Origin of the sequence: Acinetobacter sp. BEC1-S18-ESBL-01, assembly GCF_014169935.1 — a bacterium.
Classification (GTDB): domain Bacteria; phylum Pseudomonadota; class Gammaproteobacteria; order Pseudomonadales; family Moraxellaceae; genus Acinetobacter; species Acinetobacter pittii.
Genome location: NZ_AP022302.1, coordinates 3,514,083 through 3,571,753 on the forward strand (window position 1 = coordinate 3,514,083; position 57,671 = coordinate 3,571,753).

Annotated in this window: 47 protein-coding genes and 3 tRNA genes (2 of these 50 cut by a window edge); 28 read left to right on the forward strand and 22 right to left on the reverse strand. The window is 40.6% G+C overall.

Annotation, left to right across the window (positions count from 1 at the left end; all coding sequences use genetic code 11):
• Window positions 1-510, forward strand: the 3' portion of a protein-coding gene (locus H7R46_RS16710) for an electron transfer flavoprotein-ubiquinone oxidoreductase (RefSeq protein WP_005065953.1). 1,203 nt of this gene lie to the left of the window's left edge; only the last 510 of its 1,713 coding nucleotides appear in the window; the start codon falls outside the window, past its left edge; the stop codon is at window positions 508-510.
• 43 nt (window positions 511-553) lie between these two features.
• Here H7R46_RS16710 and H7R46_RS16715 read toward each other — a convergent pair whose 3' ends face one another.
• Both H7R46_RS16715 and tusA read right to left on the reverse strand, forming a co-directional pair.
• Window positions 554-934, reverse strand: a complete 381-nt coding sequence (locus tag H7R46_RS16715) for a hypothetical protein (RefSeq protein WP_005065951.1) — start codon at window positions 932-934, stop codon at window positions 554-556.
• A gap of 132 nt (window positions 935-1,066) precedes the next feature.
• Window positions 1,067-1,324, reverse strand: coding sequence for a sulfurtransferase TusA (gene tusA, locus H7R46_RS16720; RefSeq protein WP_002053527.1), 258 nt, complete (start codon window positions 1,322-1,324; stop codon window positions 1,067-1,069).
• A gap of 184 nt (window positions 1,325-1,508) precedes the next feature.
• On the opposite strand from tusA, the gene H7R46_RS16725 reads away from it, so the two are divergent.
• On the forward strand, window positions 1,509-2,348 hold the full coding sequence (locus H7R46_RS16725; RefSeq protein WP_002114976.1) for an HlyC/CorC family transporter: 840 nt from the start codon (window positions 1,509-1,511) through the stop codon (window positions 2,346-2,348).
• A complete protein-coding gene (gene lnt, locus H7R46_RS16730; protein WP_005065947.1) occupies window positions 2,345-3,904 on the forward strand; it encodes an apolipoprotein N-acyltransferase in 1,560 nt (519 codons plus the stop codon). The genes H7R46_RS16725 and lnt overlap by 4 nt, the downstream gene beginning before the upstream one ends.
• Before the next feature lies 1 nt (window position 3,905).
• On the opposite strand, the gene H7R46_RS16735 is transcribed toward lnt, so the two are convergent.
• From H7R46_RS16735 to gspF, 4 genes are all read right to left on the reverse strand, one after another.
• A complete protein-coding gene (locus H7R46_RS16735; protein ID WP_005065945.1) occupies window positions 3,906-4,244 on the reverse strand; it encodes a tRNA-binding protein in 339 nt (112 codons plus the stop codon).
• A 145-nt stretch (window positions 4,245-4,389) separates the two neighbouring features.
• Entirely contained in the window at window positions 4,390-4,734 is a 345-nt protein-coding gene (locus H7R46_RS16740; RefSeq protein WP_002114661.1) for a hypothetical protein, read from the reverse strand.
• 266 nt (window positions 4,735-5,000) lie between these two features.
• On the reverse strand, window positions 5,001-5,585 hold the full coding sequence (gene gspG / locus H7R46_RS16745) for a type II secretion system major pseudopilin GspG (RefSeq protein ID WP_005065943.1): 585 nt from the start codon (window positions 5,583-5,585) through the stop codon (window positions 5,001-5,003).
• A 23-nt stretch (window positions 5,586-5,608) separates the two neighbouring features.
• A complete protein-coding gene (gene gspF, locus H7R46_RS16750; RefSeq protein ID WP_005065941.1) occupies window positions 5,609-6,814 on the reverse strand; it encodes a type II secretion system inner membrane protein GspF in 1,206 nt (401 codons plus the stop codon).
• 148 nt (window positions 6,815-6,962) lie between these two features.
• Between gspF and H7R46_RS16755 the strand changes: the two genes are divergently transcribed.
• The 6 genes from H7R46_RS16755 (at window position 6,963) to H7R46_RS16780 (ending at window position 14,344) form a co-directional block, all read left to right on the forward strand.
• Window positions 6,963-9,191, forward strand: a complete 2,229-nt coding sequence (locus H7R46_RS16755; protein ID WP_005065939.1) for a primosomal protein N' — start codon at window positions 6,963-6,965, stop codon at window positions 9,189-9,191.
• 76 nt (window positions 9,192-9,267) lie between these two features.
• The gene (locus tag H7R46_RS16760; protein ID WP_005065938.1) at window positions 9,268-11,112 is read left to right on the forward strand and encodes a monovalent cation:proton antiporter-2 (CPA2) family protein; all 1,845 of its coding nucleotides are present in this window, start codon (window positions 9,268-9,270) and stop codon (window positions 11,110-11,112) included.
• A gap of 163 nt (window positions 11,113-11,275) precedes the next feature.
• Complete coding sequence (locus H7R46_RS16765; RefSeq protein WP_017481969.1) at window positions 11,276-12,151, forward strand: Hsp33 family molecular chaperone HslO; 876 nt, start codon at window positions 11,276-11,278, stop codon at window positions 12,149-12,151.
• Window positions 12,152-12,288: 137 nt separating this feature from the next.
• Window positions 12,289-12,900, forward strand: coding sequence for a LysE family translocator (locus H7R46_RS16770; RefSeq protein WP_005065933.1), 612 nt, complete (start codon window positions 12,289-12,291; stop codon window positions 12,898-12,900).
• 146 nt (window positions 12,901-13,046) lie between these two features.
• Window positions 13,047-14,003: a DnaJ C-terminal domain-containing protein gene (locus H7R46_RS16775; RefSeq protein ID WP_005065930.1), complete on the forward strand. Its 957-nt coding sequence runs from the start codon at window positions 13,047-13,049 to the stop codon at window positions 14,001-14,003.
• An 11-nt stretch (window positions 14,004-14,014) separates the two neighbouring features.
• Window positions 14,015-14,344: a chaperone modulator CbpM gene (locus H7R46_RS16780; protein WP_002114963.1), complete on the forward strand. Its 330-nt coding sequence runs from the start codon at window positions 14,015-14,017 to the stop codon at window positions 14,342-14,344.
• A 230-nt stretch (window positions 14,345-14,574) separates the two neighbouring features.
• Here H7R46_RS16780 and H7R46_RS16785 read toward each other — a convergent pair whose 3' ends face one another.
• The 3 genes from H7R46_RS16785 to rpsO form a co-directional block, all read right to left on the reverse strand.
• Window positions 14,575-15,786 carry a magnesium transporter CorA family protein gene (locus tag H7R46_RS16785; RefSeq protein ID WP_005065927.1) on the reverse strand — a complete coding sequence of 404 codons (1,212 nt, stop codon included), beginning with the start codon at window positions 15,784-15,786 and terminating at the stop codon, window positions 14,575-14,577.
• Between the two features lie 85 nt (window positions 15,787-15,871).
• On the reverse strand, window positions 15,872-17,959 hold the full coding sequence (gene pnp / locus H7R46_RS16790; protein WP_170814194.1) for a polyribonucleotide nucleotidyltransferase: 2,088 nt from the start codon (window positions 17,957-17,959) through the stop codon (window positions 15,872-15,874).
• Between the two features lie 257 nt (window positions 17,960-18,216).
• A complete protein-coding gene (gene rpsO, locus H7R46_RS16795) occupies window positions 18,217-18,486 on the reverse strand; it encodes a 30S ribosomal protein S15 (RefSeq protein ID WP_002114951.1) in 270 nt (89 codons plus the stop codon).
• Window positions 18,487-18,696: 210 nt separating this feature from the next.
• Between rpsO and H7R46_RS16800 the strand changes: the two genes are divergently transcribed.
• Window positions 18,697-19,995, forward strand: coding sequence for a serine hydrolase domain-containing protein (locus tag H7R46_RS16800; RefSeq protein WP_005065923.1), 1,299 nt, complete (start codon window positions 18,697-18,699; stop codon window positions 19,993-19,995).
• 700 nt (window positions 19,996-20,695) lie between these two features.
• On the opposite strand, the gene recD is transcribed toward H7R46_RS16800, so the two are convergent.
• The 3 genes from recD to H7R46_RS16815 all read right to left on the reverse strand — a co-directional run bounded on the left by recD (window position 20,696) and on the right by H7R46_RS16815 (window position 29,893).
• Window positions 20,696-22,447: an exodeoxyribonuclease V subunit alpha gene (gene recD, locus H7R46_RS16805; RefSeq protein ID WP_005065919.1), complete on the reverse strand. Its 1,752-nt coding sequence runs from the start codon at window positions 22,445-22,447 to the stop codon at window positions 20,696-20,698.
• A gap of 108 nt (window positions 22,448-22,555) precedes the next feature.
• A complete protein-coding gene (locus tag H7R46_RS16810; protein WP_005065916.1) occupies window positions 22,556-26,254 on the reverse strand; it encodes a UvrD-helicase domain-containing protein in 3,699 nt (1,232 codons plus the stop codon).
• Between the two features lie 3 nt (window positions 26,255-26,257).
• Window positions 26,258-29,893, reverse strand: a complete 3,636-nt coding sequence (locus H7R46_RS16815; RefSeq protein WP_005065914.1) for an exodeoxyribonuclease V subunit gamma — start codon at window positions 29,891-29,893, stop codon at window positions 26,258-26,260.
• A 168-nt stretch (window positions 29,894-30,061) separates the two neighbouring features.
• Between H7R46_RS16815 and H7R46_RS16820 the strand changes: the two genes are divergently transcribed.
• Entirely contained in the window at window positions 30,062-30,568 is a 507-nt protein-coding gene (locus tag H7R46_RS16820; RefSeq protein WP_005065913.1) for a hypothetical protein, read from the forward strand.
• 22 nt (window positions 30,569-30,590) lie between these two features.
• On the opposite strand, the gene H7R46_RS16825 is transcribed toward H7R46_RS16820, so the two are convergent.
• The gene (locus tag H7R46_RS16825; RefSeq protein ID WP_005065911.1) at window positions 30,591-32,009 is read right to left on the reverse strand and encodes a polyphosphate--AMP phosphotransferase; all 1,419 of its coding nucleotides are present in this window, start codon (window positions 32,007-32,009) and stop codon (window positions 30,591-30,593) included.
• 209 nt (window positions 32,010-32,218) lie between these two features.
• Between H7R46_RS16825 and H7R46_RS16830 the strand changes: the two genes are divergently transcribed.
• The 15 genes from H7R46_RS16830 to H7R46_RS16900 all read left to right on the forward strand — a co-directional run bounded on the left by H7R46_RS16830 (window position 32,219) and on the right by H7R46_RS16900 (window position 48,589).
• Window positions 32,219-32,926: an FFLEELY motif protein gene (locus H7R46_RS16830; RefSeq protein WP_005065909.1), complete on the forward strand. Its 708-nt coding sequence runs from the start codon at window positions 32,219-32,221 to the stop codon at window positions 32,924-32,926.
• A 147-nt stretch (window positions 32,927-33,073) separates the two neighbouring features.
• Window positions 33,074-34,021 carry a bifunctional demethylmenaquinone methyltransferase/2-methoxy-6-polyprenyl-1,4-benzoquinol methylase UbiE gene (gene ubiE, locus H7R46_RS16835; protein ID WP_002114829.1) on the forward strand — a complete coding sequence of 316 codons (948 nt, stop codon included), beginning with the start codon at window positions 33,074-33,076 and terminating at the stop codon, window positions 34,019-34,021.
• 11 nt (window positions 34,022-34,032) lie between these two features.
• Window positions 34,033-34,701: an SCP2 domain-containing protein gene (locus tag H7R46_RS16840; protein ID WP_005065906.1), complete on the forward strand. Its 669-nt coding sequence runs from the start codon at window positions 34,033-34,035 to the stop codon at window positions 34,699-34,701.
• Between the two features lie 12 nt (window positions 34,702-34,713).
• Window positions 34,714-36,333, forward strand: coding sequence for an ABC1 kinase family protein (locus H7R46_RS16845; RefSeq protein WP_002114801.1), 1,620 nt, complete (start codon window positions 34,714-34,716; stop codon window positions 36,331-36,333).
• Between the two features lie 124 nt (window positions 36,334-36,457).
• Window positions 36,458-37,771, forward strand: a complete 1,314-nt coding sequence (locus H7R46_RS16850; protein WP_032012464.1) for an FAD-dependent oxidoreductase — start codon at window positions 36,458-36,460, stop codon at window positions 37,769-37,771.
• Window positions 37,772-37,796: 25 nt separating this feature from the next.
• A complete protein-coding gene (locus H7R46_RS16855; RefSeq protein ID WP_005065900.1) occupies window positions 37,797-38,195 on the forward strand; it encodes a VOC family protein in 399 nt (132 codons plus the stop codon).
• A 161-nt stretch (window positions 38,196-38,356) separates the two neighbouring features.
• On the forward strand, window positions 38,357-39,130 hold the full coding sequence (gene hisIE, locus H7R46_RS16860; RefSeq protein WP_005065898.1) for a bifunctional phosphoribosyl-AMP cyclohydrolase/phosphoribosyl-ATP diphosphatase HisIE: 774 nt from the start codon (window positions 38,357-38,359) through the stop codon (window positions 39,128-39,130).
• Window positions 39,131-39,139: 9 nt separating this feature from the next.
• On the forward strand, window positions 39,140-40,642 hold the full coding sequence (locus H7R46_RS16865) for a UvrD-helicase domain-containing protein (protein ID WP_005065896.1): 1,503 nt from the start codon (window positions 39,140-39,142) through the stop codon (window positions 40,640-40,642).
• A 23-nt stretch (window positions 40,643-40,665) separates the two neighbouring features.
• The gene (locus H7R46_RS16870) at window positions 40,666-42,051 is read left to right on the forward strand and encodes an AAA family ATPase (RefSeq protein WP_032012466.1); all 1,386 of its coding nucleotides are present in this window, start codon (window positions 40,666-40,668) and stop codon (window positions 42,049-42,051) included.
• Window positions 42,052-42,345: 294 nt separating this feature from the next.
• Window positions 42,346-45,195, forward strand: a complete 2,850-nt coding sequence (locus tag H7R46_RS16875; RefSeq protein ID WP_031945261.1) for a monovalent cation/H+ antiporter subunit A — start codon at window positions 42,346-42,348, stop codon at window positions 45,193-45,195.
• Window positions 45,192-45,560, forward strand: coding sequence for a Na+/H+ antiporter subunit C (locus H7R46_RS16880; RefSeq protein WP_002115033.1), 369 nt, complete (start codon window positions 45,192-45,194; stop codon window positions 45,558-45,560). The genes H7R46_RS16875 and H7R46_RS16880 overlap by 4 nt, the downstream gene beginning before the upstream one ends.
• Window positions 45,560-47,371 carry a monovalent cation/H+ antiporter subunit D gene (locus tag H7R46_RS16885; RefSeq protein WP_005065888.1) on the forward strand — a complete coding sequence of 604 codons (1,812 nt, stop codon included), beginning with the start codon at window positions 45,560-45,562 and terminating at the stop codon, window positions 47,369-47,371. The genes H7R46_RS16880 and H7R46_RS16885 overlap by 1 nt, the downstream gene beginning before the upstream one ends.
• Before the next feature lie 2 nt (window positions 47,372-47,373).
• Window positions 47,374-47,901: a Na+/H+ antiporter subunit E gene (locus H7R46_RS16890; RefSeq protein ID WP_005079335.1), complete on the forward strand. Its 528-nt coding sequence runs from the start codon at window positions 47,374-47,376 to the stop codon at window positions 47,899-47,901.
• Window positions 47,898-48,173 carry a monovalent cation/H+ antiporter subunit F gene (locus tag H7R46_RS16895; protein ID WP_005065886.1) on the forward strand — a complete coding sequence of 92 codons (276 nt, stop codon included), beginning with the start codon at window positions 47,898-47,900 and terminating at the stop codon, window positions 48,171-48,173. Before H7R46_RS16890 ends, H7R46_RS16895 begins: the two co-directional genes overlap by 4 nt.
• An 11-nt stretch (window positions 48,174-48,184) precedes the next feature.
• Complete coding sequence (locus H7R46_RS16900) at window positions 48,185-48,589, forward strand: Na+/H+ antiporter subunit G (protein ID WP_005065884.1); 405 nt, start codon at window positions 48,185-48,187, stop codon at window positions 48,587-48,589.
• Between the two features lie 57 nt (window positions 48,590-48,646).
• Here H7R46_RS16900 and H7R46_RS16905 read toward each other — a convergent pair whose 3' ends face one another.
• The 9 genes from H7R46_RS16905 to tpiA all read right to left on the reverse strand — a co-directional run bounded on the left by H7R46_RS16905 (window position 48,647) and on the right by tpiA (window position 55,578).
• Window positions 48,647-49,048, reverse strand: a complete 402-nt coding sequence (locus H7R46_RS16905) for a ribosome-binding factor A (protein WP_002114836.1) — start codon at window positions 49,046-49,048, stop codon at window positions 48,647-48,649.
• Entirely contained in the window at window positions 49,048-51,747 is a 2,700-nt protein-coding gene (infB, locus tag H7R46_RS16910; protein ID WP_002114697.1) for a translation initiation factor IF-2, read from the reverse strand. Before infB ends, H7R46_RS16905 begins: the two co-directional genes overlap by 1 nt.
• Before the next feature lie 10 nt (window positions 51,748-51,757).
• Complete coding sequence (nusA, locus tag H7R46_RS16915; RefSeq protein WP_002115134.1) at window positions 51,758-53,242, reverse strand: transcription termination factor NusA; 1,485 nt, start codon at window positions 53,240-53,242, stop codon at window positions 51,758-51,760.
• 37 nt (window positions 53,243-53,279) lie between these two features.
• Window positions 53,280-53,804: a ribosome maturation factor RimP gene (gene rimP, locus H7R46_RS16920; protein WP_002114922.1), complete on the reverse strand. Its 525-nt coding sequence runs from the start codon at window positions 53,802-53,804 to the stop codon at window positions 53,280-53,282.
• A 215-nt stretch (window positions 53,805-54,019) separates the two neighbouring features.
• Window positions 54,020-54,096, reverse strand: a tRNA-Met gene (locus H7R46_RS16925).
• An 89-nt stretch (window positions 54,097-54,185) separates the two neighbouring features.
• Window positions 54,186-54,262: transfer RNA gene (locus tag H7R46_RS16930), tRNA-Met, on the reverse strand.
• A 38-nt stretch (window positions 54,263-54,300) separates the two neighbouring features.
• Window positions 54,301-54,385: transfer RNA gene (locus H7R46_RS16935), tRNA-Leu, on the reverse strand.
• Window positions 54,386-54,441: 56 nt separating this feature from the next.
• Window positions 54,442-54,771 (reverse strand): preprotein translocase subunit SecG, encoded by a 330-nt coding sequence (gene secG / locus H7R46_RS16940; protein WP_002115012.1) that lies wholly within the window; start codon window positions 54,769-54,771, stop codon window positions 54,442-54,444.
• 12 nt (window positions 54,772-54,783) lie between these two features.
• Entirely contained in the window at window positions 54,784-55,578 is a 795-nt protein-coding gene (gene tpiA, locus H7R46_RS16945; RefSeq protein WP_032012469.1) for a triose-phosphate isomerase, read from the reverse strand.
• 291 nt (window positions 55,579-55,869) lie between these two features.
• Between tpiA and pilB the strand changes: the two genes are divergently transcribed.
• Entirely contained in the window at window positions 55,870-57,582 is a 1,713-nt protein-coding gene (pilB, locus tag H7R46_RS16950; protein ID WP_032012470.1) for a type IV-A pilus assembly ATPase PilB, read from the forward strand.
• Window positions 57,583-57,608: 26 nt separating this feature from the next.
• Window positions 57,609-57,671 carry the 5' end (the start) of a type II secretion system F family protein gene (locus H7R46_RS16955; RefSeq protein ID WP_042783374.1) on the forward strand. Its footprint extends 1,164 nt past the window's final position, so only the first 63 of its 1,227 coding nucleotides appear in the window; its start codon is at window positions 57,609-57,611; the stop codon falls past the right edge of the window.

The following is a 57,671-nucleotide window of genomic DNA, read 5'->3' on the forward strand; positions in this document are numbered from 1 at the left end:
GAAGAGCTTTATAACTCTCGTAACTTTGGCCCAGCGATGCATAAATTTGGTCAATGGATGGGTGGTGCATTTAACTTTATCGACCAGAATGTCTTTAAAGTGCCATTCACTTTACATGACTTGAAGCAAGACTTTGCTGCATTGAAAACTGTTGATGCAACAAGCTTTAAGCCAAACTATCCAAAACCGGATGGCAAACTTACATTTGACCGTTTATCTTCAGTATTTATCTCAAACACTGTACATGAAGAAAATCAGCCAGCTCACTTGAAGCTTACTGATCCTTCAATTCCAGTGAATGTGAACTTACCAAAATGGGATGAGCCTGCACAGCGCTACTGCCCAGCTGGTGTTTACGAAATCATGGAAAATGATGATGGTTCTAAACGCTTCCAGATTAACGCAGCGAACTGTGTTCACTGTAAGACTTGTGATATTAAAGACCCATCTCAAAACATCACATGGGTAACGCCTGAAGGCGGCGGTGGTCCAAACTACCCTAATATGTAATAAAAAAGCCCCGATTATTCGGGGCTTTTTTATTAGTATCCACTTATTGAAAAGGCGGTATTTTTGCTACGTTTAAATTAAAATTCTTTTTATAGAAAATAAATGTGCCCAATAAAAATAAGCCAAGAAAACCAAAGTTTCGCGCTAAATCGTAGTACCAAACCGATTTACCAAATAATAAATCAAGAATTAACATCAGCCCGAGAAACCTTGTATGCAAGATCAAACTCATCTTTATCTTTGGTTCAGGAGCAAAATATGTATTTCTATAACCGAGTAGAATTGAACCTAAAATAATAAGAATAGATATAATAATGATAGCAACAGTTTCAGATAGCCAAGTGATCTCTAAATGTAATAAACCAGCAATAGTGAAAAACCAAAGACAGATTAATAAGCTTCGTTTCACAAAATAATCATTCATTTTTATACGTCATTTATATGCTTAATTTTATAAATTATATAACGATTCTTATTTGTAAAAAATTATCATTTCAAATTAAAGTTGAATTATTCATGGCTTCTAATCTTCTTTATTAGAAGCCTTATTATTCTATTAACCTTTCTTCACTAAATAATGAAATTCTTTATGACCATTTTCATCTAAGCGTTCTTCTTGCAACAACAACTCATGGCCTAAATGCATACAAAACTTAGGGATATCCCACGAGGTCGAATTATCTGTTGCGAAGACTTCAACCACATCCCCAGACTTAGATTTGCGGATGGCTTGATGCAACATCATGACAGGTTCCGGACAACGTAAACCACGCGTATTGAGTTGTACAGTAGGTGAAATGGGTTGCTCTGACATAACAAACTCGAACAAATAGAATTTTCACATTTTAGCATAAACAAATTACTGAGCTGTTAACTGTAACTGGCTTTTACATAACAATATACGTTTTGTCTTTTAGCTTGTTTTATAGATGCATAAGCATCTTTTCTTCGGTATGATCTGTGTATTCATTTGATACATTGAGTCTTTAGGAAAGATCATGCAAGAGGAACCAAGTCCGTCGTGGGGAATGCGAGGCTTACGAAAATGGTTAGGTACAGCGCCAGAAACCCGTGATGAATTATTAAAATTAGTCCAAAATTCACGCCGCTTTTTAGAACCCGATACTGTTGCTATGCTTGAAGGCGTTCTTGACCTTCCAGCTACAAAAATTCGTGAAGTCATGACGCCACGAACAGCAATGATCAGTTTACAAGAAGATGATCAATTACTTGATATTCTTGATGTACTGGTTGAGTCTGCTCACTCACGCTTTCCAGTCTTCTCTGCCGATCAGCCGGACAATGTTGTCGGGATTTTGCTCGCAAAAGATTTGTTGCCGTTTCTAACTGAACCGAATACCAAAGTCGATATTCGAGTTCTTATGCGCCAACCGTTATTTGTTCCTGAAAGTGCACGTTCCGATCAAGTACTACGCATGTTAAAACATACTCAGACTCACATTGCGATTGTGATTGATGAATATGGATCAACAGCCGGTCTCGTTACGCTTGAAGATATTCTTGAAGAGATCGTTGGTGAAATTGAAGATGAGCACGACACGGTCGATGAAGATGCTCAGTACATTGTTCCTGACAATGACCATACGGTAGCAAATGCGTGGATGGTGCAAGCACTTACACCAATCGAACATTTCAATACTGTTTTAGATGCTGATTTTTCTGACGATGAAGTAGAAACTGTCGGCGGTTTATTGCTTCAAGAGATTGGTCTGGTAAGTGATTTACAAGGTCAAACTGTTGAGCTTGGAAATTGGTTATTTACAATTGTTGAAGCAGATGCCCGCACTATTCATCTGATTCGAGCTGTACGTCAATGAGAGCATACTTTGAAAAGCTGTTAGATTCTTCGCAACAACAAAAACAGCTTCCTTTAATTTTTCCTTTACTCATTGCTTTATTTTCAGGTGCCGTGTTCGGTTTTTCACTGGCACCTTATTATTGGTGGTGGTTGGCAATTTTATCTCCAGCCCTACTCTATGCAACATTACATAAGCGCTCAGCTAAACAAGCCTTTGCTATTGGTTGGAGCTATGGCTTTGGTTTATGGTTTGTAGGCGCTTTCTGGCTCTATACTTCCATCCATGTATATGGCGATACCAATGCATTTCTAAGCGTGTGTATGATCGCTGTTATGGCCCTTGTCATGGGTTTATTTACAGCATTTCAGACATGGGTTTACCGACGATTCTTCCCTGAAACGCCACTTACTTTTGCCCCACTTTGGATTGTTTTCGAATGGGCAAAAACTTGGGTATTTACAGGTTTCCCATGGTTGTTTGTAGGTTACGCTTTTACTGAACGCTTACTCGATGGTTATGCACCGCTATTTGGTATTTATGCAATTTCCTTCGTCGTCATTGTATTAGCATGTGCCTTAGTCGAAGTTCTTCGTAAACGTATTTTTTGGGTTATCCCTTCTGCCCTATTGGTTTTGGGTGCATGGGGAGCATCATATATACAGTTTGTAAAACCTAAAACTGCTAAACCACTTAGCGTTTCACTCATTCAAGGTAATATTCCACAAGATTTAAAATGGCTGACTGAATATCAAGTTAGAACATTAGAAATTTATGCTGGCTTGACAAAATCTGAATGGGGCCGTGACCTGATTGTATGGCCTGAGTCTTCAATTCCGCTCTTCCAAACCGACATTGAACCGTTTTTGGATGCAATGGATGCACAAGCGAAAAAGAACCATACAGCTTGGGTAACCGGAATTCCCTACTGGGATGTTGCAAAATCACATCAAGTTGGTAGCCCACTATATTACAACAGTATTATGGCTTCTGGCAGTGATTCAAGTGGACTCTATAAAAAGCAGCGTCTTGTTCCATTTGGTGAATACATCCCTCTTTCAGGTTTACTCTCTTGGGTGTTACCAGCCATGCAAAATGATATCAGCATGAGCGGTTTTACACGTGGTGAGAGTGACCAGAAGCCCCTCTTAATTAAAGGGCATGCACTTGCTGCTGCAATTTGTTATGAAGTGGCTTACCCCAACCTGACAAGACGTAATGCGGAAGACAGCGACTTCTTGGTAACTGTATCGAATGATGCTTGGTTTACGGGCACTGCTGGGCCTTGGCAACATTTACAAATGGTGCAGATGCGCGCTAAAGAAAATGGCCGCTGGTTTATTCGTGCAACCAACACAGGTGTAACAGCGTTTATTAATCAAAATGGTCATATCACTGAACAAGCACCAATCGATAAAGAGTTTGTCTTGAGAGGCGATTTACCTGCTATGCAAGGCCAAACTCTTTATAACCGTTTAGGTGATTATCCAATTTTAGGATTCGCGGTCTTACTGCTGATTTTAGGTTGGGTTTATCGTCCGCGTAAAGTTGACGTTTCTTTTAAATCTCGTCGCTAATCTACAATAACTTTGTACCCAGAGGCACTTCAAACTCTGGGATACAAAGTGCGACATCGCCATCTGCATTATGAAATCCTGTCACCAAACATTCTGACTGAATAGGCCCTATTTGTTTTTTAGGGAAATTCACTACAGCAACGACTAATTTACCCAACAAATCTTGTGGCTGATAAAGCTTAGTAATCTGCGCACTTGATTTACGCACACCCAATTCTTCACCAAAATCTATATGTAAAATATAAGCAGGTTTACGCGCCTTTTCAAAAACCTCAGCTTGAATAATTTTACCAACACGCAGCTCTACTTTAAAAAAATCATTCCACTCGATTTGTTCCATTTCATATTTCTCATTTTCTTAAGTTGCTGATTTGAAGCATATAATATGTACAAATGAAGAAACATCCTGCTTTTAAGTCCAGTTAAAAAATAAAACGTAGAAGTTGAGTCTACGTTTTATCTAAAAATTTGTTTTTAAAATGTTATTAAAAAGCTATCGATAGTTGCAGAGATAAATATGCAACTAAACTTGATAAAAAGACCATAGGTACATAACGATAAGCTTTAAAAAGGAATTGCTCATATTGAGTAGATATTTGTTTAGCTTGCCAGACGCTCGCTTTTAATGCTGTAAAGAAGCTCACCATTAACCATGCGCTCGCAATACTTAACGCGAAGAAACCAATCATGATTTGGCTACTTCCCTCTGTACTCAGCCATAACTTTAATGACACTTCAGCAATCGGCAATAAACCCAAAATCAATAGGACAGACTTGAGCATTACCCAATGAAACTGAGTCAGTTCATCTACTATGAGAAATGCTTTCATTTAATCTCTCCTTTTAATTGAATAAAGTGCTTTTTATTTATTATGCAAAGCTTTCATTTAAATATATAGCTTATTTTTCTCTACATTTTAACTTTCTTGTAACTATTAAATATGGGAATAATTCTTATTATAAATCTCAAATATTGACATTAACTTTAGTTTATATTTTTCAGTTAGTTATTATATTTTACTGATTGAGAGAGATTATCAATTCGTATTATCATTTTAACTGTTTAACTGAATTGATAATCTCCATTACATTTTAATTAAGGTTGATAATAAATATCTGCATCATTACCTTCACCGCCTTCTTTGCCATCTGCTCCAAATGAGTACAAGTCAAAAGCTCGACCATCTGCCCCAGGAATGACATATTGAATATCGTTTTTCCAACTATCTTTAGGATAACCACCTTTTACATAACCACCTGGCATCCAGTTTTTCGCTGTAGCAGGCTGGTTAACCAAAGCATCTAACCCACCTTCTTGCATGGTTGGGAAATGACCATTATCTAGCTTGTACTGATCTAAAGCACCCGCCACACCCTTTAATGCAATTTGAGTCGTATCAATTTTAGCTTTTTCACTACGCCCCATGACATTTGGTACGATTAAAGCTGCTAACACACCTAAAATTACAATTACGACCATGACTTCAATGAGGGTAAAGCCTGAGGCACGTTTCATTCGAGCACCGCTCGAACGTGCCGCAAGTCCGAAAGCTGTGCTTGAGGAGCAAACATCTGATAGAGAGCTATGCTCGGAATGGCACGTTGGCTCAAACTGATTTGAAACCGCAGATTCACTATGTTGTTCCATCGCTGTTTCGCTTTGAATATTTTTTACTTTCATCATTATCTCTAATATCAAAGTTATTAAATCATATTGTTCATATTTACGATTGGCAGCATAACCGCGATTACAATAACCAGTACAATGCTTGCCATTAAAACCAGCATAAGCGGTTCAAGTAATGCCAGTAAGGTTGAAATAAATGTCGTCACCTCACGGTCTTGCATGGTCGATGCTCGTTCTAACATCCTGTCAAGCTCGCCTGATGCCTCTCCACTTCGAATCATTTGTACCATCATTGGTGGGAAATAACCACTGCGCTCCAGTTGCGTACCTAAGTTACCCCCCTCTGTCACTCGCTCAGCCGCATGAGCAATTGAATCGCGGATGACCCAGTTGTTGGTCACAGCAGCACCAATTTTTAAGGCATCGACCAAAGGCACACCTGAACGGGTCAAAATAGATAAGGTACTGGCAAATCGTGCAGCATTAATACCACGTGATAGTTTACCGAATAATGGCAATTTGAGTGTTAATCGATCAAAAGCATAATGTCCAGCAGTGGTTTTTAAAAACCGTACGAATGCAATAACACCCACCACTGCAAAAAGAATAATGAACACCCACGCGTGACGAATAAAATCACTGGCTTTCATTAAAGCGACTGTAATCCACGGTAAAGCATCTTTATTTTGATCAAAAGTTTTTACAATCTCTGGCACAACATAAGTCATTAAGCCCATCACAATACCAAAAGACATCAGCATTAAAATGATTGGATAAATCATGGCGCCCTGAACTTTCTTTTGCATAGCAAAGCGGTTTTCGGTGTAATCCGAAAGCTGATCTAAAATGAGATCTAAATGTCCCGAACGTTCGCCAGCCGCCACCGTTGCAATATAAAGGTCAGGAAACCGTCCAGATTGCTGCATACCTTGTGCGAGTGAATGCCCTTCTAAGACTCGAGAACGCACAGATAATAAAAGATTTTGCACATGTGTTTTTTCACTTTGCCTACTCACGGCGCGCAAAGCTTCTTCAAGTGGAATAGCAGCGGCAACCAAGACCGAAAGTTGTCTGGTCATGAGCGCCAAATCGTAAGCACTGAACTTTTTTTGGAATAACCCCTGACTCTGATGTTTATCTTTTTGTTCAACAGGGTCAACGCTAATTGGTGTCCATGCTTTATCGCGTAATTGTTGGCGAATCTGGCGCGCTGAGTCTCCCTCAAGCACCCCTTTTTGCTGCTTCCCTGAAGCATCAATGGCAGTAAATTGATATGCAGGCATGGTAATGTTCTAATTTTCCAAAAATAATAGTCGCTGCTGTTGCATCTATGCTACGCAATCATTCATATTCGTTCTATAGCCTGTGTAGAATACCCAAGTCCTCTTCACGACGCTATGCCGTTTTTTAAAATTGACGAAATGAGCCTCTATGACCATAACGCCAAAGCCTGATTCAGTTGTTTATCGTGTGCGTGTAGCCGTACCTGTACATCTGTACGACACTTTTGACTATACACTCACCCAAGCACAATATGAACGGGCTCATGTAGGCTCACGCGTCGCTATTTCATTTGGACGCCAAAATCTGATTGGCATCATTACTGAAAAAGTTGACCCAAGTGAATCGTTTACAGGCACCTTTCAGCTTAAAGCCATTTCTGACCTTTTAGATGAAGAACCTATTTTAGATGAACAAGTTTTAAGTTTATTGACATGGTCAGCTCAGTATTACCAATTTCCAATTGGCGAGGTCATGCAAACCGCCCTACCTGCATTATTGCGTCAAGGCAAACCAATGGATGTTTTGTTCCATCTTTGGAAAATCACGCCATGTGATAATGTTGAAGCGCTTCTTAAACGTTCTGTTAAGCAACAAGACGCATATCAAATTTTAAAGTTACACCCTGCCGGAACTACAGAGAATATTCTTAATTTAAGTGGTGTAGAAACGGCTACGCTTAAAGCACTTCAAAAGAAAGGACTGGTTGACTGTACGCTTGAACCACATGACTTTAGCCCATCGCCTGTTCAATTGGCACAAATGCCGCTCACCCTAAATGAAGACCAAAAGAAAGCAACTCAGCACGTCGTAAACGCACAGCATCAATACCAAGCCTTTTTATTAGATGGTTTAACAGGAAGTGGTAAAACTGAAGTTTATCTGCACATCATGCACGAGGTGTTAAAGCAAGGGAAACAAGTACTGGTGTTAGTCCCAGAAATTGGTCTAACCCCTCAAACGATTTCTCGCTTTAAGTCGCGTTTTAACTGTGATATTGCTCTATTACACTCGGGCTTAAATGACTCCAAACGCTTGCAGGCATGGCAACAGGCCCAGACTGGCAAAGCATCTATTATTTTAGGAACGCGCTCTGCCATCTATACGCCACTGCCACGTTTGGGCCTCATCATCTTAGATGAAGAACATGATCTCTCTTATAAACAGCAAGAAGGCTTCCGCTACCATGCACGTGATGTCGCTCTTTATCGAGGTCACTTACAAAGCTGCCCTGTTATTTTAGGTTCAGCAACTCCAAGCATAGATAGTTATTATTTAGTCGAAACTGGCAAATTAACTGCACTGCAACTCAACAAACGTGCTGGACATGCACTTTTGCCTAAAATGCATTTGATTGACCTTAAAATTGTCAAAAAACAGCATGGAATTAGCCAGCCCCTTATTGAACAAATCAAACATACATTAGCTAGAAAAGAACAGGTTTTAATCTTTTTAAACCGTCGTGGATATGCACCTGTACTGGTGTGTGAAAGCTGTGGCTGGCAAGCAAATTGTCCGCATTGTGATGCGCATTTTACGTTGCACACTCAGCCTTATTCTTATTTACACTGCCACCACTGCGGTACTGTTCATCGCTTACCCGATCACTGCCCTGAATGCCAGCAAAAAAGCCTAAAAACCTTAGGTGCTGGAACGGCTAAGGTCGAAGAGCACTTACAAGAACTATTTCCAGACTATGATGTGATTCGGGTTGATCGTGACAGTACCAGTCGTGTCGGTAGCTGGCAAAAAATCTATGATCGTATTCATCAAAACAAACCAACAATTTTGCTTGGCACTCAAATGCTGGCTAAAGGCCATCATTTCCCACATGTAACTTTGGTTGCTATTCTAGATATTGATGCTGGGTTACTTAGTGTTGATATTCGCGCACCAGAACGTACTGCGCAGTTAATTGTACAAGTCGCTGGTCGTGCAGGCCGTGGTGAACATAAAGGCCATGTTTATTTACAAACCTTAAGACCTGACCATCCATTACTCACCACACTCATCGAAAAAGATTATCGAGCGGTTGCTAAACAGACTCTTGCGGAACGTAAAGTCGCATTGCTGCCACCTTACCGTTATGCAGTACTGATACGTGCAGAATCCAAAGATCGTGACTATACCTTACATTTTTTAAATGAAGCTGCTGAGCAACTTCGTCAAGTGGCAGGTGACATTGTTGATATTTGGGGGCCAATTCCAGCCCCTATGGAGCGTAAAGCTGGACGCTACCGCGCCCACATGGTGATTTTATCTGCTGACCGTGCTCGCCTCCATTTTTACTTAAGACAATGGTGGTCACAATTGGTTCATGCACCAAGGCAGCATCAACTTAGGCTATCAATTGATGTTGATCCTCAAGAATTTAATTAGATGGCTTGAATATCATGGTGTGAAGAAGCCTTTTTGGCTTTACACTTAAAAGAGACTAATACATTCGAGGCAATGAATGTCATTCCTACTGCAAGCAACAATTTTTCTTGGAGCTTCTCTGATTTTAGTCCCTCTTGGCAAACGCCTAGGGATAGCAACAGTTTTAGGTTATTTATTTACAGGAATACTTCTGGGTCCTAGTGTTTTAAATATTGCACATGACCCTGAAGCAATTATGGAACTTGCCGAATTCGGTGTCATTTTATTGATGTTCTTAATCGGCTTAGAGTTACGCCCCCAACGTTTATGGGAAATGCGTGACTCTATTTTTGTAATGGGAAGTCTGCAAGTCCTCATTAGTGGGGCTATTCTTATGCTGATCGTACTATTACTCTTTCAACAGCAGCTTTCTGTCAGCTTTGTGATTGGTTTTGCCCTTGCGCTTTCTTCTACAGCTTTTGTATTACAACTTCTGACCGAAAAGCAGCAACTCAATACGACTTATGGTCAGCAGTCTTTTTCCATTTTACTTTTCCAAGATATAGCGGCTATTCCCTTACTTGCCATTATTCCATTATTGGCAGGAACAGAATCAACCCATCATGGGGTGGCTTATTTTGCGGCTATCATTGCAACGTTTACTGGTCTATTTCTGTTTAGTCGCTATGTGATGCGTCCATTCTTCCGTTTTGTTGCCAAAAGTGGAGCGACTGAACTTATTACAGCAGTAGGATTATTTATTATTCTTGCTGTTGTCTTGCTTATGGATACCTTAGGAATTAGCACTACATTAGGTGCATTCCTCACAGGTGTATTATTAGCAGATTCAGAATTTCGCCACGAAGTTGAAGCGAGCATTGCACCATTTAAAGGTTTATTGCTTGGCTTATTCTTTATGACCGTCGGCATGACCACACAGCTGTCACTGCTCATTGAAATGCCTTTGCTTATTATTGGTGGTGCAGTCGGCTTATTGCTCATCAAAACGCTGATATTGACCGCTATTGCTCGCTATAAAAAATACAGTTGGAATAACAGTTTGCTTTTAGGTACTTGCTTGGCACAAGGTGGAGAATTTGCTTTTGTAATTTTGAGTCTTGCAAAAAGTGAGAAGGTTTTAACTCAAGCTATATTAGAACCCGTGACCCTGATCGTAACATTGTCGATGGTACTTACTCCAGTAATTTACTGGATTATGGCAACTCAGATCATTCCTTTGTTTAATAAAGAACGTCCACCTGAATATGACGAAATTCCACAGCAGGATAACCCGATTATCATTGCCGGTTTTGGTCGATTTGGACAAATCATCGCGCGTATTGCCCGCCTACAACATTTAGGCTTTACTGCAATCGACAACAATCTTCATCAAGTGGACTTTGTTCGTCGCTACGGCGGTAAGCTCTATTATGGCGATGTGACCCAGCCCGATTTACTGCGTTCTGCCGGTATTGAAAAAGCTAAAGTATTTATTTTAGCGATTGATGATGTTGAAGACTCTATGAATGTCGCGCGTCATCTTAGATTAAATTATCCAAACTTAAAGCTGTTGGCTCGTGCTCGTGACCGCCACCATGTCCATCTTTTAAGAGATTTAGGTGTTGAATACATTTGGCGTGAAACGTATTTATCTTCATTAGGAATGGCTTATCGTGCTTTACGAGAACTTGGGATCTCTGATGAACAAGCCTATAACAATATCGAAATCTTTCGGGATTATGATGAGAAATTGCTCATACAGCAGCAAAGTATTTATACTGATGAACAGAAGATTTTTGAAACACATCGTAATGCCTTAGCCGAGCTTGAACATTTGTTTGAAAGTGATGCGCAGCAACAGGCTACATCAAAACATGATGTTAATTTAAAGCGTCATTTACAACCAAATCGCATCGACATTACAAGAGATCATCTAGAATAACTTGAGATTTCAGAAAATGGCTATATTAAGGACTTATTCACATTGCCTAAATAATTGGACAATGGGCACAAAGCTGCCCCTGTCCGGCTTGCGGCTTAGCTGCATTTCCTGAGCTTGATTAAAACGAAATAGTTATACTCTGCTTAGGGCCCTGGAGAATATTATGTCTGATTTACGCCAACGCTTTTATATAGAGAACTTTCCAGTACGTGGAGAAGTAGTTCATCTAGAAGAAGCCCTACAAACTATCTTAGCTCAACGTGACTATATGCCTGCGGTTAAAATTCTGCTAGGTGAAATGTTGAGTGCGACTGCATTACTTGCAAGTACACTAAAAATCAAAGGCCGTATCAGCTTGCAAATCCAGGCTAGCGGCACCTTCAAATGGGCGATGGCTGAATGTAATCATTTAGGAGAGGTTCGTGCTTTAGCGGACTATGAGACCGACCCTCGCTTTGTTGAAGCAACAGACAGCAGCACAGTTCTTGGCGCTTTAGTTAATCCAGTTTTATTTATTAACATTGAACCGGAATTTGGCGAACGTTATCAAGGGATCGTGCCGCTTGATCAAGTGACTTTAGCGGGTTGCTTGATGCAATATTATGATTTATCTGCACAAATTCCAACTCGTATTGTGTTGGCAAGTACAGATAAGCGTTCTGGCGGTTTACTGATTCAACTCTTACCACGTCATGATGAAGAAGAGCAAAACTTGGTCGATGAAGATTTATGGCCACGTTTGACGATGTTGACCGAAACATTAAAAGCTGAAGAGCTTACCAATTTAGATGCAAATGAAATCTTATATCGTTTATACAACGAAGAAGAAGTTCGTTTACCAGAAATTGAAGCATTAAAATTTGGCTGTACATGTTCAAAAGAACGCTGTGCAAATGCCCTGATTCAAATTGGTGTAGACGCTGTTCATGAAACCCTAGAACATCAGAACCCGATTCGTATGGACTGTCAGTTCTGTAATACGCAATATACCTTTACCGCTGAAGAGGCTTTAGCGTTATTTGGTGAACATTTAAGTTAATCTTTTAACTTTATAAAAAGGCGGTTATACCGCCTTTTTATTTACCTGTATGTTTTGATGATAATTTTCAACATGTTAATTTAAATAGGATAATATAAGGCTACTTTATAGCCTAATAAATAAGATGCCTAAATACCATGAATTATTTTGATTATTTTCTCTTTATTTTTAGTGTAGTTATCATGATTGCGACCCCTGGCCCTGTCATGATTTTAGTTGCAAGCGCTGGACTTAAAGGGGGCTATAAAAAAGCACTGGAAACCATTTTTGGTACAAACCTAGCATCCCTTGTTTTAATTTTTATTTCAGTACTGGTTTTAAAAGGAGTACTAAGCGTTAATGATAGTTACCTCAATATCATTCGTATTTTAGGCTGCTTATATATTGGTTATTTGGGTTTTAGTATTCTCAAAGAAGTGATTCAGGCTCCTCATCCAGAAGCGATACAAACAGTTTCAGCACAAAATGGCGGCTTTAAAAAAGGTTTTCTTGTCGGTATTTCAAACCCAAAAGATATTATCTTTTTCTCGGCTTTCTTTCCGCAATTTGTCTCTATTACCCCTCAGTTAAATTTAAGTTTAACCCTACTTACGCTGACATGGATTGTTTTAGACTTCCTCACATTATCTTTGGTTTATATCTTTTTCCGCCGCCTTTCTAACAGTCATTTATATCCCCAAATATTAGGTCTGTGCGGTTTATTACTTCTACTTATTGCTCTTTACGGCTTATATCAGAGTTTCATCTAATACATTAGAGGTATAGTCTAATTTTTCTATACCTCTTTATGTTGCTCTGTATTTCGTAATAGAACAACTCTTATACAATCTAGCTTATTGAAAACTCTAAAAATCGTTTCATAATGAAATAAACAACACCATCGTGATAAAACATTATGGCAAAAAATTATTATGAAGAATTAGGGGTTACACGCAAAGCCTCTGCTGATGAAATTAAAAAAGCTTATCGAAAATTAGCCCGTAAATATCATCCCGACATCAGCAAAGAAAAAGATGCGGAAGAAAAAATGCAGGCCATTAATGTTGCCTACGACACATTAAGCAATGCAGATAAAAAAGCCGAATATGACCAAATGTTAGATCATCCTCAAGGTTTTAATAACTTTGGTCAAGGTGCTGCACAAGGTGGTTTTGATGGAGCACAGTTTTATCGCCAAGGTTTTACAGGCGGTGAACAAGCAGACTTTAGCGGTTTTGAAGATTTATTTGGTCGCTTTGGTGCGGGTTTTGGCGGTGGGCAACAACAATATCAAAGACAACAACGTAGTTATCGCGGTGAAGATCAACATGCCAGCATAGAGGTTGATCTTGATATTGCCTATCATGGTTCAACCCAGCAAATTACTCTGCAAATTCCAACCATGAATGCTTATGGTGAGCCTGAAGTTCAACGCAAAACCTTGCAGGTAAAAATACCAAAAGGCATGAAAGAAGGTCAGCAAATCCGCTTAAGTGGGCAAGGCCAAAGTGGGATTAATGGTGGTGCTAACGGCGATCTTTATATTGAAATCCAGTATAAAGATACAGACCGTGTTCATGTCGAAGGCAGTGATGTGTATCTGACTGTAGATGTAGCTCCATGGGAAGCAGCATTAGGTCAAGGTATTGAAGTGAAAACACCAGCAGGGCCTTTAAATGTCAATTTACCTAAAAATGCAAAACAAGGACAACAGCTACGTTTAAAAGACAAAGGGATACCAAATAAAACGCCAGGGCATCTGTATTTAAATTTAAATATTGTATTCCCCCCTGCAAATTCTGAAAAAGAAAAAGAAGCGTATCAGCAATTGGCAGAAGCCTTTGCTTCATTCGAACCTCGTTCATCTCATTAGGGAGCAAGATCATGACAACCATTCACTATCGAGAAATTGTATATGACGGCCATACCTTTAGTGCTGAGGTCGTTGATGAACAATCGACATTTGATTTACAACAATTTGCCCAAGCTTGCGGCCAAAGTCCTGACTGGATTCTTCAGCTCATTGAATATGATATTTTATCAGTCGAGAACACACCTGAAGCACACCAGTTTATGGGTGAAGATGTCGCACGCGCACGTAAAGCGTATCGTCTACAACGTGACTTTGACGCAAGTTTGGCGGCAGTTGCTGTGATGTTAGATTTGATTGATGAAGTGCAACAACTTAGAAAACAGTTGAAGCATTTTCATTAGATTAGATAGTCACGACGGGGTCCTACTGGCACTCCCTATCTATTTCATCAGTTAATTACGTTACTTTTGTTTTGGCAAAAGTAACCAAAACCATTGTCATCCACAAAACCTGTTCACTACTTTCATTTAAAATATTACTTTGCAAAAACAATAATTTCTAAATTATGGGCAGGTTGTGGATGAGGCTTAGCTCAAGCAAATTTGGAAAAAATTCAATAAAAATTGAAGAATTATTTCAACCGAGTAATCTTTTCCACTTCCTTCAATGTCTGCTTAATCGGTTCATACTCCAAAAACCAAAACAAATTCATCCGATCTTGGCGATGCTGTTGAGCCAGTAAATCAATCACACTTTTTTCACCGCGCCCCACCAAATGTTGTCGATAGAAGTAATAAAGCAAGAAAATCGTACTTAGCAGCATGACACCCAGCATAATCCAGAAACCTACTGGTGATTTAAGTCCTGGAATAAACTCAAAGTTCATTCCGTAAATACCCGTTAAAAGCGTAAGCGGTGCAAATACGGCAGTAATAATGGCAAGAATACGCATATTTTCATTGGTCTGGTTTGCAATTGCCGAGAAATGCAAATCAATCGCCGACTGAATAGCGCTACGTAAACGTAAAGTATGTTTTTGAATACGTTCGACATGACTCATCAAATCATTCAAACGAACTAACAGAAGATCTTGAGAACTATGCGTCTTCTCACCAATAACATGATGATAGTTTTCTACAATTTCATCTCGAAACTCTTGTAAGGTTTCGATTTGCTCTTCGCATAAATTTTCAACCTGTTGAAAGGCCATGTTTTCATGAAACAGCTGATGCCATTGTTTAAAACGGCGATTACCTTGCAGCAATTGCTGTTGCCAATGCTCAACCCTTCTAGTCAAAGGTGAACGGATATCAAGGTAGCCATCCACCATACTATTGAGCAGTCGTAAACATAAATCTACAGGTGAATTAGGAAGCTTACGGGTTTTATTTTGTTCTTCCAAAGTTTTACATAAAATATTTTCGAGACGTTGAATATAGTTTTCAATCGACTTATTGCCCTGCTCACGAACACTAATCAGAACTTTAGGAGTAAAAATAAAGCTAATCGGCGTGGTTGCTAGGCCAAATACACTCTCATGGGATTCCCCATTTTTAATTTCATCATCAGGTGTAACGAGCTTTCTAAAAATAAGCAGGTCATATTCTTCAAGCGTATCAAATGCACAAGGATGCTCAATATTGGCAATATCTCGCATATGAAATTCATTAATAACCACGCCTGAAAGCTGCTGAATCTTTTGTTGCCATTCTTCGTTATGGTTCACCACATCAGCTCTGACACTATCAACCCAGAAAAACTCTAGAATGTGTTCATGATGCTGTTCACGGCTTAAAAAGACATAACCATCAGCTTGATGGCGATAAAAGTAATAAACCTGCATACCACAATGATCTGTTTTTGTATTACTTGCATCATGCCATAAAAAAAGTCCGCATCAAGCGGACTTTTTCATGTCACCAGAACAATTATGCTTGTTCAATGTCTTTCATAGTCAATTTGATACGACCACGATTATCAACATCAGCAACTTGTACTTTCACTTCCTGACCTTCTTTAAGAACATCAGTTACGTTCGCAATACGTTCATTTGAAATTTGCGAAATGTGAAGAAGACCATCAGTACCCGGCATGATATTTACAAACGCACCGAATTCTACGATACGGATTACTTTACCGTCATAGATCTTACCTGGTTCAACTTCAGCAGTAATTGCTTGAATCTTAGCAATTGCAGCTTTAGCAGCAGCTTTAGTTTCACCAAATACGCGAACTGTACCATTGTCTTCGATATCAATTGCAGCTTTAGTTTCTTCAGTAATTTGACGGATAGTTGCGCCGCCTTTACCAATAACATCACGGATCTTGTCTGGGTTAATGTTAATCACTTCAAACGTCGGTGCATGAGCACTGATTTCAGCACGAGCACGTGAAATGACTTTATTCATTTCGTTTAGGATGTGCATACGACCAGCAAATGCTTGGTTTAATGCAACTTCCATGATTTCTTCAGTAATACCTTCAATCTTGATGTCCATTTGAAGCGCAGTAATACCGTTTGCAGAACCTGCTACTTTAAAGTCCATATCACCTAAGTGATCTTCATCACCCAAGATGTCAGAAAGTACTGCGAAACGCTCGCCTTCTTTCACTAAGCCCATTGCGATACCAGCAACTGGTGCTTTAAGCGGAACACCTGCATCCATAAGTGATAATGAAGCACCACATACAGAAGCCATTGAAGATGAACCGTTAGATTCAGTAATGTCAGATACAATACGAATTACATACGGGAAGCGGTCAGCAGCAGGAAGAACTGCTTGAACACCACGACGTGCTAAACGACCGTGACCAATTTCACGACGCTTAGGACCAGATTCACGGCCTGTTTCACCTACAGAGTATGCAGGGAAGTTATAGTGCAACATGAAGTTGTCAGTTTTAGTACCAGCAAGGGTATCAACCATTAACGCATCACGAGTATTACCCAAAGTTGTTGTTACCAACGCCTGAGTTTCACCACGTGTAAACAATGCAGAACCGTGTGCACGATCTAATACGCCAACTTGAACGTCGATAGCACGAACAGTTTTAGTATCACGACCATCGATACGTGGCTTACCTGACAAGATGTTGTCACGTACTGTACGGTATTTAAGGTCTTCGAATAATTCGTTTACTTCATCAGCAATACCAGTTTCGTCATTTTCTGGAACGAACTGAGCTACAGCTTCTGCATAAAGTGCATCAAGTGCTGCATAACGATCTTGTTTAACCGCAATTGTATATGCTTCAGAGATTTTCGCTTCGAAAGCTGCTTTTAATTGCTCAAGAAGAGCTTCGTTTTTAGTTGGAGCAACCCAAGTTGACTCAACAGCACCAGCAGCGGCAGCAAATTCTTTAATCGCTTGAATTGCGATTTGCATTTCGTCATGACCGAAAAGAACAGCACCAAGCATTTGGTCTTCTGAAAGTTCTTTCGCTTCAGATTCAACCATCAATACAGCAGATTCTGTACCTGCAACCACAAGGTCAAGGTCACTTTCTTTCAACTGTTCGAAGTTCGGGTTAAGAACATATTCACCGTTGATTAAACCAACACGTGCACCACCAATTGGACCACGGAAAGGAGTACCAGCAATAGATAATGCTGCTGATGTACCAAGCATTGCTGCAATGTCAGCATCCATAGTTTTGTCAGAAGAAACAACTGTTGCTGTTACTTGGATTTCGTTGAAGTAACCTTCTGGGAACAACGGACGAATTGGACGGTCAATAAGACGTGAAATTAAAGTTTCAGCTTCAGAAGCACGACCTTCACGCTTACCGTAACCACCAGGGATACGACCAGCTGCATATTGTTTTTCTTGATAGTTCACTGTTAACGGGAAGAAGTCTTGACCCGCTTTTGCTTTAGGCTGAGCAACAACTGCAACTAAAACAGTTACGCCACCCATAGTGATTAAAACTGTGTTTGCTTGACGTGCAACGCGACCCGTTTCTAAAACGACTTGATGTTGACCGAATTGGAATTCTTTACGAACGATATTAAACATTGACATGTATTGTATTTTCCTAATTTTATTCTAGTGAGACCCCTAAGGTTTGGCATTCAGACTACACCGATTGGTAGATAAATGACAAAGCTTAGAAGCCATCACACTAGATCAATTATTTAAAATAAGTTAAACGCAAAGAAGGAGCGCACAAGCGCCCCTTCTAAAAATCACTTAACCTAACATTAAGTGAAACTCTCTTTTCAGCGATAAAGCATTGCGACATGCGAAATAGCGAAAACAAAGTAAAAATCGAATTAACGACGTAAACCTAAAGCACCGATCAAAGCAGTGTAACGACCGTGGTCTTTACCATTTAAGTAGTCGAGCAATTTACGACGTTGGTTAACCATACGGATCAAACCACGACGGCTGTGGTGGTCGTGTTTGTGAGCTTTGAAGTGACCTTGTAAATCATTGATTTGAGCAGTCAATAAAGCTACTTGTACTTCTGGTGAACCAGTGTCATTTTCAGCGCGAGCAAATTTAGCAATGATCTCTGCGCGGTCTGCATTAGTTAAAGCCATTCGATTTCTCCGAGATGCTTAAAAAAGTAAACGATATGAATCAGTTGATGCAACTGACTGCCGTGCATCACTACAGCAAGTCGCCTATTTTAAGGTATCTATAGGTGGATTGCAAAATAGTTTTCAGTAACTTGTCATTTTAGACACTGACATGAAGACTTTAACCCTGCACACTAGCCTCGAATAAAAAGAAAGAAGCGCGAGGGACGTGTGAAAATTTTTTCAACCAACACTTGTCCAGTACCGGACAATATTGAGCAAGTCATTCGACAAAAAGATGAAGTTGCTGCTGAACAGGGTGGAATGACTGAGCGCCAGATTCAAAAAATCTGGAACAGTATAGAAGGACTATATAAAACCGGAAACTATCCACTCATTACCTTTTGTTTACGCAGACAAGGTAAAATTTTACTCAATCGAAGCATTGGATATGCTCAAGGGAACTCTCCAGCAGGCCTTCAAGAAAATGCCCTGATTGCAACACCTGACACACCTGTTTGCCTATTTTCAGCATCAAAGATGATTACAGCCATGTTGATTCATCTATTAGATGAAAAAGGCGAAATCAACTTGCTTGATCCCGTGAGCTATTATGTTCCTGAATATGGGGTAAATGGTAAGCGTCGTGCAACGATCTTTCATTTATTAGCACATCGTGGCGGCATTCCTTATATTGATGGCGATGTCACACCAGATTTATTATTTGATAAAGAAGAAATTTTAAAACGTTTATATGCTGCCCGACCTGTGTCTCCTGCTGGCAATCACCTTGCCTATCATGCTGTTACGGCAGGTTATATTTTAGGAGAAGTCATTGAACGGGTGACTGGGCAGGATTTACGTGAATTTGTACATCAAACTATCGAAAAACCAATGGGGATGCCTTATTTCAATTATGGCTTAAAACCAGAATACCGTTCAGAAGTCGCCTTAAACTGTGCAACAGGTCTGCACCCTCGCCTTGGTACCGATCACTACCTGAATCATGTGTTAGGTGGCGGTTTACAACTTGCAGTTGACGTGACTAACGATAGTCGTTTTATGGACACCATTTGCCCAGCTGGAAACATCTATACCAGTGCAGAACAAGCTGGCCGCTTCTTTGAAATGCTTTTAAGTGGTGGAAGCTATGGCGGTCAGCAAATCTTTAGTGAGAAAACAATTTTCAGAGCAACACTGCCAACCACAGGCGTTAACATTGACCGTACTTTGTTAATTCCAATGCGCTATGCTTTAGGACCAATGTTAGGTAGCAATCCTGTAGGTCTTTTTGGCCCAATGACAGGACAAGCATTTGGTCATTTAGGATTCTCTAACATTTTATGTTGGGCCGACCCTGAAAGAGATATCAGTGTTTCCTTATTAACAACTGGTAAATCTGTAGTGGGTACTCACCTACCTGCTTTAGCTAAAGTGCTCTATCAAATCTCAACTCAATGTCCACGTATACCGAGAGATCAACGCCGTTCGTTATTTGGTAGTGATTCTCATGAAACTGACTTAGTGTAGAAACAAATAAAAAACCCAAGCAGAAATGCTTGGGTTTTTTGCGCTGTAGTTTTTGTTTATCGTGTTATTGCTGTTTTTATTGTCGTTGGTGAGATGCTAGTCACATCCTTCTTGTTGTTTTAACTCACTTCCGATGTTTTTGTTTCTATTTCCTTATGTGATGTATTGTGACATATCCAATTATGAAGAAAAGTAGTATTTTTCTTATCATCATGTAAGTGAAAACGTACAGGTCTGTATAATATTTGGTAAATAGCCATTTTTACCTTTAACGTACAGTTCTGTATAACATATAACTTAACAATTCACAGGAAAAATGCCTATTTTGAGATCATATTATAGATAAATATATTGATATTATTGATTTAAATCTTTAGACAAAAACAGAGTGAAGATAGTGTTAAAAACGAAATGTTCGAATGCTTTTTGAAACATGGTGAAAAGTAGAATATAAAAAAGCCCTGTAGTCTCTCCCAAAACTACAAGGCTTAGCGGCTGTAAGTTTCCTCTTTATACACCTACTTCATTGTAAGTTCGCAGTCTCTCGACTTAAGTTATTATTATTGTGCGATTTTGCCCGACATTCCGTGCCAAGCTCGTTGTGCGTTTATAATCTCAAAAACACGGGGTGTACTCTAGCAGCAAATATCTCGAATCTATGTAAGCTTTTTCTTACAAGGATAAAAATATTAAGTTTGTCTTAACGAACTAACCGATTAACTTTTTGAACTAAACCGCTTTTTCGTGTAGTACGAACTGTAAATGCTTGTAATAAAGCCTCTTGATGCACTAAAAGACTGACTACCTTCTTAGCTCGTGTAATCGCAGTGTAAATAAGTTCTTGGCTTAATAAGTTCTTGGCAGTCTGATCTAAAACGACAGCAGTGTGTGTAAATTCAGACCCTTGCGATTTATGAATCGTTAAAGCGAATGCACTTTGAATACTTTTAGGTAATCGATTTGCAGCGACCCATTTATTCAAACTTGGAAAATATACTTCAAACTGCTGTGGCTGAGTTCTGTGCTCAAAGCACAAACCAATATCGCCATTTGAAATACCGAGCTGATAATCGTTATAAGTCATCATTACAGGACGACCAACATACCATCCCCCTGCTGTCACTATTGAAAGTTGCTGTTGCAACCAACGCTGCGCATATTGGTTTAACTGCTGCAATCCAAACGGACCATGACGAACCGCGGTTAAAATTCGGTAGTCATCAAATGCTTTTACTACATTTTGGACTTGTTCAATCGAGCGCTCTTCTTTTAAATAATTTTTTAGACTCTGTACATACCCTTGAAAACCGAGCATTAGCTTTTGATAATAGGTATCTAGGTCTAATAGATTCCCTTCTGGTAAATACTCAAGCTGAACCACATCTGGCATGTCACTTTGTAAAACTATAGGCTTTAATTCTGAAACCTCAACAATATCAATTTCAAACTGCTGCAAAACAGCTGCATGATCCTGTTGATAGGTTTGTGCCTGAATAAATTTAGCCACTTGTCCAATCAATGCACCTTCAGCAAAACGACGACTGGTTTGTAATTGTACTCGGTTATCAGCCAACGCCTGTATTTGCTGCAAATCTGCAAGAACCGCGCCAACATCGACAGAAGCAAGCTGATTTGCATCTCCTAATAAAATAATTCGACAAGACTCAGGCACTGCTTCGAATAGAAGAGTAGCCAGATTTAGATCCAGCATGGAAGCTTCATCGACGACAATCACATCATAAGGCAAAGGCTGTTTTTGATTAAACCGTGGTGTCTGGCTATGTCCCATCCCCAACAAACGGTGAATCGTTTGTGTTCCCTGATTTCTGAGCTCTTCACTAACTAATCCGGACTCAAGCAATTTAGGATCATTAAACGAGTTCTGTAAAGCTTCTTGCATTCGCTGTGCTGCTTTACCTGTTGGAGCAGCCATCGCTACACGAATATGTGGAATTGCTTGGCTAAGTACAGCAATAATACGTGCCAGCGTATAAGTCTTACCTGTACCCGGCCCACCGGTAATAATACTCAGGCTCTGCCGAGCAACCATTTGTAAAGCTGCCTGTTGATGAGGATCGGTAAGCAGGTCTAAATAGTCATCACAAGAGACAGGTTGAATTAATTGTTGCTTTAATCGACAAATTTGTTCTGCAAGTCGTTGCTCTAGGTGCCAATATCGGTATAATGCCAACCCCTGCTCATCGTAGACACACGGCGCAACTTTTAAGGTTGCTTGATCGGCAGATATAGCAAGCTGACCAAGTGCTGCAATTTGCTCTGAACTGACATCGATACAGCTATCGCCTTGTAAGCTCGCTTCAATAAGCTGCTGCAAGTAAGAAGTGGCTTCTGGTACTTGCGATTGTTCAGTAAATGGAGCCTGATTTAAGAAGTTACTCCACGTTGTTAACCAACTTAAATCGGCTTGTTCAGGGCTGTTTAGATTGTCCACACACTTATCCACCTAGTTTTCCACACGCTTGTCCACATGGTTATAGACAGGCTTATCCACATGTCAAGTATTTGTTAATCTTCAATTTACGCTTTTTATCAGCATTTTTCATGCTATTTTATCCTCAGCAAAATACCCCAAAATGGCATCAAGACGAAGGATAAACTCGACGCTAGGTTGCCAGTAATAATACCCCTGCTCCGCTTCACCATTCATACCACGTAAATAAAGATAAGTTGCCCCACCCAAATGTTGCTCAATCTGGTAATCCTGCATTTTGACTTGCAAATAGCGATGTAATGCAACGAGATATAAACCTGCTTGTAGCCAATAACTTGCTAAAGACATGCTTTGGGCAATGCTATCACTACGATAGTCTGCAAGATCATCACCTAAGTAATTACTTTTATAATCGGCAATGTGATAACGCTGCCCATCAAAATAAACCAAGTCTATCGAACCATTTAAATAGCGTGCAGAACGAGCCTCAAGTAATTCCGGCATATTCAACCCATACTCAGCGAAAAGCTGCTGAATACGTGTCATCGCTAGAACCCGATCTGACAGTGCCAAATAAAAAGGAAACTCTGACAAATACTGTTCTTGTTGAAGTTGATTTAGCCGGAAACCTTGATAAAGCGGTGTTCGCAAAATATCTTTTAACCACTCTGCAACTGACTGGTAAAGCAGATTCTCGGCGTCCTCTTGGTCTGGGAAACTCTCGTTATATTTATTCAATAAATCTTGCCAAAGGCTACTATAGTCATTTTTAAAACGACGACGTATTTCTATGACCCAGTCATCTGAACATTGAAAATCGATGTGCTCAAAGATTTCATGCAAGAAATTACCGGCAAGCGTTCCTCTAGGAAAGTTATTCTTTATCCAGTCAATCGGCTGAGCACTGATTGCTTCAGCAGTGTTAATTAAGTCTAACTCATCTTCTGCTAATACAGCATCATTGCTCTGGCTGGCCAATAAATCCGTGCCAGTCTTATGTTTTAAATGCTGTGCCAAGTAACTGAAACTGGTTTTCCCTCTCGAATAAAAACGTTGTTCAGGGAATCGTTGTGCTTGTATTTCAATAACACTGGTTTGCTTGGTTAAATGAATTGCTTGTGGAATCTGTTCTAAAACCATTTCATCCGTACAGCAACGGTGTTGAAAAGGTTCAGCTCTATTTTTCCAAAAAGCGAGACCTGATACTGACTTGCCATCAAGATCTTGTAGAACAGCATAGACGCGGTGGCTTGCTCGCGTTAAAGCGACATACCAAAGTCGATTCTGTTCAGCGAGCGCTCGTTCTTCGTGCTGCTTAAGTTCAATTTCATTCAAATAAGTCTTGTCAGCAATCGCAACGACACGTTGAGTCAAAGTCTGGTTTGAGTCCGGTGTGACAATGTCTTGAGTCGAAAAATTGAGTGTTTTATTATTTTCTCGAAAGGGCTTGTCTGCACCTAATAAAAATACAATCTTAAATTCCAGCCCTTTTGACTGGTGAATTGTCATGAGCTGAACACCAGCTTCACTCGACAATTTACGCTCTAACTCCCAATCACGGTCAAGAGGAGAACGCAACTGTTTGAGATACCAGTGATAGAGGTTTTGCGCGCCTGAGTACTTCTCACTGTGCTGACTCAAAATTTCAGTTAAATGACGCAAGTTCACCACAACCCGTTCATTATCTTTACTTTGAGCTGCAACCAAATTTTGCCATATATCAAACTGGATGAGGCATTGTTGCCATGCCACTAAAAAGCCTTGAGCGGACCACAACTCTCTAATCGTGTCAAAACCAGTCATAAACTGGCTTAACCCTTCGGCTGTCTGCTCAAGTTGCAAGAGTTGTTTTAAATCCATGGCAAATAGACGGCTAATCAAAGCTCGCTTCACTTTTGCCTCATCGTAAGGATGAAGTATGGCGGTCAGCAAAGCCCCCACGTCTTGAGCAATCGTACAATCGAAAACACTTCGTTTTGATGGTCTATTAATCCGAATTCCTAAACGTTCTAGCTCAAATTGAACTTTATCTAGCCCATCATGATTACGAGACAATACCGCAATATCATCTTCGTTTAAGGTTTGAGTCTGAGCATCTTTTTGAAAATATAGTTGTCCAGCATGTGATTGGTTAAGTAGATCTCGAATCTTCCAAGCAACTTGCTGAGCCTCTGTTTCTTTATCTTTGAGCATTAACCAGCGCAAAGGGTGAGGATTATGATTGTTCTGCTCAATCAGTACAGGATGAGGCCGAGTGCCTGCTCGAATTGGGTCATATTGAACTTCTTCACCAAAGTCGATTTGTCGTTGAAATAAGGCGTCAACCACATCAACCAGATCTGCAACGGAGCGATGGTTATGAATTAACTTATATTCGCGGCCATGTTTGGCTTGAATATCTTTATAGGCATTTAAGAAGGTGAGCATATCCCCACCACGGAAGCCGTAAATCGCCTGTTTACGGTCCCCCACCATAATCATGCAGCCTTTTTGGTAGCGCTCTGGATGGCGCCAAATACTCGCCAACATGTCGTCTTGATCTTGGTTGGTATCCTGAAATTCATCGACCAAAATTAAGGGATAACGCGCTTGAACAAATACAGCAAAACGTTGCCCCTGCTCACCTTTTAAAGCTTCTGAAAGTGTACGAATTTGCTGAGAAAAAGTAGTTTCACCTTTATTTTGCAAAACCTGTGGTAAACGTTTTTTAACCTCTACACATAAATAAGCTTTTAAATAAATATGAAGCTGGTCGAACTGCTCGGCGTAGTTTTTCAGCATACCAAACAGCTTCTGAATTTGCTGAATACAAGGATGCTGATAGAAACCATCTGAAATTTCAGCAGGGCATTTTTTGAAAACTTTTTGATCGGCAAGTTGACCTAAAAACTTAAAAATAAGTTCTCTTTGTGCGGCTAATGACCAGTCAAAAACTAAAATAATGTCGCTTTGCTTTAGAACTTGTAGTAGCTGCGGTAAACATTCACTAAATAGTTTATTAAATGCCCCATTTCTAAATACTGTTCCGCTCACATGTTTATAGTGCTCGCCATCAAGCAAGTAATATGCTTCTAAAAGGCTGATATCAATTTCTGTCGCTAATTGTTTGAGCTGAGCAAGCTGTTCAAATTGAATGGTTGGTTTTTCGGGAAGCTTAAAATGAGCCGAACTAAAATTCAGTGAGTCTTCAACGAGTTTGACAAAACTGTCGACACTCTTAAGCTCACCTGCCAAATACAACGCATCAATCACAGTCTGAGGTTGAGACTGTATCCATTCACGCAGTACATCATGGATCAGTTGCCGACTATAAGTTTTAGCATCATCCGTAATTTGAGCGCGTTCAATTTTGCCGCTCTCAAAAGCAAACTCACGTAATAGTTTTTGACTAAAGCTATCGAGTGTCCCGACAAATAACTCGTCTAATTGATCTATAACCAATTTCAAACGTTCACACGCATAGGCAATACGCGTCGCAAAATGCTTTAGAATATGCTGGAGTAATAAATCAGGTTCTTGCTCTGCCTGCGTAAGTAATTCTTGTTCTGTAAAACTACGCTTGGCATCTAAATAACGGTACGTTTCAACCAAACGTGCACGAATACGGCTTTTTAACTCGGCAGCAGCAGCACGGGTAAACGTGGTCGCAATCACTTGTCTAGGCAAGTATTTTTCAAGAAAGATACGGACCATCAAACTGGATAAGGTATAGGTTTTTCCTGTACCAGCCGAAGCTTCAATTAAGTGTAAACCACTAAATTCAATATCAATAATAGGTTGATAAGACACCTGTACTCTTGAGTTCATGCCTTACTCCGAATGTTGAAATTGAAAAACCGGATGATACAAATCATACGCAAACTCATCACAAGCATGTTGAAGCAAAGCTTGCGCATCTTGTTCTTGCAAAATAAAGCTCCAGTCTTGATGCAACTTACAAGCTTCATTTTGAGTCATATCCATCGTGGTAAATGACCCTGTTTCATTCCAGTATTTTAGCAGCTCAGCATAGCTCTTCTCATCCAGTTTTGCTTTTTCTGTCTGATTTGTTGTTTCCCACTGATATGCTTTAGCTTTTTCTAATGGCTTTAATAATAAGGCTGCTGGTAAAACCAATGGTTGTTGCTGTGCATGGCGCCAGATTTTAAACCATGGTTGTAAATATTGCCGAGCTTGCTCAGAACTAATCCCACTACAAATCACAGTTTGATCGCTAAAAACCACAATACGGCGCTTTTCAGCTCCTGCACTACCCTCATTCAAATAAGCTAACCAGAGCAGATATTCTAACCAGACTTTAGCACGTCTTTTTGCGCGAGCGCTTGAAGGTTCCATACTCACCCAGTCCCGAGTTTCAGACTTCGGAACCGTAATATTCATATGAAGCTGTTTAGCAATTCGCCAAATACGCTGAGTTGTTTGTGTCACTGCTGGTGCATAATGGTGAAGGCGTTCAAGTAAACATTCTTGCTCAAAAACACCTTGTTGCCATGCGCTATATTTGACTTTACCGACAGGCAACTGATCAATTAATACTTCAGGTTGTGCTTGCTGTTCAGATTGTTGTAAAAAATGTCGAATCGCATAGCGCCCTAAACCATCTAATAATAAAGGTTCATTTTGGTCGAGTACTCCGACGCTTCCTAAGTTTTCTACCCCTAAAGTTTTCAAATATAATCGTGCAGGGAATGTCACATCCTGTATCCACTGCTGGCTTTCTAAAACCAGTATGTCAGGTATTTGTAGCGGATAGGTCGTATTCGCCCAAGGTTGGCGACTTCCTGAAACTTGCTGAATTTGTGAAGCGACCTTAAACCAGTGATCTTGATAACGGGTAACACTTTTTTCTAGAGTAAAACCTTTCGGATCAAAGGGCTGTAAATCATGTAAGTGATAGAGTTGCTTTAACTGTGATGGAATTTCAATCCCTTCAACAACTATATTTTCAGGTTCACTATCTTCAGCTTTCACAATCAAGGCAAGATGTTCACGGAACTCTTGAAGAATACTGGAAGGTTCGCGTACCTCGCCATCGTTCACATCAAAGCCGTTATAAAACAGCCATAAATTATCTTGGGCTAATAATAAAGCATCTAAAAAAGCACCTTGATCATCTTCAAGTCGAGAGCGATCGCCTAACTGTTGACGCAGTGCATCCATCAAATCAAATGGAACATGGGTATCGCGGTTTGGAAATTGTCCTGCATCAAGATTTAGCATGACCATTAAACGATAAGGTAACGGTCGAATGTGTCCAATTTGGGCAAAGGTAATTTGCCCTGTCGGTTCAGCTTGTGCACTTTGGCTTTCTAATGTCCGTTGAATTTCTTCAATAATATAAGGCAGAGGCAAGGTAATTTTGCGCAAAGTTCCTGTTTCTGTCTCGGCGTAATAGCTTGCGAGCGTCAACATTCGTTCTTGTTTTTTAACAATTTCACGCACAGCTTTTAGAGCAGCAACACCAACCTGCTCAAATTCAACAATATCTTTGCCTAGTACCTGAAGCCAATATTCAACCGTATAGACTTTTCCTTGTTCATGCAGAGTCAGCCAATCACGGCGCTCGTTCAAATCCTGATAAATCTGAATGAGTGTACCCACCAACTCGAAATCGCTCGGTTGAACTTTGGCATAACTCAACACCTGATTAAACGTCGCATGTACAGGCACGGCAATGCCGAGAGCCAATCGCTCTAAGGCAAATTTAAAGCTATATCGATAATCATCATCACCGTCACACAAACTGCGCTTGAGATGCTCTGCATCAAGCCCTCGTTTAAAGCCCGCATCAGCAAGCAAATTTAAAATCCGCTCAACCTGAACATACTCAAGTTCGTAACGTTGCTGGGTCGCATGCAAGCTTAACCAATCAGCAAAATCATCAAAACTAAAACGGCCCTGCATCAGTTGAATACGCCCAATTACTGCACGCCAAGCATTAAGTGCATCAAGTGATGCAACACCTGCAATCTTTACTGGCAAATGCACACCCTGCTCAGTGGCAGTAGCAGGAAATACACTTCGAATTAAAGGCTCTATGTCGGCCAAATTAGGAACTAGAACTAAAATATCGTTTGGACGGCGCGGCTGTTCATGCGGTTTAGCCAACCAACAGATTAATTGCTCTTTTAATACTTCAAGTTGACGTAGAGTCGAATGACAAACATGAATCTGAATAGAGTCATCATCGGAAGCAAGCTCATATTGTTTCGCTTGCGGTTCTACCAAATGTAAAATATCTGACTGAACTTTACCAAGCAGACTTTCAGGAAAATCATCCACAAAAGCATCAACCCACTTACCTTCTTCACCTGTAGATAAATTCGATAATAAAGAAAAGTGATCGCGGGCTTGTTTACCCAATCGGGTTAAAAGCGGATGTCTGGACTCACGCGCTTCAGCATTAAAGTTGAGTGTAAATTTATTAAAGAAATCACTAATTTCAGCATCAGTAGCCTTTGGATTTTTCGCAATAAAACGCTCTTTTACCCCTAAGTCATAACGCTGTTTCCAGAGTGGATCGACACTATCGGCCCAATATTCTTGTGAAGGGTTATAGTGCAAAATCAGTACATCAATGTATTGGCCTAAACGGCGCAAGAACTGTAACTGGCTTGGCGGCAAATCTAATAACGTAAAGATCATCACCTGATTAGGTAATCTTGAAATAGCACGCTTACTGCGGTCCGGATGATCTAACTCTTGCCAAAACAATGCATCAATTTGCTGCATTTGCACAAAATCATCATGAAAATGTTGCTGCCACAACCAACGCTGCCAACGCTCTAGCTCCTCAGTTTGATGTAATGCAAAAGCAGTCACTTCTTCATCTTTCTGCACAATATATTTTTCAATATCGAGTGCTCGGCCCTGTCCCCAAGCAGACAACCAGTTTTCCGGACAGGTACAACTATTTTCACAACCACGCTGGCACTGTCCACGATAAATCATATAGTTGCTAAATAGATCGGCAACCTGCTCAGCGACCCAATACAGCATTTTTTGTTTTTTTAATTGTTTATCTATGCCTTGTTCGAGTCGATCTGCACTGTCATAAATACGCTGAACAATAGAATGTAAAGGATGCGACGTATCGATGCTCATCGTGTCAGGTTGAATAAATTCGTGTAGAGCCTGATGCACCCGCCATTTAAAAATCAAACGCGGGATGTTCGCTTTACGGACCTGTTCTTTATGCGCAGTTAAAACTTGCTGATAGGCAAACCATTGGAAACCTCGTACCCGTTGGTGAAACTGGTAATTGGCACTCATGCCTTGTTGTTCTGCAAGTTTTTGTATCAGCCACTGCTCGACCGCAGGACTTGGAACAATAAAATGTTGGGTTTTCAAAACCTGTAATGGATGCGTTGAAGCTTGAGATGTAGACGCCAATACACCTTGCAACAACACATCAATACGTTGACTTTGAATAACATGGATCCCCATTTATTTCATTTCCTGCTTGCATAATTTATGCACAAAATCATAAACATTCATTACTATACAACTGAATCTGACTATGTCACGTTGGTTTAAACACAGCATAATTTAACTTAAGGTGTCACTTACACTTGGTTTGAATGACGCCATCAAGAACTTATACAGGTAGACATTATGAAAATTGACAAGATTCCTGACTATATTGATCCTAGCCTAAATCTGGAACAAATTCGCGATGAGTGCCATGATCTCATCAAAAAAAGAGCTTACGTCTCAGCCGGAGCGGCAATTGTACCGATTCCTTTTTTTGACGTGGCGGTAGATTTGGGAATTTTGTCGCACCTGATTCCAGATATCAATTCCCGTTTCGGTTTAGCACCTGAGCACGTGAGCGTTTACGACCCAAAAACTAAAACTATTCACTGGGATGAGTTACGTAAACGCGGTTTTGAATTTTCAGGTTTTGTAGTCGCACGCACGACCGTTAAAAAAACATTTAACGGCTTTTTAGGCAAAATCGTAACAAAACAGGTGACTAAATTTATACCGCTAGGCGGACAAATTGTAGCAGCAAGTTTAGGCTATTTCATGATGAAAAAAATAGCAGAAACTCATCTGAATGACAGTTATAACCTTGCAAAACGTATTCAGCAAAAAAGCCGTAGCACCATTGTAAATTAATGTTTGCCTTGTAGCTGAGAGCTTAGTCTGCTCTCAGCTGTTTTAGAATGGCCTTCAACACTTCCAGACGTGCCGTATATTTATCATCAGTTGCGACGATATACCACGGTGCATATTCAGTACTGGTTCGCTCAAACATATCGGCTGCTGCTTTTAAATAATCGTCCCACTTATCACGATTACGCCAATCTTCCGCAGTGATTTTAAAACGTTTATGCGGCGTTTCTTCTCTGGCCTTAAAACGCTGCTCTTGCTCATCTTTACTAATCGCTAGCCAAATTTTTACTACAATCGTTTGACTATCAAATAAATCTTTTTCAAAGCGGTTTATTTCATCATAGGCACGCTGCCATTCTAAAGGTGAAGCAAAACCTTCGACACGTTCAACAAGCACACGTCCATACCAGGTCCGATCAAAAATCGTGATTTTTTCAGCTTCATTAATGCGGTTCCAAAAACGCCATAAGTAAGGATGTCGAGCTTCAAAGCGTTCAGGTGCACCAATACAATGAATATCATATTCACGCGGGTCTAAGTTTTTAACGATTCTCTTAATGGCCCCACCTTTACCAGCAGCATCCATGCCTTCAAAAGCAATGACGACATTGCGTTTATCAAAACGCATGGCATCGGCAATTTTTTTACTCAGTTTATCGAGCTCTTTTTTATATTCAGCTTTTTCAAGTGGTTCATTAGAAGGTTTTAATAAACTCTCTGGAATTTTAGCTTGCTGCCATTTTCCTTTAACTTCAGTTTCATGCTCTGGAAGTTGACGCATGTGTTGTAAAAGGTATTGAGCGAAAAACTGATCACGCTGCTTTTCATCTTCGCCATCAATAATGTACCAATCATCGGTAAAACGACGGCGTAACTTTTGCAAAGTGTCATATTGTTTTTTATTACGCCAGTCTAGGCCGTGGAGCTTATGCCAATGTTGTTCAGATGGATCTATTTTATCTAAACGTTTTTGCAGCGATTTCCATGATAGATCGAACCAGACTTTAACCACATCGACATAGTTATTTTTTAAATCTTGCTCAAATGCCCGCATATTTTCAACGTATTCATCAAAACGCGAATCATCTAAAGGCTCGGAAACATGCGTTGCGGTGACGAGCAAATCGCTATACCAGTTGCCGAACATCACCACAATTTGTCCTTCAGTCGGAATAAACTCCGAATAAGATTGCCAAAATGCTTCTGTATCTGTCAGCACACGAGGCGCATCTGCTTTGACTCGTAAATATCTAGGGTCTAACCACTCACGAAGTTGCTTAACAGCCTCGCCTTTTCCAGCCAGTTCAATACCACTCATTAAAATGAGTGTGCTTTTAGCGTTAGGTTTTCCCCGACTTTCTTTTAACGCATATTGTGCTTCAATCAAATCGACTGAAAGCTGTTCCTCATCACGAATCTCAAATTTTGGTTGTTGTTCACTCATAGTCCACGGCTCTAATCTTTTATTGTTTAATTTCGATGATCTTTAACTTATGCGGTTAAATGATGAATTGCTATACAAATTATGTCATTGCGACAAAATTCTGTTTAAAAATTGACGCATGAATCATTTTTTTTACATCTACTCGCCATAGTACAAGGTTACAATGCCTTTTATGATTTTTTGCAAATAGCCCAATATTAGAGCCTTAAATGTCTAAACTCGCTGCTTTTGATGATCTTTTACAACAATATAAAACGTTTAATTATCACGATAATCCAGTGCTTGCCCAGCGTTTGCAAGATGTACAAACATGGCTAAAAGAGCGGATGAAAGATACGCATCATGACTTTTTTAATTTGCCAGCGCACAAGCTCATGTCAGAGTACTTTTTAAATCGTTTATATGGTGGCCCAGAGTTTGATGCTCTTGCAGCTCAAATTGAACGCCTATTGAAATATGCGCATAAAGCAGAAAAAGTCTTACCTGAAAATGCAATTAAAACGGGTACTAAATCGGTAAGTTTGGCTGTACTTGCAACCCAACTTGATGAGCAAGTAGCAATGCAACTTCTTGAGGACTATCCGGCAGATACAGTACTCACTGATGAAATTATGCGTTTAACCTTAATCAAGCTTGATCAGGCCGAAACTCGTTACCAGCAACTTGCTCTTCTTGACGATTTAGGTGCAGCACTCGATAAATACATGCGTTCATTTATGATGTTTACTGCTTTTAAAATGTGTAAAGGTATTGCCCAAAAATATCACTTCGAATTGATGTATGATTTCATTCAAGATGGTTTTAGTGCGATGAAACCGTTAAAATCGGCCGAGACCTTTATCAAGACTTTTACTGAAAAAGAACGCCAGATTATTGAAAATGTACATTCAGGGCATCCGAATCCGTTTAGAGTGTGATAAGGTCGGCACATAGAAAAACTCAACCTCGCGAAGTTGAGATTTTATTCATTATATTTGCATGATGATGCCTGTAAAAATAGACAAAATCTGTCATCATGCAGAACTTATTCCGTTTCACTTGAGTTTGAGTCTAGGAGAGACAATATGTCTAACGAAAACCAAAAGCCAACATCTCCAACTGAGCAGGCACAAAGTTCAGACAAAGTTAGCCCATTCCTAAGCTCACCTTTACCTCAAGGTACTCCTCAAGGGCAACAACAAACTTTACAGCAAACCTTAACAGACACACCTGTGAATGGTTCTGTACCTAAATACAATTTACCTCGTGGTGCTGGTAATACTGGCAACGTTGGTGAAACCACACACTTCGGTTACTCAACAGTTAGAACTGAAGATAAAGCACAAAAAGTTGCAGAAGTTTTCCACTCAGTTGCAAGCAAATATGACTTGATGAATGACTTGATGTCATTTGGTATTCACCGTTTGTGGAAGCGCTTTGCAATTAACATGTCTGGTGTTCGCCGTGGTCAACACGTGTTAGACATTGCTGGCGGTACAGGCGACTTAGCAAAAGTATTTAGCCGTGAAGTTGGTCCGCAAGGTCACGTTGTACTTTCAGACATTAACGAATCTATGCTCAATGTTGGCCGTGACCGTCTAATTGATGCAGGCTGTACCAATGTTGACTTCGTTCTTGCCAATGCTGAAACATTAGAACCTTTTGCAGACAACAGCTTTGACCTTGTAACCATTAGCTTTGGTTTACGTAACGTGACAGATAAAGACGCAGCACTTGCTTCTATGTTCCGTGTATTAAAACCAGGTGGCCGTTTACTGATTCTTGAATTTTCTAAACCTGTATTTGAGCCATTCTCAAAACTTTATGACCTCTATTCATTCACTGCTTTACCGATCATGGGTAAATTGGTTGCGAATGACTCAGAAAGCTATAAGTATTTGGCTGAATCAATCCGTATGCATCCAGACCAACGTACTTTAAAAGGTATGATGGAAAATGCTGGTTTCCAGAACTGTGACTATCACAACCTTACTGCTGGTATCGTTGCCGTTCACCGTGGCTTTAAACTGTAAGGGATAACGATATGTGGTCGATTCTGGCACTCGGTGCAGTCGAACGTATCATTCATCATCTGATCGATCTGGATGCGGTTACACGCATTCAGCTTAATCAGTTACAGGGCAAAATGCTGCGTGTTGTGATTGATAGCCCGCAGCTTTCTGTCGATGTATTCTTTGACCAAGAAAAAGTACGTCTTGAACCTACTGCAACAGGGCACAGTGAAAAGCCTTCTATTTTTGAACAACGCCCTTTTGATGCGCAATTCAAAATTTCTGAAGCAACAGCAACTTTGCATGTTAAAGATGTCGTCGAACTGATTAAATTATTGGTCAGCGATCCAGATCAGATTGGCAATATTCCATTGCAAGGTGATTACCACCTGCTACAGGATATTCAAAAGATTATGCAGCAAGCTGAACCAGATTTAGCTTCGCACTTATCAAGATGGGTCGGTCCTCAACTCGCCCACGAAATTGGCAAGATTCAACTTGCACCCAAACATTTAAAACGCTCTCTTCAAAGTCATCTATTTTTTGCAGAAGACGCATTAAAAGAAGATAGTGGTCTATTTGCCCCTCGTTGGGAAATGGATGATTTAACTCAAGCAACTCGCAAGCTTAATCAAGACATTGACCGTCTAGAAGCAAGATTGCAGCAACTCAACACACAACTACAACCCTCTCAAGACTAGGTAAGACTGTATATGATTCCGCACGTTTCACGTTTACTCGAACTTTGGCGTATTGCAGCGCACTATAGACTCGATACGTTGTTCCCTGCGGATGAATTACCAGTTAAAGCTCAACGTGCATTAAGTGTTATTAAAATGCACCCAGCTGCATGGTCAAGTCGCGAACGTAAAAATCCTTTAAAGCTCAAAGAAGCTTTAGAAGAGATGGGGCCGCTTGCAATCAAGCTTGGTCAATTATTGTCAACTCGACGTGATTTAATTCCACCTGAAATACTCGCTCAATTGGTCTTACTTCAAGATCAGGTAAAACCTTTTGATAGCAATGTTGCCAAACAACGTATTCAAGAATCGTTAAAAGCTGACGTTAATACCTTGTTTGCACGATTTGATGACCAGCCATTAGCTGCTGCATCAATTGCCCAAGTGCATACTGCTGCATTACATGATGGTCGCGAAGTCGTTGTTAAAGTCACTCGCCCTGACATTCGCAATCAAATTTTACAAGACTTTGAGATTTTGGCATGGCTAGGCAACACACTAGAAAGCCGCCTTGAAGCTGCCCGTGCGTTGCATCTCACCGAAATTATTCAAGACTACCGCCAGATCATTTTAAATGAACTGGACTTGAGTATTGAGGCAGATAACACACGTCGTATGCGCCATTACTTTACTGGCTCAACCATGATGTATGTGCCAGAAGTCTACATGGATACAAAAGATGTCATGGTGGCTGAGCGCATTACTGGTGTGCCTATTTCAGATACGGCAACCTTTGACCGTTTAGGCATGGACCGCGCACAACTTGCAGAAAAAGGGTTAACTATTTTCTTCACGCAAGTCTTCCGCGATAACTTTTTCCATGCCGACATGCATCCCGGTAATGTCTTTGTAGAAACCATTAATCCAAGCAATCCACGCTTTATTGCACTGGACTGTGCGATTATGGGTGAGCTTTCTAAGCACGACCAGATGACAGTTGCCCGTATGTTGCTTGCTGTGATGAACAGCAACTTTATGCAGCTTATTCAAATTGTGCATCAAGCTGGCTGGATTCCACCGGGTACAGATCAAGACGCGTTAGCACGTGAAATGCGTCGCACTGTTGGGCCAATGGTGTCTAAACCAATGGATCAACTTGATTTTGCGGGTATCTTAATTCAAGTCATGGATATTGCTCGACGCTTCCATCTTGAGATACCACCACAGCTCATGCTGCTACTCAAAACTTTAGTGCATGTAGAAGGCTTAGGTACTGATCTTTATCCGCAGCTCGACATCTGGAAATTGGCAAAACCAATTTTGACAGAATGGGTCAAATCCAATATGAACCCAGTCAAAAATGTAAAAGAGCTCGGCCAGCAATTACCTGACCTGCTTTTAGGTGCTCAAGATTTCCCAAGTTTAATTATTGACAGCCTAAATGGTTTAAAAAATCAGTCTGCTTGGCAAGACCGTCAGTTACGTGAAATTCAGCAACTTCGTTTGCAAATGGAACACCAACAACGCCGCAGTTGGATGTTCGGCAGTACTATGCTGATTTTACTAACTATTGCGATTATTAGTCCTTGGTTTGTCTCGATTATTCTGATTGTGCTGAGTAGTTTATTAGCACTTTGGCGCATATTGAAATAAGTTCAAAATCCCTTGCCAGTGCAAGGGATTTTTTTATGGAAAAACTTTAATTTTAAAAAAATTTATAGCTCAACTATTCGTTCATTGCTAAATTGAACCTATAAATGCTTCAAAAGAACAAACAATGAAAACACCTCATTTTGCCATTATCGGTGCCGGCACTGCAGGTTTAGCCACTGCGATTTTACTCGCCCGCCAAGGCAATAACGTTACTATTTTTGAACAAGTTGATGAGTTATCTCCGGTAGGTGCTGGTTTATTACTACAACCTGCGGGCTTAGCTGTATTTGAACATTTAGGTGTGCTCGATAAAGCACTGTCATTAGGTGCAAGAGTCACAGGTCTAGAAGGACAACTTCCAGACAAGCGTCTTTTAGTTAACAGTCACTATCACGAAGCATCAGCAAATCTTTATGGCCTAGGTATACACCGAGCCACTTTATGTCATGTGCTCACTCAAAAGTTTAGTGAGTATTCAAGCCAAGTTACTTGGTGTATGAACCACTCTGTTGAAAGTTTTGAAGAACGTAACGATGAAATTCGACTATTCGGCATGCATCAAAACCATAAGTTTGATGCTTGCTTTGATGGCCTACTTATTGCCAATGGTGCTCGTAGCCAATTACGCCCCAAAGCATGGGTAAAGGTTGACCAAGCTTACCCTTGGGGTGCGGCGTGGAGTATCGTGCCTGAGTGCCAAGTGCTCGACTCTGAAATTCTGCATCAATTTTATGATCGCTCGAAAATTATGATGGGAATTCTCCCTACAGGAGCAGTTCCAACAGAACCTCAACAGCGCCTTTCAAGTGTTTTTTGGAGTCTACCTACTCCACAGTTACAAAGCTTTTTACAAGATGAGCAGGCTAAACAAGCTTGGTTAAAGGAAGTCTCTGAGCGTTGGCCCAAAGTTGCAGAATGGCTGAAAGAAATTTTGTATAACAGTCAAACTCAGCCCAAATGGTTATCTGCAAACTACCGTGATGTCGTTATGACTCAATTTGGTCAAGGTCGAATTGGGGTAATTGGCGATGCAGCTCATGCAATGAGTCCACAGTTAGGTCAAGGTGCAAATATGGCATTATTGGATGCTTGGGCTTTCTCTCAATCATTGCAACATGCTCAAAAGAACCAGAATATTGACTGGTCCTTGCTCTGGCAGCACTACCACCAGCTCCGCCGTTCATCCACCCAGTTTTATCAATTTCTTAGTCGCTTACTAACACCACTTTATCAATCTGATCATTGGTGGGCTGGAAGTTTAAGAGATTTAGTTTTTCCGTGGATGTATCAAATCCCTTATTTTCGAAAAGAAATGGCAATTACAATTTCAGGCTTAAAAACAGGGCCATTCCAGCAACTTGATTATGATCAGGTAGCTCAATTGCCTAAAGAAAACAGTGCATTTCATTTAAAAAGCCAATCTTTGTCTGACTATTAACCCCACCAAATAATAGTGATAACACATGAAAATCAGCCATCTTGATCATCTTGTTTTAACTGTCTCAAATATTGAATCTACCTGTCATTTCTATCAAACCGTATTGGGGTTTGAAGTCATCACGTTTAAAGATGATAGGAAGGCTCTAAAGTTTGGAAATCAAAAGATAAATTTACACCAGCAAGGCAACGAGTTTGAACCGAAGGCATTACAGCCGACTCCCGGATCTGCCGACTTGTGTTTTATTTCTGACACTCCCATTTCAGAAGTAGTTGCGCACCTTAATCAATTAAATATTCAAATTGAAGAAGGTCCGATTGAACGTACTGGTGCAATGCATCCTATTCTTTCAGTTTATATTCGTGATCCAGATCAAAATTTGATTGAGATTTCAAATATTCTAATGACTCAGCCATCTGAATAAGGCACTCATGAGTAAAAAGTACAAGCTACTCATTACGCTGACAAAGACAAAAAGGACAAAGAATTTTTCCGCAAAGCGACGTTGATGCCGTACACTATACAAGCTATTTTTAGCATCTAATTGAAATCAATTTATAGTTCATATTTCTTTGGTGATTCCTCATGAATAACACGCAATGGCTCGATGAAGTAAAATTTAACGAACAAGGTCTTATCCCTGCCATTGCTCAACATCATCAAACCGGACGTATTTTGATGGTGGCGTGGATGAACCGTGAATCACTTGCGCTCACAGCAGAAAAAAATCAGGCGGTGTATTTCTCTCGCTCTCGCCAAAAACTTTGGCACAAGGGTGAAGAATCAGGTCATTTCCAAACGGTTTATGAAATTCGTTTAGACTGCGACGGCGATGTAATCATATTACAAGTTGAGCAACACGGCGGTATTGCATGCCATACAGGTCGTGAGTCTTGTTTCTACCGTAAACTCACCCCACAGGGCTGGGAAATTGTCGACGCACAATTAAAAGACCCTACTGCAATTTATGGCGATAAAGCCAAAACTGAAAGCCACGATCATGATCACACGACAGAACAAGTGGATGTACTTGCTCACTTAGGGCAATTAATGCAAGAGCGTAAGCAAGCTGAAGCGGACACTTCATATGTTGCAAGCCTCTACAAAAAAGGCATCAATAAAATCTTGGAAAAAGTCGGCGAAGAAGGCGTAGAAACTATTATTGCTGCGAAAGACTACGCTGCTCAAAATACAGAAAGTAATTTAAATGACTTGATTTATGAAACTGCTGATTTGTGGTTCCATAGCATTGTCATGTTGGGTTATTTCGATCTTAATCCACAACTTATTATTGACGAATTAGCTCGTCGTCAGGGTTTATCTGGTTTAGTTGAAAAAGCTAACCGCAACAAGGTTTAAAATCACTCAGTGTCGAATATCGAAAAACCTAAAGCCACCTATGAGCAAGCAATTGCCATAGATAACGCACGTCTTGGGCAATCATTTAAAGTGATTGCCTATGCGGGTACAGGTAAAACTACTACGTTACAAATGATTAGTGATGCCATGCCTGAACGGCGCGGTATGTATTTGGCTTTTAACAAAGCAATTGCTGGTGAGGCTCAGAACAAATTTCATCGTAATGTAGACTGCCGGACTTTTCACTCACTCGCGTTTCGCAGTGTGCCACGCGGTGTGACTGATAAATTACGCTTGCCTCGCTTAAGCCCAAGCTTTATTGCAAAAGAATATCGACTAGAACCCATTACGCTGCGACGTATGATGGGTGGACGTTATGAAAAATACGTCTTAATGCCAAGCCGCCTTGCAAGCCTTGTCGCCAATGCTGTCAGCTATTTCTGTTCAACCAGTTCTCAATATCCAGCTCCTCGACATATTCAGGCGCCCAACTGGTTACATCCGGATGATATTACCGAGCTACAAACTCATCTTTATCCTGCTGTAGAGCGCCGTTGGTTAGAGTCCATCGACCCAAATCATCAGGCAGGAATTGGTCATGATATTTACCTCAAACTTTGGGCTTTGTCTGAACCTAACATCCCAGCCGATTATGTCTTATTTGATGAAGCACAAGACGCTGATCCTTTAATGCTGGGTATTTTACTTCGCCAAAAAAGTACGCAGGTCATCTATGTAGGTGATGCACATCAGCAAATTTATGCATGGCGTGGTGCAATTAATGCAATGCAACAATTACCGTTGCCAGAGTCTCGCCTCACCACTTCTTTTCGTTTTGGTGAAACGATTGCGGATGTTGCCAATGCATTGCTAGGCGGATTAAATGAAACTGTTCCTTTGCTTGGTAATCCAAATCAAAAATCAAGTGTCGTAAATAAACCGCATACCAAAATGCGTGATGCGATTTTATGCCGTACCAATGCTCGGGCTATGGAACTTCTATTAGCAGGTTTAGTTCACGGCGATAAAGTGAGTTTGCAAGCTGATCATCAAAAACTAAACCGTTTTGTAGATGCCGCAAGTCTCTTGAAGCAAGGAAAACGGGTTACTGATGTACCTGAATTAGCATGGTTTAATTCATGGCATGATGTCCATGAATACTGTGAAACTAATGAAGGTAGTGATATTAAGCCATTAGTAAAACTGGTCGATGATCACGGCACAGACCCACTAAAAAAAGCACTTGCAAAGATTACACCACTTGAGCAAGCTGACTATGTCATCTCTACAGCCCATAAAGCGAAAGGGCTAGAATGGAACCGCGTTCATATTGAGGATGACTATCAATTTAAAATTAATGGGTTAGAACACAAGATTACCGATGAAGAATTAAGACTACTGTACGTTGCCTGTACTCGTGCTAAAGTAAGTCTAAATATCCATCATCTTTATGATCTGATACAACAATTAAAACTAAGGGCGCCTTTAAGTCTTCGTCAGTCGGTTGGTTGAAGCGCTCATATTTAGGTGAGCCTATGAAACTTGAATCTGTCCAATTTAAACATATTGCTCTGTTTCACGACCTTAAAATACACTTTCACTATGAAAAACAGCCAATCACCTTAATTTTAGGTGAACAGGCAACTGGTAAAAGTATGTTGCTCAAAGATACTTACCATGCTTTAACTTGGTTCCCTGCTCGCCTTAAAGATTTGCGTAGTCCCGGTATTGTCATGCCTGATCAAGACATTACTCAGTCACGCCTACAATCAAAAATTGAAGTGACCATTCAAGTTCCTTCAGAAATAGGTCATCTGCCAGAAAGTACCTCTGCTCAGCAGGTAGACTCTTCACTATGTAGCTGGAAACTTTTTAAAACCCTAAATGCAAGTGGGATTGGAGTGAGCCAAGTTGAAACTCAGCAACTTGACCAAACCATGGCTCTTTATCAACAAGTCATAAAAAAAGATCCATTACAGGGGCTTCCCTTAATCGCTTACTACCCAGCCGAGCGATTTGTAAATGATATTAATCTGCTTAATAAAAATTTACCCGGCATTACTCAAGCCATTTCAGCCTATGACATTAGTCCACTACCGTTTACAACTTTTACACGCTTTTTTGAATGGTTACGAGAAATCAGTGATATCGAAAATGCTCAAGCTGCATATCTAGTACAACGGATTAAATCGAAACAATCAGATCAGCAAGATCACACAGAATTATTAAATGAGCTTCAAAAAGAATTATCTGGGCAACCTAAACAGCTTACTTCACCCAATCTCTACGCTCTCAAGAACGCATTAAATATAGTTTTACCTGAGCTTAAAGATATCTATTTACAATATCAGCCTCGGTTGCAACTTATGGTTGATTATGAAGGTCAAACCTTACCTTTTCAGCAGCTTTCAAATACAACCAAAACTTGGATTGCTTTAGTAGGCGATATAGCCCGCCGACTCTGTTTACTCAATCCTTTGAGCTTAAACCCTTGTCTTGAGGGAGATGGCGTTTTACTCATTGACCAGATTGATGCACAGCTCGACTCAACACATTGCTCCGAGATCTTAAATCGACTTCATCAAGCATTCCCACGCCTACAAATTATTGCAACAGGAAGTCGCGAAGAGTTACTCGAACATGCTTCAACCTATCAATGTCTAAAATTAGAGCACGGTAAAGTTAGCCATCTTGATTTAAACACCACCAAACAACAGCTTGAACATATCTACACCTTACTTCAAAGAAGCGAGCCATTAACATCATCTATAGAAGCACAGCCTTTGAGTTTAATAGACCCAACACCAGCACCGATTGAGGTTTTATTTCAGCAGATTCAGGGTTTAAATGAACAACAAAAAAATGAATTATTAAGGATGATTCATGCGGGAGACGCACCGGAAGAAAGCCCTTCGGTTTGAGTTTTATAATCAAAAAACCACACTCACAAAATATATGGTGGAGTACGTTTTTTTAGGCACTAAAATAACTAGATGTTGTTACTACATGTAATAACATCAGATTTTCAATGCTTTTTTAGTGTACAATAAATTTCATTTTGCGTTTTTATTCTTCAAGTTGCGCAATACAACTTGTTTCTCGCTTTATTTTCTAATTTGGTTGGGTTTTCGGAATAATAAGCTTTGGAACTCTCTTTGAATTCCTATCTATTCTGAAATTAAAATTTCACCTTTAGGTTTCGACCTAAATCACATATGGATACGAGTGTGCTACCGATAATTATCTTATTACCGTTAATATTAGGCACCACCCTTGTTTCATTGCTTCAACGGTTCTCGCGTGGAGTAACGGCTTTAGGGGCAATTGGAGTCAGTTTAACCAGTTTTGGTTTATTACTGACTCAAGCTAAAACTGTGCTTGGTGGTGCAAGCATTCAACAAAGCTGGGATTGGTTACCTCAATTAGGGATTAATCTAAGCTTTAGACTTGATGCTCTTGGTTTATTATTTTCTCTTCTTATTACCGGTATCGGTACACTCATTTATATATACGCCTATTATTATTTAGGCCCTAAAAATTCATTAAGTAAACTCTATACGTTACTCATGCTGTTTATGGCAGCAATGCTGGGTATTTCGCTCTCTAATAATCTTATTATTTTATTAGTCTTTTGGGAGCTCACCAGTATTTCATCTTTCTTGTTAGTGGGATATTGGAGTCACTATGAAGCTGCTCAACGTGGCTCTCGGATGGCACTCACAATTACAGGAATGGGCGGTTTAGCAATGCTAGGTGGATTTGTTCTATTAGGACAAATCACTGGGACCTATGAAATTAGCGAAATCATGGGCATGAAAGATGCGATCCAAGCTCATACTCTTTTTATTCCGATGTTATTGCTTATTTTGCTTGGCGCATTTACGAAGAGTGCTCAGTTTCCATTTCATTTTTGGTTACCTAACGCAATGGCGGCACCAACACCAGTGTCCGCTTACCTGCACTCTGCGACCATGGTAAAAGCCGGGATTTTTCTACTTGCCCGCTTACTTCCAATCTTTATAGGCGCTGCGATCTATCACAATATCGTTACGTTTGTCGGCCTATTTACGCTCTGTATGGCAGCGTGTTTTGCTATTTTCAAAGAAGATTTAAAAGGACTGTTAGCCTATTCAACCATTAGTCATTTAGGACTTATTGTTTGTTTACTCGGGATCGGTTCTCCTTTAGCGGTTGCCGCTGCTATTTTCCATATTATTAACCATGCAACATTTAAAGCAGCGCTGTTTATGCTTGCAGGGATTATTGATCATGAAACTGGCACACGTGATCTTCGAAAACTTAGTGGTATTTGGCAATTACTTCCTTTCACTGCCACACTCACCATGATTACCGCTGCCTCTATGGCAGGTGTACCACTTACCAACGGCTTTATTTCAAAAGAAATGTTCTTTACCGAGCTATTGGCGAATCTTTCAGGCTCAACAGTTATCTTTGCCAGCATCATTGCAACTCTGGCTGGTATCTTCGCAGTAAGTTATTCAATTCGCTTAGTACATGGTGTCTTCTTTGACGGCCCAATTGGCAAACAAGTGCCAAATAAAGACGCACATGAACCACCTATCGGGATGCGTGCTCCAGCCATTCTTCTTGCTGTGCTTTGTATCTTGGTCGGCATTCTGCCTTCGTTATTGGTAGAACCACTGGTCAATAGCGTAACTAGAGCAAGCTTGATGCAGCCAGAATTTGCAGGTACACACCTTGCAATTTGGCATGGTTTCAATGCTCCTCTTGTGATGAGTATTATTGCTTTGGTTGGCGGTACGCTATTCTACTTTGCTTTAGCAAAAGACGGCATGATTCGTAAAATTGACCTTGACCCACGTCTAGGCAAATTACAAGGCCGCATCTTATTTGATTTATTTTTAAAACATCTGCTGCTTACAAGTCGAAAAATCAAACAAAAAACTGAAAATGGTTCATTGCAAAGTTATTTGTTCTGGATCATTGCTTTTAGCATCATCATGGTCACCATGCCTTTACTCAATCAAGGGCTGAGCACAGGTACACGTGAACTCACCCATGCTCCATGGATTGCTGTGGTTCTTTGGCTGACGTTGTTCTCAGGCTGTTGGATGATGCTCTGGTTCCACCATGAGCGTATTAAGGCAGTACTTATTAGTGGTGCAATTGGTCTAGTGGTAACGATGGTCTTCGTCACCATGTCAGCACCAGATTTAGCGCTGACTCAAATTACAGTAGACGTTGTAACGACTGTTCTTTTATTGATGAGCTTATCTTTACTTCCACAGCTCACGCCGTATGAATCTCGTCGTTCTAGACGTTTGAGAGATGCTGCCTTAGCAATTATTGGAGGTTTAGGAATTGGCTGGATTACTTGGCTCATTTTAACCCGTGATCATAATTCGATTTCTTGGTTCTTTGCCCAACAGTCTTTACCACTTGGTGGTGGCTCAAATATTGTAAATGTCATTTTAGTTGACTTCCGTGGCTTCGATACCTTCGGTGAAATTACGGTATTAGGCATCGCTGCGATTGGTGCCCTATGTTTAATGGATGGTATGCGTGTACACGGCACAACCATGACGCAAGGTCTCACCTACCGTTTTAATCCATCTCCGCTTATGTTCCGTATTACGGCCTCTTGGGTATTACCGCTAGCCCTTGTCGTCAGTGTTTATATCTTTTTGCGAGGACATAACTATCCAGGCGGTGGCTTCATTGCAGGTCTAATCACTTCAATGGCGCTAATCATTCAATATATTGCACTAGGTCAAGATCAAGCAGAACAGCTGTTAAAAGCGAAGTCTGGCCGCCTTTACGAAGTCTGGATTGGCACAGGATTAACGATTGCAGGTCTGACTGGTATAGCAGCATGGTTCTGGTTACGTCCGTTCCTCACGAGTGCTCATGTCTATGTTGAATTACCAATTCTAGGAAAACTACATCTAGCTTCAGCTGCAAGTTTTGACTTGGGTGTTTATATCACCGTTGTAGGCGCGACAATGTTGCTCATCTCTGTATTAGGCGACTCTCGTCATTCGAGTATGTCCGGTCCTGTACCACATCGGGAGGAATCATCATGATCAGTTTAGAATTCTTACTGGCTTCTGCTATTGGTTTACTTGTTGCCACAGGTATTTATCTGATTTTACGTGCTCGTACTTTCCCTGTTGTGCTCGGATTGGCTGTAATCGGTTATGCAGTAAACCTATTTTTATTTGCTATGGGTCGATTACAAATCAGCTCACCAGCAATTTTAACTGAAACAACAAAAATAACCGATCCACTTCCTCAAGCGTTGGTGTTAACCGCCATCGTGATCGGTTTTGCAACTACAGCGTTTATTGTACAACTTGCGCTACGTAGCCGTTATGAATCAGGTAGTGATCATGTTGATGCTAAAGAAGATGCTTCCCCAACATACGACCCACGTGAGGATGAGCCGTGATGTTTGATTTTTTATCTTTTTGGCAACAACACACGCCTATTTTTAGCATTCTCATCCCAGCATTTACTGCTTTTATCTTATTACTGTTAGGCAACCCCGGGGCAGGAGCTTTAAAAGATGACTGGCGTCAGCCTTGGCGTCGTGGCATTAGCCTCGTCTCAGCAATTGCCGGATTAATTACCGCTATTGTTTATCTTAGTTACGCCAGCACGGGTCAAATTACTGTTTACCAATTAAGTGAGTGGTCAGCACCATTTGGTATTGTGCTTGTACTCGATCGCCTTTCAGCTTTTATGCTGGCACTGACTTACGCATTAGCAGTACCAGTTTTATGGTATGCAAGTGATAATTGGGACACGCGTGGCCGCTATTTCCATGCCATGGTACATTTCCTATTAATGGGAATCTGTGGAGCATTTCTAACAGGCGACTTATTTAACCTTTTCGTCTTTTTTGAAATCCTGTTGATGGCTTCATATGTGTTGCTCTTACATGGACAAGGCAAACCTCGTTTTCAGCTTGGCGTTCACTATGTCATTATCAATCTTTTAGCCTCTGCTCTCTTCTTAATTGGGCTTGGTATGATTTATGGCAGTGTGGGTAGCCTCAACATGGCGGATGTCTCACGTCTTATAACGACACTTGAAGCAGATCAACACAAATTAGCAGTCGCTGGTTCGTTACTTCTCTTTGTCGTTTTCGGTATTAAAGCAGCAATGCTTCCTGTCGGTTTTTGGCTACCAAAAACCTATGCTGTTGCAAGTACGCCTGTAGCTGCAATTTTCACTATTATGACTAAAGTCGGGATCTATTCTATTTTACGTGTAAATGGAACAGTATTTGACGATGCGCTTAGTCAAGAAATCTTAAAAAGCTGGTTATTGCCTATTGGCTTAATTACTTCTCTTTATGGGGTGATTGCAGCAATTGGAGCAGATCGTTTACGTCGATTTGTCGGCTTTATGGTCCTTTCTTCAATTGGTACCTTGCTTACAGCAATTGCCATGTCTAATACGCAGGCATGGTCTGGTGCTTTATATTACTTAGTGCACAGTACATTGATTGGTGCAGCTTTTTATCTATTTTGTGGATGGATCACTTCACAACGTGGAGATTTTAAAGATCATTTAAAAGTTGCCCCAAGAATCAAACAAGAAAAAGCGGCTATGCTGACTTACTTCTTGATTGCGATGATGATGGCTGGATTACCACCTTTTAGTGGTTTTCTTGGAAAAGTATTCATTTTACAAGCGACAGTTGAAGCTAGCTATCAAGGCTGGATTATTGGTGTTGTACTTGTTGTGAGCCTATTAAGTATTATTGCACTCACACGTGTTGGTTTTATCTTATTCTGGCGCGCATCTGCTCCAGAAGAAGATCCAATCCATCCAGCTTATATTCTTTATCGTGCTTTGCCGGAACGTGCACCACCACGTAACGATCAAGTCATCTATCTATTACTAGCTGGTTTAATCGCTTATGTTGTCTTTGCTGCACCCATTCAGCATTACACATTAAGCACCGCACAACAAATTCAGGACCATGCACTTTACCAGCACTCTATTCTTAAAGTAGATCAAAACGGTGAAGTCATCAGTGTGCAACCATATGACCCAGCTTACTTACCGGAAACCAAGTACGGCGGTGAAGTTGAAGATCATAATGCTTATCTTGTTCCAGATGTTATTTCGAAAGATACGTTCAATGGCGAACATATTTCTGAATATAAACAACGACAAATTCAGCAACAGGACAAACTCCAAACGCCTACCATTGTTGATGAAAGTCAATTGAAACCTATGGAGCCATAATAATGCAGTTAACTCATTTGCTTGAACGCTGGTTTCCACATCCATTTGTTTCGGTTCTCATCGTTTTATTTTGGTTGATGCTGGCGCATAGTCTTGATGCGAGTGATCTTTTGACTGCGATGCTTTTGGGCTTAATCATCCCTCGTTTAGTCAAACCGTTTATTACCCGCACACCGCATATTCACTGGAAACCTGCGGTTAAGCTATGTTTTGTAGTTCTTTGGGATATTATTATTTCTAACTTTAAGGTCGCAAAACTTGTTTTGGGACCTACTAAAAAATTACATCCTAAATGGTATCGCGTACCTTTAGAGACAGAACATGAGCAGGTCAATACCTTACTGGCAATGATCATTACCACAACACCAGGTACGGTTTCTGCGGGTATCGATCAGGAACGTGGGGATATTCTGGTTCATGCTTTGAGCACAGATAATACCGAATCTGATATTCAAGACATCAAAGAACGTTATGAAATTCCTCTTATGGAAATTTTTGATGTGAAAAGTAAAACGGAGGCAAGTGCATGACAATCCTACCCTATGCTCTAGGTATTAGCTTGATTGCCGTTACAATCTCGATGCTACTTTGCCTTTTTAGACTGGTTATGGGCCCATCAATTGTAGACCGTCTTTTAGCGCTCGATACGCTTTTCTTAAATGCAACTTGCCTCATTGTTGTGTTAGGCATTTATTGGATGACGACTTCTCTATTTGAAGGAGCACTATTGGTTGCGATGTTAGGTTTCGTATCTACAGCCGCCTTAGCACGCTACTTCACAACCGGTCATGTTATCGATTAAGGAGAGGTCAAATGCAATTTACAATGGAAATTATTGTTTCGGTCTTTCTGGTTTTTGGCGCCTTCTTCATGTTAGTTGGCTCAATCGGTATGGTCCGTTTACCTGACTTATTCATGCGCTTACATGCGCCTACCAAATCGAGTACGCTCGGCTTAGGAAGCTTCCTGATTGCTTCCATGATCTTTTTTGCTTTCCAAGGTCGGTTCGGTTTTGCCGAGCTACTCATTACCCTTTTAGCTTTCATTACCGCACCAGTTTCGGCTAATTTGATTGCTCAAGCTGCGCTACATTTACGTTTACGCTCATTGAGTGGTGAAGTACCTGAAGCCATTGAACGCCCTCTACCTTGGGACCGTTACAAAATTGGTCAACGCTTTTCACAAAACAAACCGCCAATGGAACCTCCTAAAGAATAAAAAATTGAATCAATAAAAAAAGCCACCCGAAGGTGGCTTTTTTATTTTGAGTTTTCATTACTCTTGGTCATCTGACTTACGTTCTGGTAAATCTTGTACCGCTTTTTCGATTAGACCAAACATATAGTTACCATATGCATTTGTCTTATCGTAATGGAAACGTAAGCGAGGCGTAATACGAGTCTTAATGCGACGGCTCAATTCATGACGCAAGAAACCAGAAGCTTTATTTAATACATCTAAAGTTTCTTTATTTGCTGCTTCACTTTGCTCATCGCCGAGTTCACGTCCCATAACGGTGACATAAACTTCAGCATAACCCATATCCGCACTGACTTTCACCGCAGAGATGGTCACTAGACCACCTAAGCGAGGATCTTTAAGCTCTTGACGGATCAGCTCAGACAACTCACGTTGTACTGAATCCGCCATGCGCTTTAAGCGTTGGCTACCCGCCATTAAAGACTCCGTTTAATCAATTGAACATCATACACTTCGATCTTATCTTGTGGTTTGATGTCTTTATAACCTTTCACCGCAAGGCCACATTCCATACCGGCACGAACTTCATCAACAACGTCTTTATAACGACGAAGAGATTCAAGCTCACCTTGGAAAATTACAACATCATCACGTAATACGCGAATCGGTTTATTACGATGTAATGTGCCTTCAAGTACCATACAGCCTGCTGCTGCACCAAACTTACTTGAGTGGAATACTTCACGTACTTCCGCAACACCCAAGATTGTTTCACGATGTTCAGGAGCAAGTTTACCGCTCATGGCATCTTTCACATCATCAATTAATTCATAAATGATGCTGTAGTAACGAATATCAATACCGTCTTGGTCACTTCGTTGACGAGCAGTCGTATCGGCACGGACGTTAAAGCCTAACAATACAGCTTCTGAAGATTCAGCAAGAATTACATCAGACTCAGTAATCGCACCAACACCTGAGCTAATTACACGAACTTTTACTTCGTCAGTAGATAATTCATGTAGAGCAGCATTCAATGCTTCTAAAGTACCACGTACGTCTGTTTTCAAAACAACGTTCACTGTAGGAACATCTTTTTTGCCCATTGACGACATGATATTTTCAAGACGCATAGCACTTTGACGATCAATACGTTTTTGACGCTCACGGTCAGCACGAGCATCGGCAACTTCACGCGCTTTCTTCTCGTCATTTACAACAAGAACTTCATCACCCGCCATTGGAGCATCTGGAAGACCCAGAATTTCTACTGGAATAGATGGTCCTGCTGATTTAATCGGCTTACCGTTTTCATCAGACATTGCACGGACACGACCATAAGATGAACCTGCAAGAACAAGGTCACCAATGTTTAATGTACCGTTTTGAACAAGAATCGAAGTTACTGCACCACGGCCTTTATCAACACGTGCTTCAATAACAACACCTTGCGCAGCACCTTCAGCAGATGCTTTTAATTCCATCAATTCTGATTGAATAAGAATTAAATCAAGGAGTTCATCAATACCTTGTCCGCTGTGTGCAGAAACTTTAGCAATCGGAACATCACCACCCCATTCTTCTGGAACGATTTGTTTCGTTGTTAATTCATTTAACACACGGTCTGGATCAGCAGATTCTTTATCCATTTTGTTGATTGCAACAATAATTGGAGTACCTGCTGCACGAGCATGGTCAATTGCTTCTGCAGTTTGTGGCATTACACCATCATCTGCAGCAACAACTAATACAACGATATCCGTTGCTTTAGCACCACGTGCACGCATTGAAGTAAATGCCGCATGTCCCGGTGTATCAAGGAATGTAATAATTCCTTTGTCTGTTTCAACGTGATATGCACCAATATGCTGAGTAATACCACCTGCTTCTCCAGCCGCCACTTTCGAACGACGGATACGGTCAAGCAATGATGTTTTACCATGGTCAACGTGACCCATAATGGTAACAACTGGCGGACGAGTTGTTTGCTCACCACGAGCTTCTTCAGCTGCTTCAAGCAAGTTATCTTCCGCTTGTGTATCAGAAACTAAAACAGGATTGTGGCCCATTTCTTCTACAACAAGTGCCGCTGTGTCTTGATCAATAGCTTGATCTTGATTAACCAATTCACCCATTTTCATAAGTGTTTTGATAACTTCACGTACTTTAATCGCCATTTTTTGAGCAAGATCGGCAACAACAATGCTTGAACCGATTTCTACATCATAAACTTGCTTTTTAACTGGCTTTTCAAATCCATGCTTATTCGCTTGGCTTGATTTTAAACCACGTTTGTTATGGTTAACAAAGCTTTGCTCTTCTTGACCACGACGACCACCTTTCTTCCCAGCACGTGGGTTAGTGGTTGCGCCACCGCGTTTAATTTCACGGTCTTCTTGCTTAAATGAATCTTCATAAGCTTGGCCAACTAGACCTGAAGCAAGTGGAGAATCATCAATCACACGAATTGTCGTAGTAGCATCGTCATTTGAATACTTAGACGCCATTTTGCGCATTTGTTCAAGTGTACGTTGCTGAGCTTCTTCAGCTGCTTTACGACGTGCAGCTTCTTCAGTTGCTTTTAACTGAGCTGACTGCTCTTCACGAGCTCTTTTCTGTTCTGGAGTTTCAGCTGGTTTTGGTGCAGGTTTTACTGTACCACCACCACGCTTTTTCACTACAACAGCAGCTTTTGGAGCTGTCTGTGCAGCACTATCTTGTTGATGAGCAGCACGCATCGCATCTAAAGTTGCTTTAGCTTTTTGCTCTGTTTGAAGACGCGCTTTTTGCTCGGCAGTTTCACGCGTTTGCTGTTCTACACGTGCTTTTGCTTCAGCTTCTGCACGTGCTTTTGCTTCAGCTGCAATTTGTTCAGGGTTTGGTTTAGCAAAAACCTGCTTTTTACGTACTTCTACGTTAATCGTTTTTGCTTTACCTGAAGTACTTGCAACTTTAGCGGTACTGGTTGTTTTACGTTTCAACGCAATTTTTCCTGTGTTACCACTTTCCTGACCATGAACTTTTTTCAAGTGATTGACCAAAGTATCCTGTTGTTCAGTGGTAATAATGTCGTCTGCTGTACGTTGAGGCAAACCTGCTTCACGAGCCTGTTCTAGGAGCTTCTCAACAGGACGTCCTACACTGAGAGCTAACTCTTTAATCGACTTGTCCGTCATATTTCATCTCCTAGTTAAACCATGATTCGCGAGCTTTCATGATCAATTGACCTGCTTTTTCATGACCAAGTCCTTCAATATCAGAGATATCGTCAGTAGCTTGATCTGCCAAATCGTCGACAGTAATAATACCGCGAGCGGCAAGCGAGTAAGCGATCTCAGAAGTCATGCCTTCCATAGTGAGAAGGTCTGCGCTCGGTTCTTGAATATTTTCTTGCTGTTTCAAAGCATCAGTAAGGGCTGCTTCTTTTGCACGACTTTGCAATAACTCAACCAATTCAGCATCAAGCTCAATTTCGTCAAAAGTTTCAGCAGGAACATAAGCAATCTCTTCTAAAGAAGTGAAGCCCATTTCCACCAATGCCATTGCTAAATCTTCTTCAATATCGAGACGTGATACAAACATATCAAGATATTGCTGAGCTTCATTTTGCTGACGAGCACGATACTCTTCTTCAAGCATCATGTCGAGTTTGTAGCCAGTTAAATCAGAAGCTAAACGAACGTTTTGACCTTGAGAGCCAATCGCACGAGCTAATTGATCGCTGGTTGCAAAAATAATGTCGGCACTTCTTGCATCTTCATCAAGCACGATGCCTGAAACATCAGCTGGTTCTAATGCACTAGCAATGTATTGAGCCGGATCATCAGACCAGACCACTACATCAATACGTTCACCATTTAACTCTTGCTGTACAGCTTGAATACGCGTACCACGCATACCAATACATGCACCTACAGGGTCAATACGGTGATCATTTGTTTTCACTGCAATTTTAGCACGAACGCCCGGTTGACGTGCCGCTGCTTTAATTTCAATAATTTCTTCAGAAATTTCAGGAATTTCTTTTTTCATTAAAGCAATTAACATTTCAGGCTTAGCACGTGATAACAACAACTGAGCGCCACGACCTTCACGGTTAACATTATATAAAATAGCGTTTACACGTTGTTTTGGACGAAGAATTTCTTTTGGAATCATCTCTTCGCGTGCAAGATAAGCTTCTGCATTGTCGCCTAAGTCGATAATGAAGCCATCTTTGGTTTGTTTTTTCACTTCACCGTAAATTAACTCACCAACTTTAGACTCGTATGCATCAGCAACTAAAGCACGCTCAGCTTCACGAATTTTTTGTACAATAACTTGTTTTGCAATTTGTGCAGCAATACGACCAAACTCAATAGACTCTACTTCGAGTTCACGCACGTCACCAATTGACCATTTAGCTGGATCAACGTCAGAAATTGCATCTTGGCAAGCTGGCATTTCATGATCTTCATCTGCCACAACAGTCCATTGACGGAACGTACGGTAATCACCAGTTTTACGATCAATTTCTACACGAAGCTGAGCTTCTTCAGCATGCGTACCTTCGTAAAATCTTTTCTTCGTTGCAGCAACTAGAGCTTGTTCCAAAGCTTCGAAGATCGCTTCACGACTAACACCTTTTTCATTACTAACCGTCTCAACAACGGTAAGAATTTCGCGGCCCATAAGTCACCTACCGATTTCTTATAAAATTTAAATAAATTTAATCTTGATAGATCAAGTTTGCTTTATCGATATTGTTGCTGTCGATCACAAGCACATGCTTCCCATCAACTTCAACCTGAATTTCTTCATTTTCAAGGTCTACTGCGATAAGCTTTGCTTGAAATTTACGACGGTTTTCTACTGCTGCAATTAAACGCAAAGCAATTTGTTGTCCGATGTAGCCTTGTAACTGTTCTAGTTGAAAAAATGGACGATCCCAACCTGGTGAAGAAACTTCTAATGAATACTCACCTGAGATTGGATCATGAACATCCAACATTGCGCCAACTTGTTGTGTTACACGCACACAATCTTGTACACCAATACCACGGCCTAGCTCTACTTCGCCATCTTCATTAATTACAGGCTCAGCATCTTCACTTACCGCTTTATCGATATAAATACGCAATAATGAACGTTTACCTTGTGGGAGAAACTCGATTCCCCAAAGGTCGACACCACATGCTTCCACTGCAGGAACAATTAAGTCATGCAATGCTTGGGATTTATTTGATAATTTCATTTACTCTCGTCATTCTCGTGCGATTCAATCGGTTGTTTTAACCGACACAGACCTACTATAGTGAAGCATGACTATTTGACCAATTGATGTCGACACTACACGATAGCGATACGATAACCAATAAAAAAGGGCGTTAATCGCCCCTATTTAGCACAGAAAACAATAGTCCACTGTGCAAAAAGGCCCACCTGTCTGTGAGCCTCTTTTAAGAAACTTGGTAGCGGGAGCTGGATTTGAACCAACGACCTTCGGGTTATGAGCCCGACGAGCTACCAGACTGCTCCATCCCGCATCAACGTGCAAAAATTATATACAAATATCGAAAAAAGTCAATGTAAACTTATCTAATATTCGCTTGATTAAGTTGCACCTTAATCAAATTGGTAGCGGGAGCTGGATTTGAACCAACGACCTTCGGGTTATGAGCCCGACGAGCTACCAGACTGCTCCATCCCGCATCAAAAAACTGCTTGCACTCAACTTTCTGGTTCAAAGTTGGTGCGGAAGGGGGGACTTGAACCCCCACGCCCGAAGGCACTACCACCTCAAGGTAGCGTGTCTACCAATTCCACCACCACCGCAGCTTGTGGGACGCATTCTAGTCCTTCCCACTGCAAAAGGAAAGCCCTATTTCGAATTATTGACTCGATTTTGGTGCATTTGGTGAAGTTTCAGGCGATGTCGTTTGAACAGGTGCTGTAGTTTGTACAGTTTTCAAGCTATATGCATCAGTAGTCTGTTTTTTCGCAAAAACAGCTAGAGTTAAACTCGTTACAAAAAACAACGCTGTTAAGATAGCAGTAAGTCGAGTAAGGAAGTTACCTGAACCTGATGCACCAAATACAGTTGCTGCTCCGCCACCGCCGAAAGAAGCACCGGCATCAGCACCTTTACCGTGTTGCACTAGAATCAAGGCAATCATCAGTACCGCTAAAATAATATGTACGATCAGTACAAAAGAGTGCATACCCTATCCTCGTTATTTACTTTGTGCAAAGGCTTGTACAATTTGATAAAAAGATACTGCATTTAGTGAAGCACCGCCTACCAACGCACCATTAATATCTGGACATGCCGCCAATTCGACCGCATTTTCAGCTTTTACACTACCGCCATATAAAATAGCAATATCTGAACCCGCTGAGGTAATCTGACTTAAACCTTCACGAATCTTAGCATGCATTGCCTGTGCATCTTGTGGAGAAGCAGTTTTACCTGTCCCAATTGCCCAGATTGGCTCATAGGCAATTACAATTTGCTTTTGCCATTGCTCAGCAGTCACTACAGGAGCAATATCACAAATTTGTTGCAATACAACTTGCTCTGCCAAACCTTGTTCACGTTGTTCGAGGCTTTCACCAACACAATAAATGACAGTCAAGCCCGCATTTAATGCATTTTGGAGTTTAGCTTTCAAAATTTCAACGTTATCGCCAAAAATATCACGGCGCTCAGAATGCCCAACCAGTACAAAATTAATTTGGCTATCTTTTAATAATTCTGCGCTGACTTCGCCAGTATACGCACCAGTACCCGCTACACGTGATACATCTTGTGCAACTGTATATACTGTTCTTGCAGCATCTTGCAATTGTGTTTGTACCATTGCAAGCGCAATAGAAACCGGAGCAACCCCTACATGACAGCTTTCATCTGCAATTTGGTCTTGTTGCAATAGTTGTTTAAATTCTTCTATAAGTTGTTTGGCATTGGCACGCATTGGGTTCATTTTCCAGTTGCCAACTACCCAAGGCGTAATCGTCGAACCCGACATACAGCTCACCTTTCATCAAAAATGCAGCACATTCTACACGCATTTATACAAATTTCAGATACTTTTCTTTAACGGCTTTGCTCATATCTTTTCTACTAATTGAAAACAGTTATAAAACTTTATTGAGTCTAAAGAATCGTCTTTTAAAAATTAATGAATAAAAACTTCGACTAGTTCAAGCTTTGACGAGTGGATCAAGACCAGAGCATCATTTTCTCAGGTAGTAATTTTAGATAACAAAAGTATAATTTTTTATATACCAATTATAAACATATGAGCACAGGTAGGCAGATGTCAGTCATACATACATCTCCAAAATTTTCGGGGTTTTTTCGACGATTAGTCGAAGAAAAACATGTGTCGGCAGCGACCATGCAAACAGCATTAGATGCAGCAAAGAGAGCTAAACGGGATACGGTTGCGTACCTGATTGAAGAGGTTAATCTCTCCCCTTCTTTATTAGCTGAAACAATTTCTATTGAATTTGCTGAACCATATTTTGATCTGGATGTTTACGATACAAGCCAAATTCCCAAAGATTTGGTCGATCAGAAACTAGTTTTAAAACATCGGGTCTTACCTCTCATACAAAGAGGACAGATTTTATATGTCGCAACCAGCAACCCGAGTAATATTGAAGCAATTGATGCCATTCGCTTTAATAGCAAGCTCATGGTTGAACCAGTTATTGTCGAGCACCATAAGCTTGAGAAAATTCTGGCGCAGCAATTTACCGAAGAAAGCAGCTTCGAATTTAGTGATGAAGAGTTTGATCTTGATGTAGACCTTGAAGCTCCACCCTCACAAGAGGATGAGGAAGAAACACCTCAAGGCGATGAAGCACCTATTGTTAAATATATTAATAAATTACTCATCGATGCGATTCGTATGGGGGCTTCAGACTTACATTTTGAACCATACGAGAAATCATATCGGGTCCGTTATCGAGTCGACGGCGTGTTACGTCAGATTGCAAGTCCACCTTTGCAATTGGCTAACCGTTTGGCTTCACGTTTAAAAGTCATGTCTCAAATGGATATTTCCGAGAAACGAGTGCCTCAAGATGGTCGTATCAAGCTTAAGTTATCAAAGACTAAAGCAATCGATTTTCGTGTGAACTCACTTCCAACCTTGTTTGGTGAAAAACTGGTTCTGCGTATTCTCGATCCATCTAGCGCAATGCTCGGAATTGATGCTTTAGGATATGAAGAAGATCAGAAAGCTCTTTTTTTAGAAGCACTCGATAAACCACAAGGTATGCTTTTAATTACAGGTCCTACTGGTTCTGGTAAAACGGTATCTTTATATACAGGCTTAAATATTTTAAATACTGAAAGCTCTAATATTTCCACCGCCGAAGATCCAGTTGAAATCAACCTTGAAGGCATTAATCAGGTTAACGTTAACCCAAAAGTAGGTCTTACTTTTTCGGCCGCACTGAAATCATTTTTACGTCAGGACCCCGACATTATTATGGTCGGTGAGATTCGTGACTTAGAAACGGCTGAAATTGCGATTAAAGCTGCACAAACAGGTCACATGGTCATGTCCACACTGCATACCAATAGTGCACCAGAAACACTTACTCGCCTACGTAATATGGGTGTTCCATCCTTTAATATCGCAACATCAGTCAACTTGGTTATTGCACAGCGTTTAGCACGTCGGCTATGCCCACAGTGTAAAATACCTGCTGACATTCCTAAACAGAGCCTATTAGAAATGGGCTTTAACGACCAAGATTTAACCCATCCCGATTTTCAAGTTTTTCAACCTGTAGGTTGTACTGAGTGTCGTGAAGGCTACAAAGGTCGAGTAGGTATTTATGAGGTGATGAAAGTTACACCTGAAATTTCCAAGATTATTATGGAAGATGGCAATGCTTTAGAAATCGCTGCTGCTTCTGAAAAACTGGGGTTTAATAATCTGCGTCGTTCAGGGTTAAAGAAAGTCATGCAAGGTGTAACTTCCTTACAAGAAGTTAACCGTGTGACCAGTGAATAAAAGACAATTTAAAATAAGGATAATTCATGACTGTCAAAAAGGCACAAATGATGCCGACTTTTGCTTATGAAGGGGTTGACCGTAAGGGC

Excerpts from the sequence above, each read along its gene's own strand:
- H7R46_RS16715 (WP_005065951.1), bottom strand. The coding sequence starts at position 934 with ATGAATGATTATTTTGTGAAACGAAGCTTATTAATCTGTCTTTGGTTT.
- tusA (WP_002053527.1), bottom strand. The coding sequence starts at position 1,324 with ATGTCAGAGCAACCCATTTCACCTACTGTACAACTCAATACGCGTGGT.
- H7R46_RS16725 (WP_002114976.1), top strand. The coding sequence starts at position 1,509 with ATGCAAGAGGAACCAAGTCCGTCGTGGGGAATGCGAGGCTTACGAAAA.
- lnt (WP_005065947.1), top strand. The coding sequence starts at position 2,345 with ATGAGAGCATACTTTGAAAAGCTGTTAGATTCTTCGCAACAACAAAAA.
- H7R46_RS16735 (WP_005065945.1), bottom strand. The coding sequence starts at position 4,244 with ATGGAACAAATCGAGTGGAATGATTTTTTTAAAGTAGAGCTGCGTGTT.
- H7R46_RS16740 (WP_002114661.1), bottom strand. The coding sequence starts at position 4,734 with ATGAAAGCATTTCTCATAGTAGATGAACTGACTCAGTTTCATTGGGTA.
- gspG (WP_005065943.1), bottom strand. The coding sequence starts at position 5,585 with ATGAAAGTAAAAAATATTCAAAGCGAAACAGCGATGGAACAACATAGT.
- gspF (WP_005065941.1), bottom strand. The coding sequence starts at position 6,814 with ATGCCTGCATATCAATTTACTGCCATTGATGCTTCAGGGAAGCAGCAA.
- H7R46_RS16755 (WP_005065939.1), top strand. The coding sequence starts at position 6,963 with ATGACCATAACGCCAAAGCCTGATTCAGTTGTTTATCGTGTGCGTGTA.
- H7R46_RS16760 (WP_005065938.1), top strand. The coding sequence starts at position 9,268 with ATGTCATTCCTACTGCAAGCAACAATTTTTCTTGGAGCTTCTCTGATT.
- H7R46_RS16765 (WP_017481969.1), top strand. The coding sequence starts at position 11,276 with ATGTCTGATTTACGCCAACGCTTTTATATAGAGAACTTTCCAGTACGT.
- H7R46_RS16770 (WP_005065933.1), top strand. The coding sequence starts at position 12,289 with ATGAATTATTTTGATTATTTTCTCTTTATTTTTAGTGTAGTTATCATG.
- H7R46_RS16775 (WP_005065930.1), top strand. The coding sequence starts at position 13,047 with ATGGCAAAAAATTATTATGAAGAATTAGGGGTTACACGCAAAGCCTCT.
- H7R46_RS16780 (WP_002114963.1), top strand. The coding sequence starts at position 14,015 with ATGACAACCATTCACTATCGAGAAATTGTATATGACGGCCATACCTTT.
- H7R46_RS16785 (WP_005065927.1), bottom strand. The coding sequence starts at position 15,786 with ATGCAGGTTTATTACTTTTATCGCCATCAAGCTGATGGTTATGTCTTT.
- pnp (WP_170814194.1), bottom strand. The coding sequence starts at position 17,959 with ATGTTTAATATCGTTCGTAAAGAATTCCAATTCGGTCAACATCAAGTC.
- rpsO (WP_002114951.1), bottom strand. The coding sequence starts at position 18,486 with ATGGCTTTAACTAATGCAGACCGCGCAGAGATCATTGCTAAATTTGCT.
- H7R46_RS16810 (WP_005065916.1), bottom strand. The coding sequence starts at position 26,254 with ATGAACTCAAGAGTACAGGTGTCTTATCAACCTATTATTGATATTGAA.
- H7R46_RS16815 (WP_005065914.1), bottom strand. The coding sequence starts at position 29,893 with ATGGGGATCCATGTTATTCAAAGTCAACGTATTGATGTGTTGTTGCAA.
- H7R46_RS16820 (WP_005065913.1), top strand. The coding sequence starts at position 30,062 with ATGAAAATTGACAAGATTCCTGACTATATTGATCCTAGCCTAAATCTG.
- H7R46_RS16825 (WP_005065911.1), bottom strand. The coding sequence starts at position 32,009 with ATGAGTGAACAACAACCAAAATTTGAGATTCGTGATGAGGAACAGCTT.
- H7R46_RS16830 (WP_005065909.1), top strand. The coding sequence starts at position 32,219 with ATGTCTAAACTCGCTGCTTTTGATGATCTTTTACAACAATATAAAACG.
- ubiE (WP_002114829.1), top strand. The coding sequence starts at position 33,074 with ATGTCTAACGAAAACCAAAAGCCAACATCTCCAACTGAGCAGGCACAA.
- H7R46_RS16840 (WP_005065906.1), top strand. The coding sequence starts at position 34,033 with ATGTGGTCGATTCTGGCACTCGGTGCAGTCGAACGTATCATTCATCAT.
- H7R46_RS16845 (WP_002114801.1), top strand. The coding sequence starts at position 34,714 with ATGATTCCGCACGTTTCACGTTTACTCGAACTTTGGCGTATTGCAGCG.
- H7R46_RS16850 (WP_032012464.1), top strand. The coding sequence starts at position 36,458 with ATGAAAACACCTCATTTTGCCATTATCGGTGCCGGCACTGCAGGTTTA.
- H7R46_RS16855 (WP_005065900.1), top strand. The coding sequence starts at position 37,797 with ATGAAAATCAGCCATCTTGATCATCTTGTTTTAACTGTCTCAAATATT.
- hisIE (WP_005065898.1), top strand. The coding sequence starts at position 38,357 with ATGAATAACACGCAATGGCTCGATGAAGTAAAATTTAACGAACAAGGT.
- H7R46_RS16870 (WP_032012466.1), top strand. The coding sequence starts at position 40,666 with ATGAAACTTGAATCTGTCCAATTTAAACATATTGCTCTGTTTCACGAC.
- H7R46_RS16875 (WP_031945261.1), top strand. The coding sequence starts at position 42,346 with ATGGATACGAGTGTGCTACCGATAATTATCTTATTACCGTTAATATTA.
- H7R46_RS16880 (WP_002115033.1), top strand. The coding sequence starts at position 45,192 with ATGATCAGTTTAGAATTCTTACTGGCTTCTGCTATTGGTTTACTTGTT.
- H7R46_RS16885 (WP_005065888.1), top strand. The coding sequence starts at position 45,560 with ATGTTTGATTTTTTATCTTTTTGGCAACAACACACGCCTATTTTTAGC.
- H7R46_RS16890 (WP_005079335.1), top strand. The coding sequence starts at position 47,374 with ATGCAGTTAACTCATTTGCTTGAACGCTGGTTTCCACATCCATTTGTT.
- H7R46_RS16895 (WP_005065886.1), top strand. The coding sequence starts at position 47,898 with ATGACAATCCTACCCTATGCTCTAGGTATTAGCTTGATTGCCGTTACA.
- H7R46_RS16900 (WP_005065884.1), top strand. The coding sequence starts at position 48,185 with ATGCAATTTACAATGGAAATTATTGTTTCGGTCTTTCTGGTTTTTGGC.
- H7R46_RS16905 (WP_002114836.1), bottom strand. The coding sequence starts at position 49,048 with ATGGCGGGTAGCCAACGCTTAAAGCGCATGGCGGATTCAGTACAACGT.
- infB (WP_002114697.1), bottom strand. The coding sequence starts at position 51,747 with ATGACGGACAAGTCGATTAAAGAGTTAGCTCTCAGTGTAGGACGTCCT.
- nusA (WP_002115134.1), bottom strand. The coding sequence starts at position 53,242 with ATGGGCCGCGAAATTCTTACCGTTGTTGAGACGGTTAGTAATGAAAAA.
- rimP (WP_002114922.1), bottom strand. The coding sequence starts at position 53,804 with ATGAAATTATCAAATAAATCCCAAGCATTGCATGACTTAATTGTTCCT.
- secG (WP_002115012.1), bottom strand. The coding sequence starts at position 54,771 with ATGCACTCTTTTGTACTGATCGTACATATTATTTTAGCGGTACTGATG.
- tpiA (WP_032012469.1), bottom strand. The coding sequence starts at position 55,578 with ATGTCGGGTTCGACGATTACGCCTTGGGTAGTTGGCAACTGGAAAATG.
- pilB (WP_032012470.1), top strand. The coding sequence starts at position 55,870 with ATGTCAGTCATACATACATCTCCAAAATTTTCGGGGTTTTTTCGACGA.